Origin of the sequence: Bradyrhizobium sp. BRP19, assembly GCF_020194195.1 — a bacterium.
GTDB classification, from domain to species: domain Bacteria; phylum Pseudomonadota; class Alphaproteobacteria; order Rhizobiales; family Xanthobacteraceae; genus Bradyrhizobium; species Bradyrhizobium yuanmingense.
In genome coordinates, this window is sequence record NZ_JADYVZ010000013.1 from 57,672 (window position 1) to 113,065 (window position 55,394).

Annotated in this window: 57 protein-coding genes (2 of these 57 cut by a window edge); 25 read left to right on the top strand and 32 right to left on the bottom strand. The window is 64.4% G+C overall.

The window, feature by feature from the left end; genetic code table 11:
• The 4 genes in view from I6F36_RS29400 to I6F36_RS29415 are tightly spaced (at most 24 nt apart) and all read left to right on the top strand, a layout consistent with a single transcriptional unit that may run on beyond the window.
• Nucleotides 1-70 carry the 3' end of an SDR family oxidoreductase gene (locus I6F36_RS29400; RefSeq protein ID WP_225151588.1) on the top strand. The gene continues 701 nt to the left of window position 1, outside the view, so the window shows 70 of its 771 coding nt (coding positions 702-771); its start codon lies off the left edge, out of view; it ends in the stop codon at nucleotides 68-70.
• A 24-nt stretch (nucleotides 71-94) separates the two neighbouring features.
• Entirely contained in the window at nucleotides 95-835 is a 741-nt protein-coding gene (locus tag I6F36_RS29405) for an SDR family oxidoreductase (protein WP_225157899.1), read from the top strand.
• A 23-nt stretch (nucleotides 836-858) separates the two neighbouring features.
• Nucleotides 859-1,575, top strand: a complete 717-nt coding sequence (locus I6F36_RS29410; RefSeq protein WP_050991723.1) for a GntR family transcriptional regulator — start codon at nucleotides 859-861, stop codon at nucleotides 1,573-1,575.
• A 24-nt stretch (nucleotides 1,576-1,599) separates the two neighbouring features.
• The gene (locus I6F36_RS29415; protein WP_225172688.1) at nucleotides 1,600-2,574 is read left to right on the top strand and encodes a tripartite tricarboxylate transporter substrate-binding protein; all 975 of its coding nucleotides are present in this window, start codon (nucleotides 1,600-1,602) and stop codon (nucleotides 2,572-2,574) included.
• 27 nt (nucleotides 2,575-2,601) lie between these two features.
• Here the strand turns inward: I6F36_RS29415 and I6F36_RS29420 are convergent, their stop codons facing one another.
• From I6F36_RS29420 to I6F36_RS29455, 8 genes are all read right to left on the bottom strand, one after another.
• On the bottom strand, nucleotides 2,602-3,348 hold the full coding sequence (locus I6F36_RS29420; RefSeq protein ID WP_057026125.1) for an SDR family NAD(P)-dependent oxidoreductase: 747 nt from the start codon (nucleotides 3,346-3,348) through the stop codon (nucleotides 2,602-2,604).
• A gap of 58 nt (nucleotides 3,349-3,406) precedes the next feature.
• Complete coding sequence (locus tag I6F36_RS29425) at nucleotides 3,407-4,369, bottom strand: carbohydrate kinase family protein (RefSeq protein WP_225147735.1); 963 nt, start codon at nucleotides 4,367-4,369, stop codon at nucleotides 3,407-3,409.
• A 32-nt stretch (nucleotides 4,370-4,401) separates the two neighbouring features.
• Entirely contained in the window at nucleotides 4,402-5,094 is a 693-nt protein-coding gene (locus I6F36_RS29430; RefSeq protein WP_225157897.1) for an L-fuculose-phosphate aldolase, read from the bottom strand.
• A 19-nt stretch (nucleotides 5,095-5,113) separates the two neighbouring features.
• A complete protein-coding gene (locus tag I6F36_RS29435; protein ID WP_345944190.1) occupies nucleotides 5,114-5,773 on the bottom strand; it encodes a hypothetical protein in 660 nt (219 codons plus the stop codon).
• Nucleotides 5,774-5,899: 126 nt separating this feature from the next.
• Nucleotides 5,900-6,469 (bottom strand): peroxidase-related enzyme, encoded by a 570-nt coding sequence (locus tag I6F36_RS29440; protein WP_225157895.1) that lies wholly within the window; start codon nucleotides 6,467-6,469, stop codon nucleotides 5,900-5,902.
• Nucleotides 6,470-6,483: 14 nt separating this feature from the next.
• On the bottom strand, nucleotides 6,484-8,793 hold the full coding sequence (locus tag I6F36_RS29445) for a molybdopterin-dependent oxidoreductase (RefSeq protein WP_225172689.1): 2,310 nt from the start codon (nucleotides 8,791-8,793) through the stop codon (nucleotides 6,484-6,486).
• Nucleotides 8,790-9,548: a CoA transferase gene (locus I6F36_RS29450; RefSeq protein WP_225172690.1), complete on the bottom strand. Its 759-nt coding sequence runs from the start codon at nucleotides 9,546-9,548 to the stop codon at nucleotides 8,790-8,792. The genes I6F36_RS29445 and I6F36_RS29450 overlap by 4 nt, the downstream gene beginning before the upstream one ends.
• Nucleotides 9,548-10,357: a CoA transferase subunit A gene (locus I6F36_RS29455; RefSeq protein WP_225172727.1), complete on the bottom strand. Its 810-nt coding sequence runs from the start codon at nucleotides 10,355-10,357 to the stop codon at nucleotides 9,548-9,550. Before I6F36_RS29455 ends, I6F36_RS29450 begins: the two co-directional genes overlap by 1 nt.
• Nucleotides 10,358-10,597: 240 nt before the next feature.
• On the opposite strand from I6F36_RS29455, the gene I6F36_RS29460 reads away from it, so the two are divergent.
• The 4 genes from I6F36_RS29460 (at nucleotide 10,598) to I6F36_RS29475 (ending at nucleotide 15,595) form a co-directional block, all read left to right on the top strand.
• Complete coding sequence (locus I6F36_RS29460; RefSeq protein WP_036026694.1) at nucleotides 10,598-11,752, top strand: ABC transporter ATP-binding protein; 1,155 nt, start codon at nucleotides 10,598-10,600, stop codon at nucleotides 11,750-11,752.
• On the top strand, nucleotides 11,749-13,539 hold the full coding sequence (locus tag I6F36_RS29465) for an ABC transporter permease subunit (protein WP_225172691.1): 1,791 nt from the start codon (nucleotides 11,749-11,751) through the stop codon (nucleotides 13,537-13,539). Before I6F36_RS29460 ends, I6F36_RS29465 begins: the two co-directional genes overlap by 4 nt.
• A gap of 32 nt (nucleotides 13,540-13,571) precedes the next feature.
• Complete coding sequence (locus I6F36_RS29470; RefSeq protein WP_057026117.1) at nucleotides 13,572-14,666, top strand: extracellular solute-binding protein; 1,095 nt, start codon at nucleotides 13,572-13,574, stop codon at nucleotides 14,664-14,666.
• 113 nt (nucleotides 14,667-14,779) lie between these two features.
• Nucleotides 14,780-15,595, top strand: coding sequence for an IclR family transcriptional regulator (locus tag I6F36_RS29475; protein ID WP_036026695.1), 816 nt, complete (start codon nucleotides 14,780-14,782; stop codon nucleotides 15,593-15,595).
• 114 nt (nucleotides 15,596-15,709) lie between these two features.
• Here the strand turns inward: I6F36_RS29475 and I6F36_RS29480 are convergent, their stop codons facing one another.
• Entirely contained in the window at nucleotides 15,710-16,090 is a 381-nt protein-coding gene (locus tag I6F36_RS29480) for a hypothetical protein (RefSeq protein WP_225172692.1), read from the bottom strand.
• 365 nt (nucleotides 16,091-16,455) lie between these two features.
• Between I6F36_RS29480 and I6F36_RS29485 the strand changes: the two genes are divergently transcribed.
• Nucleotides 16,456-16,767, top strand: a complete 312-nt coding sequence (locus I6F36_RS29485) for a hypothetical protein (RefSeq protein WP_225114043.1) — start codon at nucleotides 16,456-16,458, stop codon at nucleotides 16,765-16,767.
• A gap of 66 nt (nucleotides 16,768-16,833) precedes the next feature.
• Here the strand turns inward: I6F36_RS29485 and I6F36_RS29490 are convergent, their stop codons facing one another.
• From I6F36_RS29490 to I6F36_RS29510, 5 genes are all read right to left on the bottom strand, one after another.
• Complete coding sequence (locus tag I6F36_RS29490) at nucleotides 16,834-18,105, bottom strand: efflux RND transporter periplasmic adaptor subunit (RefSeq protein ID WP_036026697.1); 1,272 nt, start codon at nucleotides 18,103-18,105, stop codon at nucleotides 16,834-16,836.
• Nucleotides 18,102-21,284: an efflux RND transporter permease subunit gene (locus I6F36_RS29495; protein WP_225172693.1), complete on the bottom strand. Its 3,183-nt coding sequence runs from the start codon at nucleotides 21,282-21,284 to the stop codon at nucleotides 18,102-18,104. The genes I6F36_RS29490 and I6F36_RS29495 overlap by 4 nt, the downstream gene beginning before the upstream one ends.
• An 81-nt stretch (nucleotides 21,285-21,365) precedes the next feature.
• On the bottom strand, nucleotides 21,366-22,289 hold the full coding sequence (rpoH, locus tag I6F36_RS29500) for an RNA polymerase sigma factor RpoH (protein ID WP_036011601.1): 924 nt from the start codon (nucleotides 22,287-22,289) through the stop codon (nucleotides 21,366-21,368).
• Nucleotides 22,290-22,349: 60 nt separating this feature from the next.
• Nucleotides 22,350-23,774 (bottom strand): ATP-binding protein, encoded by a 1,425-nt coding sequence (locus I6F36_RS29505; RefSeq protein ID WP_225172694.1) that lies wholly within the window; start codon nucleotides 23,772-23,774, stop codon nucleotides 22,350-22,352.
• A gap of 12 nt (nucleotides 23,775-23,786) precedes the next feature.
• Nucleotides 23,787-24,461: a response regulator transcription factor gene (locus I6F36_RS29510; protein ID WP_225172695.1), complete on the bottom strand. Its 675-nt coding sequence runs from the start codon at nucleotides 24,459-24,461 to the stop codon at nucleotides 23,787-23,789.
• Between the two features lie 489 nt (nucleotides 24,462-24,950).
• On the opposite strand from I6F36_RS29510, the gene I6F36_RS29515 reads away from it, so the two are divergent.
• Nucleotides 24,951-25,196 carry a hypothetical protein gene (locus I6F36_RS29515; RefSeq protein WP_109145157.1) on the top strand — a complete coding sequence of 82 codons (246 nt, stop codon included), beginning with the start codon at nucleotides 24,951-24,953 and terminating at the stop codon, nucleotides 25,194-25,196.
• 259 nt (nucleotides 25,197-25,455) lie between these two features.
• Nucleotides 25,456-25,848, top strand: a complete 393-nt coding sequence (locus I6F36_RS29520; RefSeq protein ID WP_036026706.1) for a hypothetical protein — start codon at nucleotides 25,456-25,458, stop codon at nucleotides 25,846-25,848.
• A 1,734-nt stretch (nucleotides 25,849-27,582) separates the two neighbouring features.
• On the opposite strand, the gene I6F36_RS29525 is transcribed toward I6F36_RS29520, so the two are convergent.
• Nucleotides 27,583-28,005, bottom strand: coding sequence for a hypothetical protein (locus I6F36_RS29525; protein WP_225140424.1), 423 nt, complete (start codon nucleotides 28,003-28,005; stop codon nucleotides 27,583-27,585).
• Between the two features lie 155 nt (nucleotides 28,006-28,160).
• Nucleotides 28,161-28,637, bottom strand: a complete 477-nt coding sequence (locus tag I6F36_RS29530) for a DUF3833 family protein (protein ID WP_225140425.1) — start codon at nucleotides 28,635-28,637, stop codon at nucleotides 28,161-28,163.
• Nucleotides 28,638-28,881: 244 nt separating this feature from the next.
• Here I6F36_RS29530 and I6F36_RS29535 point away from each other — a divergent pair, with 244 nt between their 5' ends.
• On the top strand, nucleotides 28,882-29,151 hold the full coding sequence (locus tag I6F36_RS29535; protein ID WP_109145159.1) for a hypothetical protein: 270 nt from the start codon (nucleotides 28,882-28,884) through the stop codon (nucleotides 29,149-29,151).
• Between the two features lie 76 nt (nucleotides 29,152-29,227).
• Here I6F36_RS29535 and I6F36_RS29540 read toward each other — a convergent pair whose 3' ends face one another.
• On the bottom strand, nucleotides 29,228-30,169 hold the full coding sequence (locus I6F36_RS29540; protein WP_109145160.1) for a Ku protein: 942 nt from the start codon (nucleotides 30,167-30,169) through the stop codon (nucleotides 29,228-29,230).
• Nucleotides 30,170-30,289: 120 nt separating this feature from the next.
• A complete protein-coding gene (locus I6F36_RS29545; protein ID WP_225134968.1) occupies nucleotides 30,290-31,213 on the bottom strand; it encodes a LysR family transcriptional regulator in 924 nt (307 codons plus the stop codon).
• 150 nt (nucleotides 31,214-31,363) lie between these two features.
• Here I6F36_RS29545 and I6F36_RS29550 point away from each other — a divergent pair, with 150 nt between their 5' ends.
• Nucleotides 31,364-32,290 (top strand): MBL fold metallo-hydrolase, encoded by a 927-nt coding sequence (locus I6F36_RS29550; protein WP_225144786.1) that lies wholly within the window; start codon nucleotides 31,364-31,366, stop codon nucleotides 32,288-32,290.
• A 46-nt stretch (nucleotides 32,291-32,336) separates the two neighbouring features.
• On the opposite strand, the gene I6F36_RS29555 is transcribed toward I6F36_RS29550, so the two are convergent.
• The 4 genes from I6F36_RS29555 to I6F36_RS29570 all read right to left on the bottom strand — a co-directional run bounded on the left by I6F36_RS29555 (nucleotide 32,337) and on the right by I6F36_RS29570 (nucleotide 35,823).
• A complete protein-coding gene (locus I6F36_RS29555; RefSeq protein ID WP_225144700.1) occupies nucleotides 32,337-33,134 on the bottom strand; it encodes a carboxylesterase in 798 nt (265 codons plus the stop codon).
• 385 nt (nucleotides 33,135-33,519) lie between these two features.
• Entirely contained in the window at nucleotides 33,520-33,969 is a 450-nt protein-coding gene (locus tag I6F36_RS29560) for a lipocalin-like domain-containing protein (RefSeq protein ID WP_225114035.1), read from the bottom strand.
• Between the two features lie 116 nt (nucleotides 33,970-34,085).
• On the bottom strand, nucleotides 34,086-35,042 hold the full coding sequence (locus tag I6F36_RS29565; protein WP_225144699.1) for an oxidoreductase: 957 nt from the start codon (nucleotides 35,040-35,042) through the stop codon (nucleotides 34,086-34,088).
• Between the two features lie 61 nt (nucleotides 35,043-35,103).
• Entirely contained in the window at nucleotides 35,104-35,823 is a 720-nt protein-coding gene (locus I6F36_RS29570; protein ID WP_225140428.1) for a hypothetical protein, read from the bottom strand.
• Between the two features lie 283 nt (nucleotides 35,824-36,106).
• Between I6F36_RS29570 and I6F36_RS29575 the strand changes: the two genes are divergently transcribed.
• The gene (locus tag I6F36_RS29575) at nucleotides 36,107-36,655 is read left to right on the top strand and encodes a TetR/AcrR family transcriptional regulator (RefSeq protein ID WP_225114033.1); all 549 of its coding nucleotides are present in this window, start codon (nucleotides 36,107-36,109) and stop codon (nucleotides 36,653-36,655) included.
• A gap of 55 nt (nucleotides 36,656-36,710) precedes the next feature.
• Here I6F36_RS29575 and I6F36_RS29580 read toward each other — a convergent pair whose 3' ends face one another.
• Nucleotides 36,711-37,508: an adenylate/guanylate cyclase domain-containing protein gene (locus tag I6F36_RS29580; RefSeq protein ID WP_057026102.1), complete on the bottom strand. Its 798-nt coding sequence runs from the start codon at nucleotides 37,506-37,508 to the stop codon at nucleotides 36,711-36,713.
• Between the two features lie 176 nt (nucleotides 37,509-37,684).
• Between I6F36_RS29580 and I6F36_RS29585 the strand changes: the two genes are divergently transcribed.
• The 3 genes from I6F36_RS29585 (at nucleotide 37,685) to I6F36_RS29595 (ending at nucleotide 38,620) form a co-directional block, all read left to right on the top strand.
• A complete protein-coding gene (locus I6F36_RS29585; protein ID WP_109145166.1) occupies nucleotides 37,685-38,053 on the top strand; it encodes a rhodanese-like domain-containing protein in 369 nt (122 codons plus the stop codon).
• 94 nt (nucleotides 38,054-38,147) lie between these two features.
• Nucleotides 38,148-38,354, top strand: a complete 207-nt coding sequence (locus I6F36_RS29590; protein ID WP_050995990.1) for a hypothetical protein — start codon at nucleotides 38,148-38,150, stop codon at nucleotides 38,352-38,354.
• An 86-nt stretch (nucleotides 38,355-38,440) separates the two neighbouring features.
• Nucleotides 38,441-38,620, top strand: coding sequence for a hypothetical protein (locus I6F36_RS29595; RefSeq protein WP_036011671.1), 180 nt, complete (start codon nucleotides 38,441-38,443; stop codon nucleotides 38,618-38,620).
• Between the two features lie 181 nt (nucleotides 38,621-38,801).
• Here the strand turns inward: I6F36_RS29595 and I6F36_RS29600 are convergent, their stop codons facing one another.
• From I6F36_RS29600 to I6F36_RS29615, 4 genes are all read right to left on the bottom strand, one after another.
• Nucleotides 38,802-39,125 carry a hypothetical protein gene (locus I6F36_RS29600; protein WP_158284442.1) on the bottom strand — a complete coding sequence of 108 codons (324 nt, stop codon included), beginning with the start codon at nucleotides 39,123-39,125 and terminating at the stop codon, nucleotides 38,802-38,804.
• Between the two features lie 56 nt (nucleotides 39,126-39,181).
• Nucleotides 39,182-40,387: an adenylate/guanylate cyclase domain-containing protein gene (locus I6F36_RS29605; protein WP_225172696.1), complete on the bottom strand. Its 1,206-nt coding sequence runs from the start codon at nucleotides 40,385-40,387 to the stop codon at nucleotides 39,182-39,184.
• Nucleotides 40,388-40,488: 101 nt separating this feature from the next.
• Nucleotides 40,489-41,073 carry a HutD family protein gene (locus I6F36_RS29610; protein WP_225128740.1) on the bottom strand — a complete coding sequence of 195 codons (585 nt, stop codon included), beginning with the start codon at nucleotides 41,071-41,073 and terminating at the stop codon, nucleotides 40,489-40,491.
• Nucleotides 41,074-41,221: 148 nt separating this feature from the next.
• Nucleotides 41,222-43,312: an adenylate/guanylate cyclase domain-containing protein gene (locus I6F36_RS29615; RefSeq protein ID WP_225172697.1), complete on the bottom strand. Its 2,091-nt coding sequence runs from the start codon at nucleotides 43,310-43,312 to the stop codon at nucleotides 41,222-41,224.
• A gap of 308 nt (nucleotides 43,313-43,620) precedes the next feature.
• On the opposite strand from I6F36_RS29615, the gene I6F36_RS29620 reads away from it, so the two are divergent.
• From I6F36_RS29620 to I6F36_RS29635, 4 genes are read left to right on the top strand one after another with little or no spacing between them, the layout of a single operon-like run.
• The gene (locus I6F36_RS29620) at nucleotides 43,621-43,926 is read left to right on the top strand and encodes a DUF2282 domain-containing protein (RefSeq protein WP_036035872.1); all 306 of its coding nucleotides are present in this window, start codon (nucleotides 43,621-43,623) and stop codon (nucleotides 43,924-43,926) included.
• Between the two features lie 37 nt (nucleotides 43,927-43,963).
• A complete protein-coding gene (locus I6F36_RS29625) occupies nucleotides 43,964-44,878 on the top strand; it encodes a DUF692 domain-containing protein (RefSeq protein WP_225172698.1) in 915 nt (304 codons plus the stop codon).
• Nucleotides 44,868-45,650, top strand: a complete 783-nt coding sequence (locus tag I6F36_RS29630) for a DNA-binding domain-containing protein (RefSeq protein WP_225172699.1) — start codon at nucleotides 44,868-44,870, stop codon at nucleotides 45,648-45,650. Before I6F36_RS29625 ends, I6F36_RS29630 begins: the two co-directional genes overlap by 11 nt.
• The gene (locus I6F36_RS29635; RefSeq protein ID WP_225172700.1) at nucleotides 45,647-46,186 is read left to right on the top strand and encodes a DoxX family protein; all 540 of its coding nucleotides are present in this window, start codon (nucleotides 45,647-45,649) and stop codon (nucleotides 46,184-46,186) included. The genes I6F36_RS29630 and I6F36_RS29635 overlap by 4 nt, the downstream gene beginning before the upstream one ends.
• 51 nt (nucleotides 46,187-46,237) lie before the next feature.
• On the opposite strand, the gene I6F36_RS29640 is transcribed toward I6F36_RS29635, so the two are convergent.
• The 3 genes from I6F36_RS29640 to I6F36_RS29650 are packed head-to-tail and all read right to left on the bottom strand — an operon-like array spanning nucleotide 46,238 to nucleotide 48,321.
• Nucleotides 46,238-47,083 (bottom strand): SDR family NAD(P)-dependent oxidoreductase, encoded by an 846-nt coding sequence (locus I6F36_RS29640; protein WP_225172728.1) that lies wholly within the window; start codon nucleotides 47,081-47,083, stop codon nucleotides 46,238-46,240.
• 1 nt (nucleotide 47,084) lies between these two features.
• Nucleotides 47,085-47,645, bottom strand: coding sequence for a carboxymuconolactone decarboxylase family protein (locus tag I6F36_RS29645; protein WP_225172701.1), 561 nt, complete (start codon nucleotides 47,643-47,645; stop codon nucleotides 47,085-47,087).
• A complete protein-coding gene (locus tag I6F36_RS29650) occupies nucleotides 47,623-48,321 on the bottom strand; it encodes a TetR/AcrR family transcriptional regulator (protein ID WP_225172702.1) in 699 nt (232 codons plus the stop codon). Before I6F36_RS29650 ends, I6F36_RS29645 begins: the two co-directional genes overlap by 23 nt.
• A 100-nt stretch (nucleotides 48,322-48,421) precedes the next feature.
• On the opposite strand from I6F36_RS29650, the gene I6F36_RS29655 reads away from it, so the two are divergent.
• The 3 genes from I6F36_RS29655 (at nucleotide 48,422) to I6F36_RS29665 (ending at nucleotide 50,893) form a co-directional block, all read left to right on the top strand.
• Nucleotides 48,422-49,426 (top strand): tripartite tricarboxylate transporter substrate binding protein, encoded by a 1,005-nt coding sequence (locus I6F36_RS29655; RefSeq protein ID WP_225172703.1) that lies wholly within the window; start codon nucleotides 48,422-48,424, stop codon nucleotides 49,424-49,426.
• Nucleotides 49,427-49,451: 25 nt separating this feature from the next.
• Nucleotides 49,452-49,991 carry a VOC family protein gene (locus tag I6F36_RS29660; RefSeq protein WP_225172704.1) on the top strand — a complete coding sequence of 180 codons (540 nt, stop codon included), beginning with the start codon at nucleotides 49,452-49,454 and terminating at the stop codon, nucleotides 49,989-49,991.
• An 89-nt stretch (nucleotides 49,992-50,080) separates the two neighbouring features.
• Nucleotides 50,081-50,893: a class I SAM-dependent methyltransferase gene (locus tag I6F36_RS29665; protein WP_036011720.1), complete on the top strand. Its 813-nt coding sequence runs from the start codon at nucleotides 50,081-50,083 to the stop codon at nucleotides 50,891-50,893.
• Between the two features lie 29 nt (nucleotides 50,894-50,922).
• Here the strand turns inward: I6F36_RS29665 and I6F36_RS29670 are convergent, their stop codons facing one another.
• On the bottom strand, nucleotides 50,923-52,464 hold the full coding sequence (locus tag I6F36_RS29670) for a L,D-transpeptidase (RefSeq protein WP_036026748.1): 1,542 nt from the start codon (nucleotides 52,462-52,464) through the stop codon (nucleotides 50,923-50,925).
• Between the two features lie 262 nt (nucleotides 52,465-52,726).
• A complete protein-coding gene (locus I6F36_RS29675; RefSeq protein WP_109145177.1) occupies nucleotides 52,727-54,163 on the bottom strand; it encodes a lipopolysaccharide biosynthesis protein in 1,437 nt (478 codons plus the stop codon).
• 279 nt (nucleotides 54,164-54,442) lie between these two features.
• On the opposite strand from I6F36_RS29675, the gene I6F36_RS29680 reads away from it, so the two are divergent.
• A protein-coding gene (locus tag I6F36_RS29680) for a glycosyltransferase (RefSeq protein WP_036011738.1) crosses the window boundary here: on the top strand, nucleotides 54,443-55,394 show its 5' portion. The gene runs 137 nt beyond the window's last position; 952 of the gene's 1,089 nt are visible here — the first part of the coding sequence; the start codon lies at nucleotides 54,443-54,445; its stop codon lies off the right edge, out of view.

Consider the following 55,394-nt stretch of genomic DNA (forward strand, 5'->3'; position numbering starts at 1 on the left):
CTGCGGCACCGCGGCAAATGACATCACCGGCGCCAGCCTGCCCATCGACGGCGGCTGGTCAATCGCATGAGAGCATTGGAATGGGAGTGCTGAGATGACCGAACAACCAGGCCAGACCGTCGTCCTGACCGGCGCTGCCGGCGGCATGGGACGTGCCATCACCAAGGCGCTGCTGGACAGCGGCCGCCGCGTCGTGCTGGTCGATCGTGACGCCGAGGCGCTTCAGCAGCTGGCGGCCACCGTCGGCGACAGGGTGTTTCCGATTCAGCTCGACGTCAGCGATTTCCGGAACGTGGATAGTCTGCCGGAGGCCATCCCTGCTCATTTCAAGCCGGTCGAAATCCTCATCAACAATGCCGGGCATGACATCGGCGGCCGGACACGCTTCGACGCCGGCTCCGCCGACGACTGGTCCAACATCATCCAGACCAACCTGATTGGCCTGATGCGCGTCACCCGCGCGATCCTCCCCGACATGGTCAAGCGCAACGCCGGCCATATCGTCAACATCAGCTCCATCAACGCCGTCCGTATAGTCCCGGATATGGCGGCCTACAGCACCAGCAAGGCGGGCGTGCACATGTTCACCGAGACCCTCCGGGGCGAGCTGGCGGACACCGCGATCCGGGTCACCGAGCTCCAGCCCGGCCTGACCAGGACCAACATCATCCTGACCCGCTACCGCGGCGACAAGCAGAAGGAAAAGGACTATTTCGACCAGTTCAGGATGGCGCTTGAGCCGGCCGACATCGCCCGCTCGATCGTGTTCGCCCTGGATCAGCCCGCCCACGTTCAAATTGCCGAAATGATGATTCTGCCTGTAAACCGGTATTGAATCATTCCAACCAAGGCCCGGACATGGAAAGACGCCGCGAATTGCAGTCGACACTCCGCATCGATGACGTACCGACCGTCCGAGCGATGGTGGCGCAAAAGCTGCGCGAGGCGATCATGTCCGGCACGCTGAAACCGGGCCAGCGCCTGGTCGAGCGCGAGCTCTGCGAGATGATGGGCGTCAGCCGCCCCTCGATCCGCGAAGCACTACGCGCCCTCGAGGCCGACGGGCTGGTCAATACGGTCCCTCACCGCGGCCCTGTGGTCTCCACGATCAGCCTGGAGGAGGCCCGGCAGCTCTACGCCGCCCGCGCGGTGCTCGAAGGCTTCGCCGGCCGTGAATGCGCCAGGCTTCACGACCCGGAAGTGGCTCGCCGGATCGGGGAAGCCCTGACCCGGCTGAAGGCAGCCGCAGCCAAGCAGGACCTCGTCGGATGCCTGGAAGCCAAGACCGACTTTTACGCCGCTCTGATCGGTGGCTGCCGCAACGCGTTCATCGAGCGCATGCTCAAGCCGCTGCATGACCGAATCCAGCTGTTGCGGATCACCTCGATGTCGCAGCCGAAGCGGATCAACAAGAGCTTGCGCGAGGTTACCGCGATCTGGCGCGCGATCCAGAACGGCGATGCGGACCTCGCCGAGCGCTGCTGCGTCGACCACATCAATGCGGCTGCGGTGGCCGCGCTCGACATGATAGAAAAATCGTCGGCAGCCAAGGAGGCGGCGCCTTCCGACGACTAAAACATTGCCGCCAGGGAGTGTTCGATGACGTATCTCGTACGATCGCTGATCCTGCTTGTCCTGCTCTATCCCTGCCGCGCAGCCATTGCGGAAGACTACCCCACCCGCCCGGTCACGATGATCGTGCCGTTCTCAGCTGGCGGTCCCGGCGACGTGATCGCACGCATCCTCGGCGGCGCGATGAGTGCGACGCTGAAACAGTCGATCGTGATCGAAAACGTCGTCGGCGCCGGCGGCACGCTCGGCACCAACCGTGTCGCCAAGGCGGCCGCCGACGGCTACACGCTGCTGCTGATGCATGTCGGCCAGGCCACCGCGCCGGCCCTCTACGCCAAGCTGCCGTTCGATCCGGTCGGCGATTTCGCCCCGATCGGGCTCGTCACCGACGTCCCGATGATCCTCGTGGCGCGGCCGAACTTTCCTGCCAAGGATCTCAACGAGCTCATTGCGCGGATCCGCAATGCCGGCGACAAGATCACCTTCGGCAATGTCGGTCTCGGCTCGGCCTCACAGCTCTGCGGCTTGATGTTCATGAGCACCACCGATACCAAGCTCACCCCGATCTACTACAAGGGCGGCGGCCCAGCGCTGAACGACGTCATCGCCGGCCACATCGACGTTTATTGCGACCCTGCAACCGGGCCGACGCCTTATATTCAGTCGAACACGATCAAGGGCTACGCGATCACGAGCAAGAAGCGGGTTGCAACGCTGCCGAACGTGCCGACCTCGGCCGAGGCCGGCCTTCCCGCGTTCGACGTGACGACCTGGTATGGCATCTACGCCCCGCGCGGCACGCCGAAGCCCGTAGTCGACCAACTCGTCGGCGCGCTGCAGACCGCGCTGAAGGATCCCGCCCTGATCGATCGGTTTGGTGAGCTCAGCATGTCCCCGGTTGAACCCGAACGCGCGACGCCGGAAGCCCTTGAAGCCTTTCTCAAGGCTGAGATCGGCAAATGGGGAAGGATTATCAAGGCAGCCGGGATCGAGCCGCAATAGGTTAGTTAGAGCGGATCGACCCCGTTACTAACTGTAAAAGATGCCTCCGTCCACGTTGAGGGCTTGGCCGGTCACAAACGCAGAATCGTCAGACGCAAAGAACGCAACGGGCCCGACGACGTCCTCCGGCTGCCCGAGCCGGTGCAGGTCCGTGACCTTCTCGAAATAGGCGACACGCTCGGGATCGCGGAGATTGTTCATCCCCATCTCCGTCACGATGATGCCCGGGCATACGGCATTGACCGTGATGCCGTAGCCGCCGAACTCCATGGACGACACCCGGGTGAAGCCGACCACCGCCGACTTCGATGCAGCATAGTGGGACTGTCCCGGACCGCCCGTTCGAGCGGCGAGCGAGGCGATGTTGACGATCCGCCCGTATTTGCGCTCCTTCATATGTGGCACCACGGCCTGGGTCATCTGGAAGACGCCGCGCGTGTTGACGGCAAAGGTCTGATCCCATGTCTCGGTCGTCAGCTCGTCGATCGTCGCCAGCCTGAGGATGCCCGCATTGTTGACGAGGACATCGACGTGCCCGAGACCCTGGACGGCTTCAGCCACCGCACGCCTGCAATCGCCGATATCGCTGACGTCGCCCAGCACCGGGATGCAGCGGCCGCCAAGCTTGCCGACCTCGGCGACGGTCTCGAGCAGAACCTTCTCCTGGGCCGCGATGTCGGTCAGCGCGAGATCGTAGCCTCGCCTTGCAAGCCCAATGGCTATTGCACGGCCAATGCCGCGGCTTGCTCCCGTCACGATCGCATGTCGGGCCATGTTGCGTTCTCCCCTGTTATTTCCAATGAATGTTGGTTCTTTACCGGCGTTGAAAAGATCAGGCGCGAGCCGGCTTGCGGACTGGCAAGGTGTTCATGGCCTTCACGGTTTCCTCGAAGGATACGAGATTGGCGCCCGAACCCAGCCCCGTCGCGACGATCGCGGCCGTCGCGGTCGCGAGCTTGGCGCAGTCGAGCAGGTCCCAGTCGCGAGCCAGCCCCGCGATGAAGCCGCCCGTATAGGAATCGCCGCATCCCGACGTATCGCGAACGGCAACGTCGAACGCCGGCACCGTGAACTGGCGCCCGTCGCGGGTCATCACGAAGGAACCATCGGCGCCGAGAGAGATGGCGCAGGCCCCTGCTCCCTTGTCGATGAAGAACCGGGCGCATGCGGCGGGATCGTCGGTTCCCACCATGGCGTTGGTCTCGTCGATGCTCGGCATGAAGAAGTCAACGTAAGGCAGCAGAGGCTCGACCAGCGCCAGCGTCTCACGCCGCGCCTGGATGAGATCGAGCGTCGTCGTGCAACCAGCGGCTTTCGCGTCCTGAAGCAATGCGACGGAAGGCGCTCCATCCATCGCAAGCAGAGAGCCGACCCCGCCGAGATGGAGAATTTTGCTCCGGCATGCGGCTACTTGCGTTTCGGGCGCGATCCGCCATCGGGCTGAGGCGCCCCTCGCATGCATGACCGGACGCGAGCCGTCGGGCCGGATCGGCAAAATCGTTGCAGAGGTTGGAGCGCCGGTCATTCGCTCCATCAGAGCGATATCGATGCCTTCGCGCTCCAGCGCGTTCAGCATCCAATCAGCCTTCTCGTCGGAGCCGACGGCACCAACCGCGAGCGCCTTCAAGCCGAGCCGCGCGCAAGGAACGACCGTTCCGCCGGCCGTGCCGGCGACTGCGAGCCGGATTTCCTCGATCAACAACCGGCCACCTCCGGGTGGGATCTCGGTAACGGGGACCCCGAGAATATCCAGGATGTAAGTGCCGCAGACGCTGACGTCGTGAGTGTAGGCCATGAGTTCTCGCAAGGCAGGGGATTATTCGTGATCTAGCTCGACAGCTGGGTAATCTTGGCCGCGCCTTCGTTATCGCGCAGGCCGTAATGCCCCCATCGCTTCAGGATGCTGTCGATCTCCTCGTCCGGTAGCAGCGGAGGAGAGCCGAGTTGAAGACAGCCGTGATACTGCTTGGCGAGCACCTCGACCTCCACCGCGAGCCACAAGGCTTTGCGCAGGTTGGGACCGATGGCGATCAGCCCGTGATGTGCGAGGAGGCAGGCGCGGCGATAGCGAAGCGCGTTCAGGGCCGCCTGCGACAGTTCGGCCGTGCCATATTGCGCATAGGGCGCGCAGGGGATGTCGTTGCCGCCGGCCGCGGCAATCATGTAGTGAATCGCAGGGATCGAGCGATTCATGATCGCGACGATGGTGCAAAAGACCGGATGGGCGTGAACGACGGCGCCAACCTCCGGCTTCGACTTGAGGATGTCGAGGTGAAAACGCCATTCGGTCGACGGAACATTGCCGGCCGATGCAGTCCATGAGCCGTCCCACTTCATGGCCACGATGTCTTCGGGCTTCATGCGGTCGTAGGGAAGACCGGACGGCGTCAGCAGGATGCCGTCGTCGGCTCGAACGCTGATGTTTCCGGACGTTCCCTGGTTGATGCCTTGCGCCGCCATCTCGCGGCACGCGTCGATGATGGATTGACGAAGTTCGAGCTCTGCTTCGCGGCCGGTCATACCTTGCTTCCACCCTGGTTCATGCACTTGCTCCGAGCTGGACCTGACGGTCGACCAACAGCCAGGTGGCTCGCGCGGTCGCCAGCACCTCCTGCTCGGCATCGAGCAAAGCACTCTCGGCAAACAACTTGCGGCCTTCCCGCCCGGTCGGCCACGCCACCACCGCACATCGATCTCCGGGACGCGGCCGGCGTTCGATCCGAGCGGCCATGCGTCCGAGCAGCGCCGTTTCGTCGCCCTTCAATCCCAGGTGACGGGCGCCAACGGTGCAATAGCCGGTCGGGCAATCGAGAGCGGCCCAGACGAATTCGGGCGCGACATGGCCGTCCGCACCGGACAGGCTCCCATGAGGTACCCAGGAGGCCGCGAACACGACGGGCTTGCCCGGGACAGCGCCCGCCTGCAGCGGGCCTGCGAAGATGCGAAGACCATCGCCGTGACCACGCGCGGGGCCACAGACAAAACAAGTCGGAAGGTTATGAGTCTGCTCTTCGTAGGGTGTTCGGCCGGCCGCCTCTTCGGCCGCCTCGTAGCTTACCCTGGGAACGTCCAGCACATCGATGTCTGTTGCACGCGCCGTCGCGAGCAGCTTGCCGTTCTCGCGCAACTCGATCCCGCCGTCGGCCCCCGTCAACACGTCGAGCGACCGCTCCAGCGGCGGCGGGGCGCGCAACGTCACTTCGGCGTCTCCACTGACGTGCCTTGCGAGACATCCGCATACATAACCGCCGTTGCCGGAGTTGGGTGGGCCCCGGAAGCGCCTGTCGATGACCAGCGATACCATTGCAGCTCTCGTTCGCGGCGTTTAGCGTCCCATCGCGAAGAACTCGTCGTTCGGACGCATGCTGGTGACGTTGGCGAGGCGGTTCGACATGCCGAAGAATGCAGCGATGGCTGCGATGTCCCAGACGTCCTCCTCGGTGAATCCATGTCCCTTCAGATCCACGAGGTCGGAATCGTCCACCTCATAGGCGCGCGCCGAGACCTTCATCGCGAAATCGAGCATCGCCCTTTGCCGCGCGGTGATATCGGCCTTGCGGTAGTTGACGGCGACCTGGTCCGCAATCAGCGGATTCTTCGCCCGCACGCGCAGGATGGCGCCGTGCGCCACGACGCAATACTGGCATTGATTGGCGCTGCTGGTCGCGACGACGATCATCTCGCGCTCGGCCTTGGTGATCGGCCCCGGCTTGTCCATGAGAGCGTCGTGATAGGCGAAGAATGCCCGGAACTCGTCCGGACGATGCGCAAGTGTCAGGAAGACGTTCGGGACGAATCCAGACTTCTCCTGAACGGCCTCGATCCGTGCGCGGATATCCTCCGGCAGCGTCGCGATATCGGGAACGGGAAAGCGGCTGATCGCGGTTGCAGACATGTTCCAAGCTCCTGTTAGACTGCCGCAAGCGCGACGAGCGTTTCCTGATAGGCCTCGAACGCATCGCGCCGATCGGCGGCGTAGGCCTCGACCCGCACCAGGCAGGTATGGGCCGAGCAGCCCTGGCCGAATTGAGACGTGCCGATGTCGAGCGTGAGCACGTTCGGATTGCCGGCGACCTCGAGGCCGCTATTGCCGGTCGGTGTGAACCAGGCGCCGGTCGGGAGCACAAGCACGCACCGGCGGACCTCGTCGCTGACCTCAGCAGTCGCAAGGCATTCCCCGCGGTCGTTCCAGATGCGGATCGTCTGGCCGTCGACGATGCCGAGAGCAGCCGCGTCGTCAGGATGAAGACGGGCCTGTTCACGGCCATTGCGTTTCATGACGCGGCTCGATGGGCCGGTTTCAAGCTGGCTGTGAAGACGGCCGGCCGGCTGATGCGAGATGAGGTGCATTTGGCCAGCTTCTGCAGTGCCGAGCCATTCGGCGGGCTCGATCCAGGCAGGATGCGAGCGGCAGTCGGGATAGTCGAGCCTGGCAAGCGTCTCGCTGCCGAGTACGATCTTCCCGCTTTCGGTGTTGAGCGGGTATTCCTCGGGCTCGTTGCGGAAGTCGGCCAGGAACGTGTGGTCTGCCTTGACCGGGCAGTGGGCATAGCCGGATTCCCAGAACGCATCGAACTCCGGCATGGCGAAACCAAATCGCTTCGAGGCGTCGTCGCGGCAGGCTTCGTAGAGATGCCGGACCCAACCCATTTCGTCGCGGCCTTCGTTGAAGCGCTCGGCCACACCGAGCTTGCCTGCAATCGCGTTGAAGATATCGAAGTCGGAGCGGGCTTCGCCCAGCGGCTCGATGGCCTTCTTCATGGCCAGGATGAAGTCGGAGCGCCTGTTGCCGGCAAGATCGTTACGCTCGATCGACGTGGTTGCCGGCAGCACGATGTCGGCCCGTTGGGCTGTCGCGGTGAACATCGGGTCCTGCACGATGATCGTTTCGGGCCTCGTCCAGGCTTCCGACAGGCGGTTGAGATCCTGATGATGGTGGTAAGGATTGCCGCCCGCCCAATAGACCAGCCTCGTATCCGGATAGGAGCGGATCTCGCCTTCATAGCTGAATGGCCGACCGGGATTGAGCAGCATGTCGCTGATGCGCGCCACCGGGATGAAGCTGTCGATCGGCCTCTTCAGCTGTGAAATGGCTGGAGACTTGCCGAGATTGAGCGGGGCCCCGACACCTCCCAGCGAAGCATAGCCGTAACCGACACCGCCGCCCGGCAGCCCGATCTGGCCGATTATCGAGGCCAGTCCGAGCGCCGCCCAGAACGGCTGTTCGCCGTGATGGGCACGCTGCAGACTCCAGCTCACCGTCAACATGCTCCGCGTGTCGACCAGGCGCCTTGCGAGCTCGGCAATCTGGCCTGCACCGAGCCCGCAGATGCCGGCGGCCCACAAGGCGTCCTTTCGTCCGCCATCCGCCTTGCCTTCGAGATAGCGAAGAAGACGATCCGCGCCGCTGGTGCAGCGCGCAAGGAAATCCGTGTCGTGCCGGCCGGCCTTCACGATCTCGCCGGCGAGGCCGAGCATCAGCGCAGTGTCGGCGTTCGGCCGGATCGGCCACCATTCGGCATCGACCCAGTCCGGCAGATCGTCCTTCAGCGGCGAGACGTGGATGACCTTGACGCCACGCTCGACGATTTTCCTGAGATAAGTCTCGAGGCGGTGGCTGCCAATTCCTCCGGCCTCGTTTTGCGCGGTTCGTGGCGACAGAGCGCCGAACACCACCAGCGTCTCGGTGTGCTGCGCGATCGTGTCGAGCGTATTGGCGCGGCCGCCACACGCGTCGTCGTTGCCCAGCGTGTGGCGCAGGATCACCGGACCCGCCGCGATGGAATAGGTATCGACGTGCCGGGTGAAGCCGCCAACCAGATTGAGCATGCGCTTCAGAAGCGAAGAGGCATGATGCAGGCGCCCCGAATTCGTCCAACCATAGGAGCCCGCAAAGATTGATGCGTTCCCGAACGCGTCGGCGACGCGGCGCACTTCGTCGGCAACCAGCGTCGTCGCCTCGTCCCAGCTGACCGGAACGAACTTCTCTCGGCCACGCCGGCGGCGATCGCTCTTTTCGCGCTTGTCCAGCCAGCCGGAACGGACCATCGGCCGCAGCACGCGCCGCTCGGGATTTGCCCATTCGGCAATAGAATGGATGATCGGGGACGGCGCCGGATCGTGCTGGAACGGCTCGATGCCCACGATGCGATTATCCTCGACGAGGATCGTGTACGCACCCCAATGGCTGCAATGCGGGATCCGTTTGATCCTGCTCATGCGTCCACCGCTCCAAGTTCGCGCCGCATCTGCGCGGCGAATTCGGGATAGGTCTCGGCGAGTTCGTCGAACACGCGGCCGCGGAGCAGATCGAGTGTCGATCGATCGGGCAGCGCGGTCTGCCGCGGCTCGGCTTCATGCTCGAATCGAAAGCCGGTCGCTTGCTTGATCTCCGCAAGATCGTGCCCGGGGTGAACACTCTCCAGCTCGAACCCCGGCCGCGTCTTGTCGAATCGAAAGAGTCCCTTGCCGGTCAAGAGAGCCACGGGGCCGCCGCTCCGGAACACTCCCTCGGGACTGACGCCGGGGGCACTGATGAAGTCGACCTTCTCGACGAAGACGCGCGGCGTATGCTCCTCGCGGAACAGGATGACCCGCGGCACGACGAAATAGAGATAGGCCGACCCGAACGAGCCGGGCCAGCGCACGCTGGAGCGCGGATAGTGACCGGTGCCGACGAGGTTCACGTTGCCAAGGCCGTCGATCTGGCCGCCGCCGAGGAAGAACGCGTCGATCCGGCCCTGACCTGCACAATCGAACAGCTCCGCCGAACCGTTGGTGAAGAAATTATGCTCGACAGAACCGAGGATGGAGAGGCGTGGACCAACGGCGCCACGCGCCTCCTTCATTGCACGCAGCAGCATCGCGCCGGCGGCAGGAATCGGAGAGGAGGCGCCTACGGCAACATGCCTGACGCCATCGAGCAGCCGCGCGATGGTGCAAATCAGCACTTCGCGAGGGAGAACGTCCGACATCACGCGGGCTCCATCTGCGCCTGCGCCATATAGGCCGAGAAGCCATCGGCCGTTCGCGCGGCCTTCGCATAACGCGCGATCTCCGCGCTATCGGCGGCATACTCGCCCCATAAACCGTATGGCCATGCGCCCTTCGGTGCGCGCGCGACTGCCGTGACGTAGAGTGCCGGCAGCACGCCGGCCGCGCTCATCTCGTCGGCGAGCAGATTTTCCTCGACGATGCGCTCCACCGTGACGAGAACTGTCTGCGAAGCGTAGGCCATTGCGGCAAGCTCGCGGCGTCGCCCGATCCAGACATTGCCGAAGCGATCAGCCATCGGCACATGGAAGATCGTGACGTCGGGCTTGATGGCGGGAATCAGCACGATCGGATCGCCTCCATCCGCCAGCGGATTGTCGACGACACGCCAATCGTTGCGGTGGCGCAGCAGATCCGTTCCGATCAGCCCGCGAAGGGGCATGAAGGGGCTGCCCTTCTGCGCCGCCATCAGGCCCGCATGGATGGCAGGACAGGTCGCGTCCTTCAGTCGAACCGCGCCTTCCTTGACCGCCGCGTTGAACCGGGGCGCTCCACCTGCTTCGCCCAGCGAGGCCGCACTGGTCTCCACCGTCCGGACCAGACCTGCGCCGACAAGCTGGTCGAGCTGCAATCCGCCGGTTGGCACGCAGACCAGATCGAGATCGCCCGCGCCATGCTCGATCATTGGACGCGTCATGGCCATGGAGACGCCGGCGTAATCGACGGGCAGCGCGACGCGCATGCCCGGCTCGATGTGCTTCGCCATGACGCGAGGCTCGCTCAACACCATCATCCTCCCCAACCTTGTTCTATATCGTAGAACGCAATTCCAAAATATGTTAGGCGGGTTTGGACGATGCTGTCAATCTGGCTTCGCCGGCGGAGCCTTGATTTCCAGGACTTTCGCGCGCAGCCGGCCAGCAGCGCACCTTCGCGCCGCGACCAGGCGGCGCGACTTGACAAGACGACGCGCTGCTCCAACAATAATTGGAATAACGTTCTACACTATAGAACACACTGGGAGGATAGAATGGGCGAGCCTTCGGCTCAGCGTGTGATGCGCTCTGGCAATGCGAACGTTCGGACATTGCCAACCGGCCGCCTCCGGGACCGCGACGCGATCGGATCGAGCATTGCCGTCCGCGAAGCGGTGAAAGCTTACGGCAACTTTCATGCGGTCGACCGGATCAGCATCGACATCGAGCCCGGCGAGTTCATCACGCTTCTTGGCCCATCCGGCAGCGGAAAAACGACGCTGCTCAACCTTGTCGCCGGATTCCAGAGCCTCGACAGCGGCGAGATCCTCGTCGACGGCAAGCCGGTCCACAACGTACCCACGCACAAGCGCGGCTTCGGCATGGTGTTCCAGAGCTACGCGCTGTTTCCGAACATGACGGTCAGCCAGAACGTCGCGTTTCCGCTTCGGATGGCGGGGGTCGACCGGGCGACCGCGGAGCGACGCGTCGCCGAAACGCTGGAGATCATGCGGCTGACGGAGCATGCGACGAAGTCTCCCTCGCAAATGTCGGGTGGACAGCAGCAGCGCGTCGCGATTGCCCGCGCCATCGTCAGGAAGCCCAAGGTCGTGCTGATGGACGAGCCCCTCAGCGCCCTCGACCGGCGGTTGCGCGAGCAGATCCAGATCGAGATCCGCGACCTTCACCAGACCATCGGCAGCACGATCCTGTTCGTCACCCATGACCAGGGCGAAGCCCTGACGATGAGCGACCGCATCGCGGTACTCAACGCCGGCAAGATCGTTCAGATCGGCCGCCCCCTGGACATCTACCGGCATCCGACAGATCGCTTCGTCGCCTCGTTCGTCGGCGAGAGCAATCTGATCGAGGCCGAGATCCTGCAGAAGCGCGGATCGACACTGACGATGAAGAACCGTGCAGGATACGTGTTCAGCGCCGAAAGCCGGGACACGATCGACGTCGGACGCGCAACTGTGCTCGTGCGTCCGGAACGCATCGCCGTGTCGAACGAGCCGGCTGCGAATTCCACGCCCGTCAGCGTCACGTCTGCGATCTTCCTCGGCGAGATCCTGCGGATCGAGGCGCAAATGGAGGGCGGAGATCCGCTCCTGATCCGCTGCACCGACATGGCCGACCGGCCGCTGCCGGCCGTCGGCGATCGTCTGCACGTGAGCTGGGGCGCCGCGGACTGCTGGGTGCTTGCATGACCGCGGCATCGATCGGCGCCCAGGCAGGCCGTCCTGCGGATCTCGATCTCGTCAGGAGGTTGAAGGATCCGGCGCTGCTGCTCCTGCCCGCGCTCGCGTTTCTGGCCTTCATCTATCTGCTCCCGCTGATCGATCTCATCCGCATCAGCGTGAGCGGGCCGTCGTGGTCGACCTATTTCGAGCGGGTATTCGCCATACCGCTCTATTGGGATTCGCTCGTCCGCACGATGCAGATCTCGGTCACCGTCGCCGGACTGTGCCTGCTGTTCGGATATCCGACGGCGCTGCTCATTCACCGCAGCCGCGGCATGACCCAGGCCCTGATCGCGACCGCGATCGTGCTGCCCTATTTCATCGCCATCCTGATCCGAACCTACGCCTGGATGGTCCTGCTCGGCCGCAACGGGCCGGTCAACAAGCTGCTGGTTTCGGTCGGAATATTGAGCGAGCCGGTGCAGCTCCTCTTCAATCGCGGCACGGTGCTTCTCGGCATGACCGCGGTGCTTCTGCCGCTGATGGTGCTGACGATCTATTCCAGCGTGGCGCGCCTCGATCAAAGCCTGACCCGCGCGGCGCTGGCCAGCGGCGCCGGGCCCATTGCGGCGTTCTGGCGCGTGTTGCTGCCGCTGACCCTACCCGGGATGGGCGCCGGCTTCCTGCTGGTCTTCGTCGCAGCGATCGGGTTCTTCATTACGCCCACGCTGCTCGGGGGACCCGGCGACCAGATGTTTGCCATGCATATCACCCAGCAGGCGGACTCGGTCACATCGGAGGGATTCCTGCAGGCCTTGGGCGTGGTGCTGCTGACGATCACGCTGGCGGTGGTCGCGGTGGCCGGACGCTTCCTCGGCTTCGAGTTCATTTGGGGCGGCCGCAAGCTGACCGAGGCCGCACCGACGACGACTGACCGCAACGCTGCCGATGTCGGCCGCCGTAGTTTCGGCGCCTCAGCTGCCGACTTGATAGGCTGGCCGCTTCTGAGACTTTTCGGGCGACTGCCGGCGAGCTTCGGGACCTGGACAGTTCGCCTTCTGGGCGGACTGGTCATTACCGTTCTCATCCTGCCGATCATCGTGGTGATGATCATTTCCTTCAGCAGCGCAAGCTATCTGACCTTCCCGCCGCCGGGCTTCTCATTTCGCTGGTATGAGCAGTTCTTCTCCGATTCGAACTGGATGCGGGCGTTCTGGACATCCTTGGTCGTCGCGGCGATGTCGGCCGGAATCGCGATCGTGCTGGGCGCGTCGGCCGCCCTCGGCATCGTCAGGAGCAGCATTCGCGGCAAGTCCACCATCATGCTGCTGCTCGTAAGTCCGATCATCGTGCCTCCGGTCGTGCTCGGCCTGTCGCTCTACAGCCTGTTCCTGCGTTTCGACCTGGTCGGCTCCGTCTTCGGCCTTGCCGCGGCGCATGCGATCGGCGGCCTTCCGCTCGTCGTGGTGATCCTGTCCGCATCGCTTCAAGGCGTCGATACCAGGCTCGAACAGGCAGCTTCCGTCCATGGCGCATCGTCCCTGACGGTGTTCCGCCTGGTGACGCTGCCGGCCATCGTGCCGGGCCTCGCTGCAGCGACATTCTTCGCCTTCCTGCACTCGTTCGACGAGTTGGTGCTGACGCTGTTCCTGTCGAGCGCGGAGCTGAAGACGCTCCCGCTCATGCTGTGGGGCGACATCAATTACCGGCTCAATCCGGTGCTGGCCGTGGTCTCGACGCTGGAGGTGCTGCTGGTGGTCGCAGGGCTCGTCCTTGCACGGCCCGTTCTCGCCACGTCGCGGAAGGCAACGTGACACAGATCAATTTCAACTGGAGGAAAGAGAAAATGCTGGGAATGAAACGCTGGCGACTGTCGGTTTCCGTATTGGCCTCGGCCCTGTGCATCGCGATGGGGACGGGCCTGGCTCAGGCTCAGAGCAACGTCGTGATCATGCAGGACCCGGGCGGCGGATATGGCGATGCATTGCGCAAGGTCATGTACGATCCGTTCGAGAAGGCGACCGGCATCAAGGTGGTCACCGTCCAGGAGGCGCGTAGCGGCCCACGCATCAAGGCTCAGGCCGAGGCCGGCAAAGCTCAATGGGACCTGACGTTCATCTTCGACCAGGAGACCAAGCTGCTCGGCGACTGTTGTCTCGCCGACATCGACTATTCCAAGCTGTCCGACGCGGCCAAGCAGACGCTGGCGGCCATGCCGGACAATCTTAAGCGCAAGAAGGGCGTGGCGCTGCAGGTGATCGGCGTCGGCCTCGTCTACAACAAGGACAAGTACAAGGGCGAGAACGTGCCGACCAGCTGGGCCGACTTCTGGGACGTGAAGAAATTCCCTGGCCGGCGCTGCATGCCCGCCTGGCCGCGTTTCGTCTTCGAGGCGGCGCTGATGGCCGACGGCGTAGAGAAGAGCAAGCTCTACCCGATCGACATGGAGCGGGCGCTGAAGAAGGTCAAGGAGATCAAGCCACACATTGCCAAATGGTGGACGACATCCGCACAGCCGCCGCAGCTCCTGCTCGACGGCGAGGCCGACATGTGCATGGCCTACACCGGTTCGATGAGCAAGCTCGCGCTGGAGGGCGCCCCGATCGAGCTGACTTTCAATCAGGGCTTCATCTACTACGACTTCTTCTCGATTCCCAAGGGAGCGCCGAACTACGACAACGCGCTGAAACTGCTGTCCTGGCGGCTCGAGCCCAAGCGCGCGGCGCAGCTCACCTCGACCTTCCCGGTCGCCCTTCCCTCCCAGGTCGTGTTCGAGGCCGCAACCGACAAGAAGCTCGCGCGCTACTGGGCCAACAACCCGGACAACGTCTCGAAAGCGATCGAATGGAGCCCGGATTATTGGGGCGCGACTTCGCCGGCTGGAAATTCCACCAATGAAGAGTACGGGCAGGAGAAGCTCAACGCCTTGCTGGCCCAGTAAGCAGGCTGATCAGCCCCGATCCGAAAGGATCGGGGTTAATTCCACACCCGGGCTATTGCCGTTCGCGCGGCCATGCTAGATCGAGTGAAATATCATTCTATTTTGGCCGGTGGATGGATAAGGCTTTTACCAAGGGACTGCGTCTCCTGGAAGCACTTGCTCTGAGCGAGCAGCCCCGCGGCGTCACTGACCTCGCGAGCGAGCTGAAGCTCACCAAGAGCAACGTGCATCGGCTGCTGATGACTTTGCAGTCTCAAGGCTATGTGCGCCAGATCCCCCCGCACAGCACCTACGAGCTCACGACCAAGATCTGGGCGCTCGGCAGCCATGTCATCCACCGGATGGATCTCATCAACGTCGCGCGACCGGCAATGACGAAGCTTGCCGAGATCACCGGCGAAACCATTCACCTGTCGGTGCTCGAGGACACCGACGTGGTCTATGTCGACAAGATCGAAAGCGCTCACCATATCCGCGCCCATACAAGCGTGGGCATGCGCGCACCCGCTTTCACCATGGCGACAGGCAAAGCGATGCTCGCACATATGCCTGATGACTACCTGGAACGGTTCCGGCCGCATCTGAGGCGCTACACGGAAGCGACGCGAACGACGATCGAGGAGCTGCGGGAGGACATCGAGCTGGCACGCGCGCAGGGCTACTCCTCCGTCCTGCACGGCGAGTGGCGCGAGGGCATCGCCGCCTGCGCTTGTGCCATCCTCGGTCGTTCCGGCGAACTCGTGGGAGCGATTGGCATGTCCGGGCCCGACAGCCGCATCAAGCGCAAGCAGATAAAAGAATATTCGGTTCACGTGATGGAGGCAGCCCGAACCATCGGCGCTGCCCTCGGTTATTCCAGTAGGCCGGCGGCATATCCAGCAATGCGAGGCGGTCCTAGACAGTCACATCAATCACGACGAGCCACCTGATCTTTCCAGGACGGCGTTGGTGCCGGGCAACGGAAGCAGCCGCTGCTCGTCCATCGCGGACTTCAGATCGAGGTCCGCACCCGTATACCCGGCCAGGAAGTGGGCATCCCCCGCTCACTCGCAAAAGCCGAGGGCGACAACGGCATCGGCTTCACGGACGCGCTTGATTCGCTCGACTGCGCCCGCGCCGCCGATCGCAGCGGCGACATCGACGCGTGCAGCCGGGAGATCGCACGCGCGCGGGCCGTCCTGAGATAGCAAATGCCGCTCAAGGGTCGAAGGCAAGGCGATGCGCGCAACGCGGTCGTGCAGCCGTGGGAGCAGGACGTGCGTTCTGGAAATGCTCGCCCGAGCGCAGGTTTCTAATGTCAATGCAATCAGGTGGAGCCTTCTCGATGCATAAACAGCACTCATCGAACAATAGGCCACACACGGGCCGGGATCGCGCCGAGCCTTCTTGATGAATTTCAGTGCGATGCTTGCTGCGTCTTGCACCTGCCACTAGGGGTTCGATCTGCGTCCGACTTCAGCATCCGGGCGGCAGCACCGGCGACACGCCGGGCGTTGGTGCTGCGCCTGAAGCGTTCGCCGGCAGCACAGTCGCAGGCGAGGCGAGATTCATCGAGACGCCTTCCATGCAAGCCGAGCTGTTCGGGCTGGGCACAACCGCAGCGTTCGGGTCTATGCCCGTCCCACCGGCACCACTGGCTTCCGCCTGAATCGTACCAGGTGCGGGGCTTGTAGCCACTTGCGGGATCGACAATGGCAGGGACGCAGCGCTCGTCACCTCTCCCCCCGGCGTCGAGCTGCATCCGACCGTCGTACCTGTTCCTGAGGGCGCAGCTGAGGAGATCGTACCGGTGGCGCTGCTGTTCTGCCTTATCACCGGCAGCAACGGCGCCGCGATGCCCGGTGGTGCAAGGCCTGTCGGCGATACGGTCGGCGTCGCCGGCACCGGCGTCGGCGATGACGACGGCGGAGCGCAGACGACCACCGTCCCCGGCGTCGTCGGATCCGACGCGAGCGGAACCGGCGCCAGCGTCGTGTCCGGAGCACCTGACACGGTCGTTGCGGAAAACGGCCCGGGACTGTTGAGCGGTGAGACCACGATCGCGCCCGGCACCGTCGGCAGATCCATTGCAGTAGTGCCGGTCGTTGCGACCTGTGCCTGACCAGCAGAGCTTCCGAGCAGCAACGCCGTCGCCGCTGCGAGTACAATTCGCATCATCTTTCGCGTCCTAGCTCGCCTCGCTCTTGCGAACGGTGACCTTGCTTCCCTCCGCCAGATTGACCGCGGGATTGAGCACGACCTGGTCGCCGGGCTGCACGCCGTCGCGCACTTCCACCGTGGTGCCGAAATCCCGGGTGATCGAGACCTGCTGAAAATGGACCGTGTTGTTGCGCACAACCACGACATGGAGGCCGTTCTGGTCGAAGACGAGCGCATCGGATGGGATCGTCGTCGATGCTGTCCTGCGCGGGATCGATAGTTCGACCGTGCAATATATGCCCGGACTGAGCAGGCCATCCGGATTGGGCACGTCGATCTCGGTTAGCAGCGTCCGGCTTCCCGGCTGCAGCGCGGTTGCGATCCGCGTGACCTTGCCCGCAAACGTCCGCCCCGGAATCTCGGGGACGCGGATATCCGCATCGACGCCCGGACCAACGCCGAACGCTTCGTCCTGTGGCACGAACACCTGGGTTCGGATCACGTCGGAATGCATCAGCGTGAACATGAAGGTGGACCCGGCTGATACCAGGCTGCCGTTGTCCACGTTACGCTGCGTGACCACGCCGTCGAATGGCGCCACCACACGCTGATAGGACTTCTCCTGCTGGAGAACTCGGATCTGCGCTTCCTGCGCCGTGATGTTCGACTGGGCGACACCCACCGCGCCTTGCTGCGCGCGCAGGGTGAGACGATCGTTGTCGCCCTGTTGTGCCGTCAACCAGCCCTGCTTGACGAGATTGCTATCGCGCGAGTTGGTTACGTCGGCCAGTTCCCGGCTTGCCTCCGCCTGCTGAAGCGCGGCCTGGTCCTGCGCGAGCGTCGCTTGCGCCTGCGCGATCTGCTGGTCGAGCTCGGGCGCAGTGATTTCCACGAGCAGCTCGCCCTTCTTGACCCGATCGCCGATATCGACGTAGCGCTTCTCGATGTAGCCGCTGGTCCGCGCGAAGATGTTGGCCGCCTCGAACGCGGTCGTCGTCGCCGGCAGGCTCACCTTCATGATGTCGCCTCCGGGCTTCACCGTCGCGACCCGAACCTCGGGAAGGTTGGTTCGAGCCTGCTCTGCCACAGCGGCAACGCCACGCATGGCCTCATAGTGCCGCCAGCCGCCGATGCCGAGACCGCACGCAAGCATGAGGAGCACGCCTCCGCCGAGCAGCGCGCCGCCGTAACGGCGTCCGGATCGAGGGCCCTTTCCCGGCAGTTCCACAATCCGGAGGCTCTCCGCCCCCGGGCGGTGTGTCGCCCCGTCGTCATCGGTCCTTGCGCGAACGTCACTCATTCCGGTTGCTCCTCGAATACCCCATGATGAGGCTTGCCGTCGTTGCCTTTGCGCAGCATGGCGAAGAGATAAGGCACGATCAGCAGGGTGGTCGGTGTTGCAAACAGCAGACCGCCGATGACCGCCCGCGCGAGCGCTGCATTCTGCTCCTCGCCGGGCCCGCCGATCGCCATCGGGATCATGCCGACGATCATCGCCGCCGCGGTCATCAGCACGGGCCGGATTCGCGTCCGGCCTGCGCTCAGCGCCGCCTGGAATGCCGAATGCCCCTTCAATTGCTCGTCGCGTGCGAATGTCACGAGCAGGATGGAGTTCGCGGAGGCTACGCCGATCGCCATGATGGCTCCCATCAGCGAAGGCACGTTCAGCGTCGTCCCGGTGATAAACAGCATCGTCACGATGCCGCAGAATGTCGCCGGCAGTGCCAGGATGACGACAAAGGGATCGCCAAAATTCTGGTAGTTCACGACCATCAGCAGGTAGACGAGGATGGCCGCGAACAGCAGTCCAAGGGAGAGATCGCGGAACGATTGGTGCATGCTCTGGATCTGGCCGAGAACCTGGATCGAGTTGCCCGGCTGGAGTTGCTTCTGCAGCGTGGACGTCACCTTCTCGATGTCAGCCGCGACGCTGCCGAGATCACGGCCCTGCACGCTCGCATAGACATCGTAAACCGGCTGCACATTGGCTTGGTTCGAGTTGGTCGGAACGGTGCCCCGCTTGAAGGTCGCAACATTGCTGAGCAGGCCCGGTACCGTCTGCCCGCTTGCGGCAAGCGAGGCCGAAACCGGCGTATTGCCCAGCGCGTTCAGCGAATTGGTCCTGTACTCTGGCGTCTGCACAGCCAGGTAATAGGGAATGCCGGAAGTCGGATCCGTCCAGAAGTTCGGCGAGACCTGCGCGGACGATGAGAGGCTGACATTGATGTTGGTTGCCACCGTGCTCGCATTGAGACCGAGTTGCGCGGCGCGGGTGCGGTCGATGTCGGCGTAGAATGCGGGAGCATCGACCTCCTGCTGCAGATGTGCATCGACCACGCCGGGGATCGCGGCGAGACTCTTTTGCAGTTCCTTGGCGACGGCGAGATTGTTGTTGCCGTAACCGACCGTGCGGACATCGATCTGCGCCGGGAGACCGAAGTTCAGGATCTGCGTGACGATATCGGCCGCCTGGAAATAGAACGTGTCCTCCGGGAATGCCGTCGGCAGCACCTGCCGCAGCCTCCTGATGTAATCCGCCGTCGGCTGGTGCCCTTCCTTCAACGACACGAGAATGGTGCCGTCGTTCACCCCGATGGTGGAACCGTCCGTGAAAGCAAGGTTATAGGGCCGCGCCGGCAGGCCGATATTATCGACGATCAGCGCCCGGTCGTGCTCGGGAATGACCTCGCGGATCTTGTCCTCAACTGCCTGGAAGATCGCTTCCGTCCGCTCGATCCGCGTGCCCGCGGGGGCGCGAACATGGAGCTGGATCTGGCCGCCGTCGATCAGGGGATAGAAGTCCTGGCCGACATAGGCGAACATCGTGGCACCGAGCGCCAGCACCAGCACGGCGACGACGGGTATCACTGCGCGGTGCCGCAGCAGTTTCAGCAGCAGATCGGAATAGCCGTCGCGCAGGCGTTCGAAACCGCGCTCGAATGCCGCGGAGGCGCGTGCGAGGATGTTTGACGGCCGATTGCCCTCGCCATGACGTTGCTCGCCCTTCAGGAGCAGGCCAATGGTGATCGGCGTCAGCGTCCGCGACAGGCCATAAGACGCCAGCATCGCGAACACCACGGCAAGGCCAAGTGGCGTGAACAGATATTTGGCCGGGCCCTCGAGGAATACGACCGAGATGAACACGCAACTGATCGCGAGCGTCGAGACCAGCGTCGGAATGGCGATTTCGGCGGCTCCGTGCAGAGTCGCGTCCGGCAGCGGCATGCCTTCCTCGGTCCAGAGCCGGTGCGTGTTCTCGATCGTCACCGTCGAATCGTCGACGAGAATACCGACGGCAAGAGCAAGGCCGCCGAGCGTCATGGTGTTGAGGGTCTCGCCGAGGAAATAGAGGACGATCAGCGAGGACAGCATCGCCAGCGGGATCGAGATCAGGACGACGAGCGTCGATCGCCACGATCCCAGGAACACCAGAATCATCAATGCCGTCAGGCCCGCCGCGATCGCGCCTTCGCGCAGCACACCATCGACCGAGTGTGTGACGAAGATTGACTGGTCGAACAGCTCGTTCACCTTCAGCCCCGCGGGCGCCGACGCGCGGATCGACGTCAGGGCCGCTTTCACCCCGTTGACGACGGCCAGCGTGGAGGCATTGCCGTTCTTGATGACGCTGAGCAGGACGGCGCGGTGGCCATCCTCGCGCACAATGTTCTGCTGAACCTGGGCGCCGTCGCGGACCTGGGCGACGTCCTTCAGGAAGATCGTCGCCCCGTTCGCGAACTTCACCGGGATCATGTTGAGATCCTGGATCGTCGCCGGCGTCGCGTTGGTACGAACGGTGTACTGGGTGTCGCCGATCTTGGTCGTGCCGGTCGGCAGCGTCAGGTTCTGCGTGTTCACTGCGTTGACGATGTCGAGCGGTGTCAATCCGCGCGCCAGCAGCTTGTTCGGATCGAGGTCAACCATGATCTGGCGGTATTTGCCGCCGGTAGGCGTGGGCAGGGTCACGCCTGAAACGGGAGCCAGTTGCTGGCGGACCCGGTAGATGCCGAAATCGTAGAGCTGCTGCTCATTCAGGTTGTTCGATTCGAGGCTGAGCTGGAGCACCGGCACGCTTGAGGCATTGAACTGCACGATGATCGGCGGCTGGATGCCGGGAGGCATCAGAGCGCGGATGGCGTTGGTCGCCGAGACGATCTGCGAGATCGCGAGATCGAGATTGACGTCCGGCTGAAAGTAGATCTTCTGAACCGACAAGCCGTTGAGGGTCTGCGCCTCGATATTCTTGATACCGCTGACATTGGCGCTGATCGAATACTGGCTGTAGGTGCTGACGCGCTGTTCCATCTCCGGCGTGGAAAGGCCGGTGTAGCTCCAGATGACAGTGACGACGGGAATCCGGATCTCCGGAAAGATGTCTGTCGGCATCGAGCGAATTGCGATGCCGCCGAGGAACAGGATCAACGCCGCAAGCACGTAGAAAGTATGCGGAAGCCGCAGCGCGAAGCGAACAATTCCCATGATTGGTCTGCCTGAAACAGGGTTACGCAGGATCGTCGGACAAGTGAGGGCGGCCGCGCCTCCGTTCAAATGAAAACGAATTCAGTCGCTGCACGCGGCGGCGTGTGACACATCATGCGCAGCGTTCACGACGGCCCGTTTGACTTTGGCGAAGGTACGGATCTCGATCTGCCGAACCCGCTCGCTGGATATGGACAGCTCTCGGGCGAGCTGATCGCGCGTAACAGGACATTCCTTCAGGCGCCGCGCCTCGAAGATATGACGCTCCCGCGGCGCGAGCCCGTCCAGTGCAGCGCGCAAAGCCCTGCTGCGCTGCTCCGTCTGGTCGTGATCGGCAAGCATCGTCTCGGCGTCGACCGCACCATCGACCAGCAGGGCCTCCAGCTCGGTTCCACCGTCCTCGTCACCGACGCGCGCGTTCAGCGACATGTCGCGGTGGAGTCGCGCGTCCATCTCGATCACCTCGCGCGCCGTCACCTCGAGCTTCCCGGCGATCAATTCGGCGACGTCGGGTGTGAGCCCGGCCATCGCACTGCTGGTGGCTTTCCTGATCTCGCCGCGGAGTTTGAAAAACAGCTTCTTCTGCGCAGCCGTCGTCCCGATCTTGACCAGGGACCACGATCGCAGGATGTAGTCGTGAATGGTGGCCTTGATCCACCAGATCGCATAGCTGGAGAATCGGGCGCCGTGCCCGGGCTCGAAGCGCGACGCCGCGATCACGAGGCCGAGGTTCGCTTCCGCGATCAGATCGACCAGCGGCAGACCGTATCCCTTGTAACCCCTCGCCAACTTGGCGGCGAGCCGAAGATGGCTGGTGACGAGCGCATCCGCGGCGCGCCGGTCCCGCGTTTCCTGCCAGCGACGCGCCAGCTGCTGCTCCTGACCTGATTCAAGTAGCTCGTAGCGCCGGATTGCGGCGGAATAGGCGGTGAGGAACGGCGTCGACACCGCTGCGATCGGCACGGCAACAGGATCGCGGCACACCACCTCATGGCTCGTCTGCATTTGTCACTCCTATAGTCCGGGCCGGCTGATTGATCTCGGAGGCACCGCACGTCATTTGGCTCATCCCATCTGGCCGGCCTCTGCGTGCAGCAATGCGCGTGACCGGCGCGCGATGGGCCTGCCCGCACTCCCGGTCCAGGCGAGGATCTCGATCCGCCCACCGGGAGCCGGGCCAATGATCAGCCGGAAGCCGTGCAGCTTGACGATCGCCGCCACCAGGCTCAGTCCAAGCCCGACGCCCGGCGTATTGCGCATCTTGTCGGAGCGGTAAAACCGCCGCAGCACTGCTTCGCGCTCCTGCTCGCTGATGCCGGGCCCGGTATCGCTAACGCGCACCAGCGCGGTCTCGTCCTCCGCCTGCAGGGCGAGGTCCACCCGCCCGCCGGACGGCGTGAATTTGATGGCGTTGTCGACGAGGTTGGCGACTGCCTCGAACAGCAGGTCGCGGTCACCCCACACCTGCACATTGCACTCGGTGACGACGCCGAGCCCGACATGCTTGTCCTCGGCGATCGGCTCGTAGACGTCGCACACCTCCCGCAGAATCTCGTCGAGCGCGACGTCGCCAAACCCGGCCATACGGCGGTTGTTCTCGATCTCTGTCAGGCGCAGCAAGGCCGTGACGATCGCGAGCGACTGGTCGATGCCGGCGATGGCCTTGTCCGCAACGTCCTGCAGCTGTTCCAGCGTCGCCGCATGGGTCCGGCCGCGCTCCAGCGCCAGACGGACGCGGGTCAGCGGCGTCCTGAGATCATGAGCGATGTCGTTGCCGACGCCGGCGAGCGCATTGATCATCGTCTCCATCTCGTCGAGCATGCCGTTGACGATCCTGGCCAGCCGCGCAAACGGGTCGTCCGTCCCGCCCTCCGGAAGCCGCTCGCGCAGCTCGCCGGCCACGATGCGCTGGACCCGCTGGTTGACCTCCTCTACGCGTCGCTGGGCGCGCAAGCTCAGCCAGGCACCCGCAAGCAGGCAGAGGCTGAAGGCCGGCAGCAGACCCAGGGCCAGGGCCTGGCCCACCACGCTCGATATCTCGCGCGTCTCGTCGACGTTCCGTCCCATCACCAGGACATCGCCGCCCTCGAGACGGCTACCGACCGCCCTGACGACGGGACCATGCGCCGTCGGCTTCTCCAGCAGATCGAGTCGCACGCCCTGCGCCGCCCCATCGAGCCCGAGTTCGCGCGGCACGCGGTCGATATTCCCGGCCAGCCTTTTGCCAGCAGGATCGAACAGTCCCGCGTACTGCACGCCCCTGGAATCCTGCGCGAGGTGATCCGCGATAGCGCTGACGCGGCGGGCCGGGGACAATTCCGCGACGAAGTGGATCTGCGTGGTGATCATGCGATCGGACCGCGCGACCAGATAGGCATCGAGCTTCCAGTAGATGAAGGCGAACAAGGCGACCACGAACAGCGCAAAGGACGCCGCCACGGCCAGAGCCCAGAGAAATGTGCTGGAGCGGATCAACTGTGTCTGCTGCATCGCCCGTCCCTCCTACCGCGAGCGAAGGACGAAGCCGGAGCCTCGGACATTGTGGATGAGCTGTGTCTCCCCGGAACCGTCCACCTTGTGACGAAGCCGGCCCATATGCACGTCGATCAAGTTGGTCGCCGGAACGAACTTGTAGTTCCAGACCTCCTCGAGCAGCATCGCGCGCGTCAAGAGCTGATCGCTCCGGCGCATCATGTACTCGAGCAAGCGGAATTCGCGCGGCAACAGGTCGAGCCTGCGCTCGCCGCGCCGCGCGGTGCGCTCGATCAGATCGAGCTCGAGGGGCCCGACATGCAGGATGGTTTCGCGGCTGTCGCTCGGCCGGCGCAGCAGCGCCTCGATTCGCGCAACCAGTTCGATGAGCGCGAACGGCTTTGTGAGATAGTCGTCCCCGCCCATTCGCAATCCGCGCACCCGGTCATTCACGGCGCCAAGCGCACTCAACACCAGCACAGGCGTCCTCACCTGCTCCTTGCGCAGCACCTCGATGACGGTCAGCCCGTCAACTCCCGGGAGCATGCGATCGACGATCATGGCATCGGGGCTCGACGCACGCGCGCGCTCGAGACCGTCGACGCCGTTGCCGGCCCACTGCACCTCGAAGCCGCGATCGCCGAGTTCGGCGAGGATCGCCTCGGCGGTTTCAGTGTCGTCCTCAATCAGGAGAATCCGGGTCATGAGCCTCGTACCATAATTCCCACGGCGTCTCGACGCGCGGTTGGGCAGCACGGGTACGGCGTCGGGCCGTGTCATGCTCAGTGCCCGCGTACGTCGGACGCGCGTCGCTGATGCCGCCTGTTGCCGGTCGCCCGCTGCGCTATGAGGTAGCTCTGCCGCGCGCACCGCGCCACTAAATTGCGGTTCATGTTGTCGGCTGTGCGTGCCGCCAACGGCACGAGGACCCGCACCACGCGTGTTACAAATGCAATGATCATCTTCCGCGCTCCGCTGCCAACCGACTGGATCGAACATATGCCGTCAACGCACGTGCCGTCGTCTCAGGGACCACGGATGTTATGCATTCGCACGATCGTGGTTGCGACACCGCAGCGGCTCTCGGGCGGTTGAAATGCAGTGAGCAAAACGTGCGTTGGAAACGTGGCCGATCGTTCACACATCGTCGCTGAGCCGGCTTGATCGGCCTGATGTCGTCAGAGGAGAGAGCGAATGACCACGTCCAAACTATTGTCGATAGGATTGATCGCGGCCGCAATGCTGGGTGGCCCAGTCATGGCGCGCGAGCACCAGCGCGCCGCGCAGCAGCCCGACGTGGCCGCCGATACAGTCGCGGCGACCACGCCGTTCCATTATCCGGGCGAGCGCGCCTGCGTTCCGGCGCCGCGCGTCGGCGCCTTTGCAACCGCGCCGTGGACCGGCAACAACGTACCGTGCGAGCCGGGCACAGGCAGCTAGTACTGATTGGGTGACGCGGCCTGCCCTATAGCTTCGCCGCGTTTTGCAATAACGAGGAGCGGACTGCGCTGGTCGGCCCGCTCCTACGCGTGCGTCGCGCCGATCCGCGAGACGCTCTTCGCGAGCGGCTTGCCTGATATTCTGACATCGAATTCAGTTGGATCGCCTCGTACCGGACCTACCTCTCCCTCATCACTGACCCGGCCATCGGCAACCTCGCGCGGAACATGGCCGGACAGCGCAACAAGAGGAGTCATCCATGAAACGTGCAATCATGATTCTGGCGACAGCAGCACTCGCCTCGACGCTCGCCGTTGGCGCGGCCAATGCCCATGGCGGCGGTGGTGGCGGTGGCCACGGCGGTGGTTTTGGCGGTGGCGGCTTTGGCGGCGGACATGCAGGCTTCGGCGGTGGACATGCGGCCTTCGGCGGCGGCGCGCATTTCGGCGGCATGGGCCATGAGGGAGATTTTGCCGGCGGCGCCCGGTTCGGCGGCGAGCACCTTGGCTTCGGTGGTCATGACGTAGGCCTGCGCCAGCACGCGTTTCACCACTTCCGCCGAGGCGGCTATGGATTCTACGGCGCCTATCCAGATTGCTACGACTGGTACGAGTTGCATCCCGACCTGCCGTTACCGCTGAGCTGCAGCTAACCGCCGCACTCTGCAACCATTGGTCTGGAGCAGCGGGGGCGCATTGCCGTTCGCGTCGAGGATAGAGTCGATGAAGTGCGTCGTTCTATGCGCGTGGCCACGTCAGGCACGCCCTGCGGTAAGCTCGTGAGCATCGCCTCCTTCTTCCGAGGTGCGCTGCCCGCGCTGTGCTTCCGTGCACTTCTGCAAGGCGGCCTAATCGCTGCGATGCGGTCTGCGCGACCGCAGAATAGCTAAGGCGGAGCCCCGCTCATCTCTCGCGATCGAGGAGGCTGTTGCGCTCCCCTGGGCCCGTCCCGACTATAAAGCCTCGACCGGCGCGGCGCTCGACGATCGCACATCGGTCTCTCGATAGCGTTCCACCGCTTCAGACGACTTGTACTAAATTGGCCCCGACGGTTTTCCTCGAGCAGGTTGTTCATTGCGGGCCGCGCTCGCAGCACCCAGCTCCACAAGACCACGACATCTGGACAACAAATCGCGGCATCCAACCCAAGATCTAGCGTCATCACCCATTCGACTAGCAGATCTTTGGAATTGACCTAAAACGACTCGCGAATTTTTGGCGACGGACGCGAAACCAATGACTTAATCGACTCGCATTTGATTGGTCCCGACAGCACTCAGGAATCGCTGAAAACGGTCGCGTACCGAAGGTGCGCGGATTGATTTCTGATCATTAGACTTGGCGCGCTACGGTTTCTCCGCCGGAATCCGACCATCCGGATCCATTTTCAGATACTCACCGCGATCGGTGGTGAAAGCCGCGGTGCTGGGCAACGCCAGGCGTTGTCTGGTAGGCCCTGTTGGGCCCAAACAAGGGAGCCGCGCCGCCAGGGCGTTCCAGGCCCATTCTGCCTGCTGGCGTCAATTCGCAGTCGTTCAACACATCCCGATCGGGATATTGCGCCTGAAACAAATCTGGATGTTGAGTCGCCCACAATGGGCACTGGGCGCTTGCAGAGCTTATCGCGCCAATCGACATCATCGCTGCAATAACAAAGGTCCTGAATCCAGTCATGGTCGTGCTCCGAACGGCTGTTGTTTTCGTGCGGAGCATTCGCGCTGACTCGAACCGGCTGCTCTGTTGAAATGCGCTTCCTTCGAATTTCTTGGTTGAGCATTAGGTGGGTATGCGCTCGGGAAAAACACGTGGGTGAACAATCACGCCTGCGCGAATGGCAAATCGGTGTGCTCATCATCGCGTGACGCACCCCGGCGACGAAAGACTCCAAACCGTGACGCAACTGCCAGCATGAAGCCGAGTGCGGGGTTTACAGATTCGCACGAATTCGACCGCCAACCCGCGCGTGATGCCGAGGACGTTACCAGTCTTGCAGGCGTCACCGATTGCGAGGGCGTGGACCGAGGCTCATCTAACTCATCATCGTAGGTCTATCGGAGAAACTCCCATGCGATCGGGTCTCGTTCTGAGCCTTTTGATTATCCTGTGGGCCCCCGTCAGCGCCGCGGTGGCAGGCCAGGTCCATCGGCATCATGCAAAAGCGCATCCTCGTGTTCTGACGACTGGGAGTACTGCGGCCTGGGCTTATTCACCGGCACGGCCGGACCGCCGTCAACCGGCCCCGCACTATGATGATCAACCAGAGCCAGGTCATAATCCTTACGAGAGATGGGGTGGTTAGCACCCCGTCGCCTCCGCGTCGCCGCCGGCTTGGCGCCCCTTCGAGCGCGGCGATGGACCGCTAGTTCGTTGCCGACCTCAATCCCGGTTCAGGAGGCGTTCGCCCGCGCCCGTTCGCGGGCTTCGCGGCGGCGCTCTCGGCGCTCGCGCCGACGCTTGGCCCGGTCGGCTGGCTGCGGCAGCGGGGAAAGCGGAGCAATCTCCAATACCGGCTGGGACGTCTCATCGACCGGGGCCGCCAGGCTGGGCTCGCTTGGTGCCGGTCGGGCTTCCATGAACGCCAAGATGTCTCGCCCCTTCGACGTCAGTCTCCAGCCACCGCTGATGCGCTCGACCAGCCCCTGTGAAAAGATGTCGAGGTCCGGCACGCGGCTGGCAAGACGCCTCGTCCGGTCGGCCCAATCGCGGCCGCTGGTCGCCAGGATCGCCATGTCGCGCTTGAGATCTTCCATGACGGCAAAGCCATCCGGATAGCTCACCAGGATCTTCAAAACCGTAACCTGGAAATTCACGCCCGGCCCCCGCTCTGGCTCAATCAGCGCCAGAAGATTCACTCCCGCGAAAACGCCCACCGTACTTTGCTTCGGTGCCTTCGCGATTCAAGAATGTTAAGTTCGAGAAAGAAGTGCGCACCGGAGAGCGGGGCTGCAGCCCCCGTCGGGCGAACCTAAAGCTTCCGATACGTCACATGCGCCGTCGCGAACGGAATGCCCGCGCGCCCGGCGGATCCGCGCACGATGCAGGCGCGGTCATCGATCGCATAGAACCAATCGTCGAAGTTCAGCTTGAACGACTTTCCATCGCCTTGGGGCGTGTCGCGCGTGTACTTCCAATGGAATGCACAACCGGCCTGCTCGCCCGTGGCTTCACCCTCCAGTCGATTTTCGTGGCCGATGTATTGACCTTCGCTCAGCTTGTGGATCGTCCAGCGCAACGTGTCGCTATGGCCGTCATCAAAGGTGTAGGTTTCAGTCAGAACGACAGTGTCGGTGTCCGCGTCCAATTCGCCATGCGCCGTGATCGTCGCCCGCTTCAACAGCCCGCCGACGAGACTCTCGACCACCGCCCATCCTTCCAAGCGACCAACGAAGAACTGCTCAGGGAGAAACACCGGCGTGGTGCCAGCGAACGCATCAATGACCATGGCTTTTCCTCCGAAACCGATGACGACATAAGCCGCCTCTCAGCACCAGGGTTCCTCAGGAGGAAACCTGCCTGGCTCTGCTGGGTGCTTGCAACGCATACAGACGCTGCGTCACAACGCGCGCTCCCCTTCATCCGGAACACGTGGACAAGCCCAGCCCTGCCGTTTGGGAATCTCTGACCCGTGTTAACAGCCCGGAACGATCTGGCGGCGGCACGGATTCGTCCCGCAGGAGCAATCTCGCATGCTGATGACCAGGGAAAGACGGCCGGCGATCCGGACCTTACGGGGATGGGCCACCCACGTGCTGCACGAGGCCGGCGCGATCTGCGAATGCGAGGAGCACGGCTGGGCCAGGGACCGCGCCGACCCGCACGCGCGCCATCGCGCGGTCGTGCTTGCGCGCCAGGATCCGCCGGACGGCGTCTCTGCCGATCAGGCGGTCGCGGAGATCAACGATGTCCTCGATTCGATCGGCGATACATGTCCGGAGTGCCCTGACGAGGGCCTTTGAGGCCTGCGACTAGGACCTTCGCGTACCAAGCGGCATAGGGCGTGTTTTCGATTTAAGTCCGGCGTCACGGGATGCTTCATGCCGATTTCCGCCGCGCCCCTGCGGCCGGCTTTTTCGCGGACGTCTCCCTGGCGGCCGCCTTCTTGCCGGCGATCGGCATCAGCATCTCCTTCTGGCCGGCCGCCGCCTTCCTCGGCTTCTTCGCCGGCTTGTCCGCCTTCGCGGGCGCGGCCTGCTTCCCGACTTCCTTGCCGACGCTCCGCCGCAGCGCCTCCATGAGGTCGACGACGTTCTCGCCCTTCGGCCGCTCCTTCGGCCGGATCACCTTGCCGGCGCGCTTTTCGTTGATGAGGTCGATCAGCGCGGTCTCGTAATGGTCCTCGAACTTTTCGGGCGCGAAGCGTCCGGCCTTCTGGTTGACGATGTGCCGGGCGAGATCGAGCATGTCCTTGGTGACCTTCACGTCCTGGATGTCGTCGAAATATTCGGCCTCGCTGCGCACCTCGTAGGGGTAGCGCAAGAGGGTGCCGACGAGGCCCTTGTCCATCGGCTCCAGCGCGATGATGTGCTCGCGGTTGGTCAGCACCACGCGCCCGATCGCGACCTTGTTCATCTCGCGAATGGTCTCGCGGATCACCGCGAAGGCGTCGTGGCCGACCTTGCCGTCGGGCCGGATGTAATAGGGGCGGATTAAATAGCGCGCGTCGATGTCCGATTTGTCGACGAACTCGTCGATCTCGATGGTGCGCGTGGACTCCAGCGCGATCTCCTCGAGCTCTTCCTTGGAGACCTCGATGTATTGGCCCTTCTCGAGCTCATAGCCCTTGACGATGTCCTCGTTCGTCACCTCGTCGCCGGTCTCCGCGTCCACCTTCACGTATTTGATGCGGTGGCCGGTCTGCCGGTTGAGCTGGTTGAACGAGATCTTCTCGCTCTCGGAGGTAGCGGGATAGAGCGCCACGGGACAGGTGACGAGGGACAGTCTCAGGAAGCCTTTCCAATTGGCGCGCGGGGCCATTTACGCAGAACTCCGGTTCGAGGCGGCTTGGATTCAAGACGAACGGCCGGCCCGGGTTCCGACATCGGGAGCAACATTCATGACGAGCACGCTTTGCGGCGTCTTGCTCCATGTTTTGGTTTAGGCGGCGCCCGACTTGACAGAATCGACCACCAGCCGGCGCAACCAGACCGCGCCGGGATCGTCGTGACTTCGTTCGTGCCAGAGCAGGCGATAGCCGTAGGGCGTCACCTGCGCCGGCGGTTTCAGCATCACGAGACCGAGCCGCGGCGCAAGCTGCCGGGCCGCCCGCGAGGGCATGGTCACCAGGTAATCCGACGCAGCCGTGATCACCGCGGCCGTTGCGAAATATGGAACACGCAGCGCGACGTGCCGCTTGTAGCCGCGCTCGGCCAATGCGGTATCGATCGGCCCGCCCTGCCCGCCAAAAATGCTGACCACGATGTGCGGCCAGGCCGTGAACAGCTTGATCGGCAGCACGTCCTTTGCCCCGCGCATCTGCTTGAGCAAAGGATGCCCTTGCCGGACCAGCGTCACGAAATTTTCGCGGAACAGCTCGCGCGCCCGAAACGAGCCGGATACCGGATTATCGGCATACAGCACGAAATCGACCTGACCGTCAGCGAGCATGCGGAACACATCACGCGAGAAGCTGACGACCTCGATCGCCGCCCCGGGTGCCTCGCGCGCAAAGTGGGCGGCGACATTGGGCAGGATGGCGAGCGCCCCATAATCGGTCGTCGCGATGCGAAAGACGCGGTCGGTGGCGGAAGGATCGAATTTCGGCTTGTGGAGAAATGTCTCGACGCCGCCGAGCAAGGTCGCCAGCGGCTCGCGCATCGCCTCGGCGCGCAGCGTCGGCGTCATGCCGCTTGCCGCCTTCACCATCAGCCGGTCACCGAACAGGCGCCGCAGCTTTGCCAGCGCACGGCTGATCGCGGGTTGGCTGCTGCCGAGACGCTCAGCGGCGCGCGTGACGCTGCCGGTCTCGAGCAGCGCATGCAACACCACCAGCAGGTTGAGGTCGACTTTCGCCAAATCCATCGAACGCATAATGTAAATTCTATCATGACATTTGTGGATGATGCCAGATCATCGTACACAGACCCCACCGCGATAGGCCGGAGAAGCCGTATGCCATCACATCTGAACATCAGCCGCCGCATAATGCTCGCAGGCGGCGCGGCCGGAGCGATGACGCCGCTGCTGGGCATGCCGGCCGCGATCGCGCAAACGCCTGCTGGCAGGGCCAATTCCGGCCACTACAGTTTTCGGATCGGCGATATCAAGACAACCGTCGTCAGCGACGGCACGCTGAGCGGCAATCCGCGCATCTATGCCCACACCGCCCAGGCGGAGGAACTCGGCAGGACGCTGAGCGATGCGTTCCTGCCGACCGACACCTTCAGGCTCAACCTGAACACGCTTCTGCTGGAAACCGGTGGCAGGAGAATCCTGATCGAGGCAGGTGCAGCGCAAACGCTCGGCCCCGATGGCGGACATCTATTCCGCAATCTTGCGGCGATCGGCGTGGAGCCCGAGCACATCGACGCCATCGTGATCACGCATACCCATCCCGATCACGTCGGCAATCTCAGCCGCGCCGACGGATCGAGCGCTTTTCCGAACGCGACGGTCCATCTTCCCGAGGACGATTTTGCGTTCTTCATCCGTAACGAGCCTGACCTGTCGCGGCTGCCCATGCCGGAAGATTTCCGGCGCGCCTTCATCGCCAATATCAAGCGAAGCGTGGCGCCCGTCGCCAAGTCTGCCGTGCTGTACCGGCCGGGCGGCGAGTTGTTGCCGGGCATAACGACGATCGCCGCCGGCGGCCACACGCCGGGCATGTCGGCGATCCTGGTGCATTCCGGCGCGCAAGCATTGCTGATCACGTCCGATGCCGCCTATAGCCCCCTACTCAACATCGACAATGCCTGGCGGCCCGGGCCGGATCTCGATCCCGATACCGCGTTGCAGTCGCGCAGGCGCTTGTTCGACCGCGCTGCGACGGACCGCATCCCGGTGCTTGGATTCCATTTCCCGTTTCCGGGCATCGGCAACATCAGGAAGACGGACGACGGCTATCGCTGGGTGCCGGCGAACTGGCGGTTCGAAGGCTGAGCCAGCCCGAAGATGCGAAAGCGGCTATCGTAGGATCTCAAGCCCATCATTCTACGACCGCCGTATGCAGAAGCGCTGTTCTATCCAGGCGCCCCCCGGCGATTTCCGAGATGAATCGTCCGCAGCGCTCTACGATCAGATCCTTGTCGTTATCGAGCGTGGCGACATGATAGGAATTGTCGAGCCAAAGCAGGCGCACGTCGTTGGAACTGACCTCCTGCGCGATTCGCTTGCCATTGGCCGCCGGCACGACGTGGTCCTCTCTGGAATGAATGGCGAGCGTGGGACAGCTGACCTTGCGCAGCAGGCTTTCGGTCGCAGCAATCAGGACGTGGACCTGCCGGAGGCAAGCGACTGGCACCTCCTGATAGGCCAGCTCCTTGACGCCGGCGGCCTTGATGTCCGATCCGATGCCGGGAACGCGCTTCGGCGCCGCGCCGTCCGATACGAGCTCGGCCATCGCGCCATCGAAGATTCCGGCGGCACCGTTGATCGGCACGGCGCCTGCGACGATGTTCGGAAAACGTGCGGCTAGGTTGAGCGTCAGCGTGCCTCCCATGGACAGGCCGGTGACGAAGACCTTGGTGCCCTGCCCAGCCAGCTCGTGAAGCGCCTGCTCCGCCGACGCGAGCCAATCGAGATAGCCGGTCGTTTCCATGTCGTCCGGTGAGGTGCCGTGGCCCCGCAGGCGAGGCCCGCTGACGGTGAAGCCGAAGCGCCGGTGAAGCTCTTCGCCGAGATACCGCATGCTTTGCGTCGTTCCCGTGAAGCCGTGGAGCACGAGGACCGCAGGCCCCTTGCCCTGCATGAAGAATGGTTCGGCTCCAGCCATCACATCGGTCATGTCATCTCTCCTGTTGTCATCGCGGCTGCGGCCGCATCCGTTCTCGTTCCGATATCGAGGCAATCATGACTGGCGCCTTGCCGAATATGCGGCCGCTGCAAGGCCGATGATCGCACCCTGCAGCATCAGCTTGGCGGATTCGCCAAGCCCCCGACTCGTCAGCAGGTTGAAGCTGAATGTCAACATCAAGGCGGCGACGGTCGGGCCGAGCCCCTCTCCCAGGACTATTGCATATGGTGCTTTGCGCGAGCTGAGCGCGCGCCTCGTCCTTCAACGCCCGCTAACGGCGGGCGTCTCGAAGAATGGCCACAGGCGAGATCGCTCCCATATGCGATCGCCCTGCCCCTTTCCGGAGCCGAAGGTAACGCCGTCGGCGTGAACGGCGCTAGCGGACCCGCTCGAACGTGATGCGGATCTTCGTGCCGTCAGGTCGTTCAAAATTCTCGGTCATGACGTCGCCGTCGACCACCAGACGCAATTCCTTCCGCGTCCGAACGCTGCCGATCCAGTTCGGAAAGGTGCAGCCCTCGACCTTGTTGCCGCTGAACTCGCCGTTCTCATCCACCGTGTAGGTGCCGAAAAAGCCGATGCTGCCGGCCATGGCCGCGCGGTTTTCCGCGTCCGTGCCCTCGCCCCGCACGCTGGAGGCAAAGCGCGGGACGTCCGAGTCGGTCAGCACCTCGATGAAGTGCATGTCCGGCGTGAAGGTCAGGAGCCCGTTCGGCCGCGCGCCATAGGCCGGCAGGTTCTTTCCTTCCGGATCGATCTGAGCGGAGACCATTCTCCAGGTGCCGAGCACCTTGTTCGGCGGCGTAGCGTGGACTGGAGCACTCATCAGGCAAACTCCCAAAGCGATCAGCACCAGATTTCGACGGGTCATGTTGGAGTCCTCTGCTTCGTCTTTCTACGCGGCCGCCGGGCCTCGGAATGGCGGACCTGCGCGAGGCCGCTTCAAGTGCACAGATCCGTCCTCGCCTGGGTGCGGGACGACTCCGTCGCTAAGCGAGCGCCGGTCAGTGTTGCCGAGACATCCCACAGATGAGACGCCACCGCATCGTCATCGGCCTGCGGCGGCACGCGGGCCACGGACGGCGAACCGCGGATTTCGCCGAACTTGTCCGGACCGTAATAGCCGCCGGGGACGATGTCCGGCGACGTCGCCGCGAACAGCGTCGGCAGCGCACCTTGCGCCGCCGGCTGAAACAGGAACCAGAGGGCGGTCCGCGCCAGGCCGGGAAGGCTCATCCGGCCGGCGCCATTCGGAATGAGGTCGGTCCGCGATACGCCGGGATGGGCCGCAACGCTGGTGATGCCCCAGCCGAACCTCCGGCTGCGTCGCTGCAGCTCGAACGCAAACATCAGGTTCGCAAGCTTGGACTGGCTGTAGATCGGCATCGGCTGGTAGCGACGCTCAGCCTGCAAATTGTCGAACTCGATCGCTCCGCTGCGCGCTGCCAGGCTGGACACGGTGACGACGCGCGGCTCGACGCCCTTGTGCAGCAGCGGCAGAAGCTCGGCCGTCAGCGCGAAATGGCCGAGGTGGTTCGTGCCGAACTGCATTTCGAACCCGTCGGCCGTTACTTGCCGGACAGGGGGCATCATGACCGCGGCATTGTTGACGAGCAGGTCGAGACTGTCCCGTTGGCCACGCAAACGGGAGCCGAAGGCCCGCACCGAATGAATATCCGCAAGGTCGAGCCGTTCGAACCGGACGTTCGCGTTGGGCTGACGGGATCGGATCCGCGCGACGGCGTCTGCTCCCTTCGAGGCATTGCGACCGGCAATGATCACTTCGCCGTCCGCACGCGCCAACGCCAGCGCATCTTGGTAACCCAGGCCACCCGTGCCCGTGACAACGGCGCAACGCCCCCGCTGGGACGGAATATCGCTCGCACTCCAACCAGGCATCGGGCCATCTCCCACGGCACAACATCACATCGGGCCAGTTAAATTACACCTAGTGTAATTTTCAAGCGTTGTGCCGCCCGAGCCTGTTGACCTTCTCGTGAACGACACCTGCGCCGCGGCCCTCCCGCGCTGCGCGATTCAGTGGCCGCAGCGAAGCTCTGAGGATCCCGCGCAGCCGGACAAGCAAGAGGGCGGCTAGCGCCCGCAGCTTGGCCAGCGTCCCGGCGCGGATGACGGTCAGCACGGGGAGCAGCGCGAGCAGAAGGCTGAGGCCAATCCAGCGCAGAAGGCGGCCGGCCAGAAAGGCCTGGATCGTCGGGGTCCAGTCGTCCACCACGAGATTGACGGTCGCGGCGAACGCCGCCTTCGCACCGAGACAGAGGAAGCTGTTCGAAACGACGTTCGCCAGATCGAAGCAGGGATGGAACGAGATGGCGCACAGCAGGATGAGAACGCCGAAATTGCCGAGATACGGCGAATGTATGGCCTTCACCGCGCGCGCGAGGGTCCGAGCGACAAATCGACGCTGGTCACGTTCCCTTGGCGAGCCTTGCACGGCGCCATCGAGGCGCTGCTCGCCGGCATGACGGGCTCGCGCGTCATGTATCGTCCGGGGGACGGATTGCAGGCTCCTGCGAGGTCTGCTGATTGCACGGCGAGGCCGGTGCGGCGCGCCCTGGCGATGGCTGGAGGCGACGTAACCGGCAGGATTGCGGCGTAGAAGCTCGATGTTGCCGGAGCTGCGCGTGCGCTGGTCCTTCCCGGCCGCCGCTTGCAGCAAGCCGGCCTCGGCATCGTGGAAATCGCAACGCGAAGCATCGGCATCCCGGTCGTTCGCCGGGCCGTCCCTGTCTGCAGTCATCTTGATCCAGTTCGCTGGTCTTGGACGCCTCGAATCGGCCCGAGCCTTGCTGGCCGGCCTCACATGCAGTAATTTCGCACTTGATGCGGAATTTTATCGCACTGAGTGTAATTTTGAATGAGGCCGTTGTGTGTCGAAACAGGACGGAGACGACCCATCACCGAAAAGCGAGGGACTGAGGGAGCAAAAGCGCCGCGAAACGTTGCGACGGATCACCGACACCGGTCTGAGGCTCTTCCTTCGGAACGGCTATGAGGCGACGACGCTCGACGCCATCGCGGAGGCAGCGGGAATTTCGCGTCGGACCTTCTTCTATTATTTCAAGTCGAAGGAAGACATCATCCTGGCCTGGCAGGGCGGTCTCGCCGAAGCCATAGGGCGCGCCGTTCTGGAGCAATCGACCAAGCAGCCGCCGCTCGAAGCGGTGAAGAATGCACTGGTCAGACTCACGGCGTCCTACGAGGACGTCCAGGCCCGGAAACAAATGATGGAGATCGACCGGTTCATCCGCACCAACGAGACGCTTCGCGCCCGCGAGGCCACCAAATACGCCCAACAGGAACAGGCGGTCTTCGACGCGCTCTGCACGATGTGGCCGCAGCCCAAGCGGCGAACGGCACTCCGCATAGTCGCGATGGTCTCAATCGGAGCTTTTCGCCTTGCGATCGACAGTTGGAGCCAGGATGAGGGAAGGCGTCCCTTCGCCGCCTATTTGCGGGACCGTTTCGCAAACATGAAGGCGGAAGCTTGATCCAGGGGCTGTGACTGAGGCGCAGCCTCGCAAGGCTTATTGCGCCGCGATGCCCTCAGCCCTCCACCCGGTACAGCCGCCACCTTTCGGGCACCCCCTTGAGCCGGTGCTGGCCATGATCCCTCAGGTTGATTGCGGACTGCGCCGCCATCAGTTCCTTTACCGCGCTCGAAACCAGCACCTCGCCCGCGCGTGCTTTCGCTGCAACCCGGGTGCAGATGTGGAACGCGAGGCCGACCATTTCGCCGCCGCTGATGGTGTATTCGCCCGCGTGGAGACCCACCCTGATCTCGAGGCCGAGCGTGCGCACGGCTTTCTGAATCGCGGCCGCGCAGGCGATGCCGGCAGCGGGTTTCCTGAAGGTCGCCAGCACGCCGTCGCCCGTGGTCACGACCTCCTTGCCGCGGCACGTCTTCAGCTCCTTGCGGACCGCCGCGTAATAATGGCCTATCACCTTGGTCCAGCGCGCATCGCCGAGCTTGGCTGCCTTCGCCGTGGAGCCGACGATGTCCACGATGAGGATGGTGGCGAGCGCCTGCTTGAGCTCGGCGGCGCGGGCAGCCGACCGGCGCCGGTTCGCGATGGGTCCGGTCAGCGGCTCATAGCGGTGATTGCGGCGCCGCGCGATCGCGGCTTTCGTGTACTCCTGCGCGCGCTGCGCGGTGCCGCAACGGATCGTCTTCTCCTGCGGCGACCGCGACCAGTAGACCTTGCGCCCGGCGCCGGCGCCCTGCACCTCCACCGCGCCCCATTTCAGGAAGACCGCCGCGCCGACGCGTCTGACGCACCACGCCTTCGAGGTGTATCCGGAGACGTTGGACTGATGGACACCGATGCGGAGAAATTTGGGCATGAAGGTGCGGCCAGAGACCGTTTGGGCGTAGCTTCGGCAAGGCTAGTCGGACAATCCGGCCTTGGCAACCGGACCTCCGGCCTCTGACTCCGGCGGGACAAGCTTATCCAGGAGCGATGTCCAGATCGATGTGCTATCCTCCTATGGGGCGGCAGAAGAAAATCCGGAGAGAATTTATGGCAACGAGTGTCAAGCAAATGCTGGAAGCTGCGAACGCGGCGGTCCCGAAGATCACCTCGGAGCAGGCGGCCGAGATGATCAACAAGGGCAACACGCTGGTCGTGGACGTTCGCGATGCGCCGGAAGTCGCCGCCAGCGGCAAGATCGCCGGCGCCGTGAACGTCTCGCGCGGGATGCTGGAGTTTCGCGCCGACCCGGAGTCGCCCTATCACGACAAGGCGTTCGACAAGGACAAGACCGTCATCCTCTATTGCGCATCCGGCGGCAGGTCGGCGCTGGCCGGCAAGCTCTTGAAGGATATGGGTTACGAGAACGTCTACAACGTCGGCGGCTTCAAGGACTGGACGGGCGCAGTCGAGAAGTAGCGAGAACAGCGGCGCGGTTCCGTTGACTGCGCTGCGAACTCCGATTGGCACTTTCTGCGGCAAGGCGCGTTGCGGTGTTGTCGAGGAGGCGCAGATGACCAAGACCAAGGCTGCCCACGCACAAGACGCCAAGATTCCCACGCAAGCAGCGCTCAATCCCGGTGACGAAGCTCCGCCCGGAACCAAGGGCACCGGCGACGACGTCTGTCCCGATTGTCACGGCAAGGGACGCATCGACGGCGCGCCTTGCGCCACCTGCGGCGGGAGCGGCACCGTCACGCGGGCGGTCGGCGGCGCCTGACGCCGCTTGGTCCAGCGGCTTCACCCTCAAAGCAACGATCGGCCCTTCACGTGTGTTTTCCCCAACTGGAGACAGTGAGGCGCACCATGAACAAGACGACCGGACTGACACCCGACGACTTTCCGATCGAAGCCGACAAGGACAAGCTGAAGACACACAAGGGCGAGCCGGTGGCCTCGGCCGAGACCGAGCAGATTGCGGACGAGATCGCCGACCGGCTGAACGAGCAAGCCCACCAGGAAGAGCAGGACCGCTGGTCAGCCTAGTTCAGCGGGTTTGCGGCGCCCCATCGAATTTGGAACGACCACGCGTTCCCGCGCATTGGCCCTTCGCCGGCGTCTCACCATTCCGGCAAATGGCGGCCCCGGCTCAAGCCCGCCCCCGGATGCCGGGCCGGGGCCGCCTAGAGCGCGATGCGATTAGGATGAACCGTCATCGCGCTCCAGGTTATTGTTTGAGCATGATCTTTTCGGAAAACCGCTGCGCACTTTGCGCTGCGCGGCCCTCCGGGTCCGGATCATGCACCAGGCCGAGCACAGGAGCGGACATGAAAGCACTCGTCATAGCAGGGCTCATCGCGGCGCTCGCCTCGTCCCCTTCCGCCTTCGCGCAAAGCGGCGCGGGGCCGTCGAGGACGGGCTCAGGCATCAATTCGACCGGCACCGGCGGCACGACCGGCGCGGGCGCCTCCAGCCTCAATACGTCGTCGGACGCCAACAACGGCGGCGCCAATGCACCGGCGAAGTCGTCAACGATGAGGCCGGGCGACAACGATCCGGCCAGGCAGACCCAGGGGGGCCAACAGGCCCTGCCGAACGCCCCCGGAACTAACCGGAAATAGCGCGAGCCGGATAGGCATAGAGCTCGATGGGGGCGTTGAAGCCGCGCACCTCGTGCCGGCCGACATGCTCCAATGCGAACTCCTTCTCGACCAGCTCGGCGAAATCGCGTGATAGCAGCACGTTCCTGCCGAGCGTCTTGGTCAGCGCCTCCAGGCGGGAGGCCATGTTGACGGCCGGGCCGATCACCGTGAAATCCAGCCGCTGGGCCGATCCGATATTGCCGTACATGACATCACCGACGTGGACGCCGATGCCGTAATTCAGCGGCGCGCGGCCGGTCGCGCTGTTCCGATCGTTGAGCGCGGCCATGGCTCCCCTCGCCTCGGCCACCGCATGCAGAAGATTGGCGCAGGCGTTCGGCTGATGCAGCGGGAAGATGGCGAGCAGCCCGTCGCCGATGAACTTCAGGATCTCGCCGCCGTGCCGCGCGATCGGCTCCGACATCGCGTCGAAATAGTCGTTGAGAAGGTCGATGACATCGTCGCGCGGCCAGTTGTCGGAGATCTTGGTGAAGTCCCTGAGGTCGCAGATCATGATCGCGGCGCGCACCGTCGTGCCGGTGCCGCGCCTGGTGGCGCCGGCCAGGATCAGCTCGCCGGCATGGGAGCCGACATAAGTTTCCAGCAGCGTGCGCGCCAGGCGATTCTTGATGCGGATCTCGCTGACCAGCGCCAACACCGGCAACAGCTTCTTCAGGCCGGCGATGTGGACATCGTCGAAACCGCCGGGACGATCAGTGGCGAAGGTCACGACGTGGCGCTTGCCGAGCGTGTGGAGCAGCGGCCAGGCCACATAATCGGTCATGCCCAGCGAGCGCATGTCGTCATAGAGAGCATGCTTGCGACCGAGCGAGGTATCCTGCTCGAGCTTTTCGCGGACCTCGTCGGCACCATCATGGATCTCGTTGGCGGAGCTGCCGATATATTCGGACCGCTCGCGAACGTCATAGTCGGCCAGCGTGATCTCCGCCTCGCGCTTGCCGTCGGACCACATCATGCGGGCGCCCAGCCATTGCGGATGATGGATCATCACGTGAAGCGTCGACCGCTTGAGCGGAATGCCCGCCTGCTGCAGGCGGATGCACATCTGCGCAAAGATATTATCGATGTAGCGCTCGTCGCGCGTGCCGTTGGTCAGCCAGTCGATGACGCCGTCGGCCTGCGTGGGGGCGTATGTGTGTGGCGCATTCATATCCTGCCCCTCGAGCTGCGGTTTAGCCAGCAGATATCGTGCGCCGGCCCGGCGGCGTCAACCTAGCGAGTTGCATGGATTGTGCGCATCGGTCTGAGGTTCTAGACCAGAAGCCGGATCGACCCCAGCACCGCCAGACCCGCGACGAGCGCAAGCTGCGACGGCCCGGCCAGCTCGACCTTCAACGTGCCGGTGCGGGGAATCGCAAATTCCTCGTTGTCGAGGCGGATGCGGCATTCGCCGCGCGGGGCGTAGACCAGATGCGTGCCGGCGGCGAGGTGCCGGTCGCCGGGCTGCTTCAACGCGAGGAGATCGATCTCGGCCGCGCCGCGCCGCGCCATGAGGTTCACGACCTCGACGGGACCGGCCTCGAGCTCGGTCACGATCTCGAGCTCGCCGGTGAACCGCACCGTCGTAAAAGGTTCACGTTCGTCGAATTCCTGCGTCGGCGACTTCAGCACCAGCCCGCGGCCCTCGACGACCATTTGCAAGCGGTCGATGCCGGGCATGTGGGAGAACGGACCGGACGCAAGAATCGGCGTCGACGCAAAGCGCCAGAGCAGGCTGTCCCAGTCCTTCCGCGGCGCATCGGCCCGATGCGCATCCGCGATGTCGGTGAAGACGCCGGCGCCGTTCTTCCACGGCGAGCGGGTGTAGTTTTCAGGATTGAGCAATGTGGTCTTCATGTCTCGAACTCATCCGGGAAAGTCAGGAATGTAACCGAGTTTGTAGCCTGGATGAAGCGCAGCGCAATCCGGGTTAGCTCGCGCCGTGAAGCACCGGCCCCGGATTACGCTCCGCTCCATCCGGGCTACAGGTCCCCGGATGATGTCGCTATTTCGACGCCAATGCCGCCACAGGCCGCCAGCTGACGTCGGGCGCAGCTGCAGCGAGCCGACGGCAGCGGTCACGCATCAGCTCGGCCGGGCGATCGTCGCCGCGCCGCTTCAGCACCGCCTCGAAATCGGCGAGCGCATCGGCAAAGCGGCGGGCGCGATAGGCGGCGAGGCCGCGCTCGTAATCCGCGATCCAGCCGATGCTGCCGACCGCCGTCTCGTTCACCATCCCGATCAGCTCGTGGACGGAGAGTCCCTCCTCGCGTCCGTAGACCGCGATGCTGTCGACCTCGCGCGTGACGACGGCGCCGCGCGCCAGACGTTCGGTCGCCGCGCCGACCAGGATCTGCGTGCCGTAAGATTTGTTGGCGCCTTCGAGCCGGCTCGCGACATTCACGGCATCGCCGATCACGGTGTAGTTCAGCCGCAGCTCCGAACCGATATTGCCGACCAGCATGCGGCCGGAATTGATGCCGATGCGGATCTGGAGCGGCTGACCGAGATCGTCGACGAGGCCCGACTCGTCGATCGCTTTGTGGCAGGCGAGCGCGGCACGGCAGCATCGCGCGGCGTGATCGCCTTGCGGCTGCGGCGCGCCCCAGAACGCCATCACGGCATCGCCGATGAACTTGTCAATGGTCCCGCCATTGGCGACGATGATCTCCGAGGTGAGGTCGAGATAGCGCGACAGCAGCGGCACGACGCGGTCGCCGAGCCGCTCCGACAGCCCGGTGAAGCCGGCGATGTCGATGAACATCACGCTGAGCTCCTGAACGCTGCCGCCGGGCTTCGCCTCGACGCCCTGGCGCAGCAGGCCGCGGACGAGATCCGCCGGGATGAACTTGCGGAATGCGGACAGGCCGGCCGCCATCTCCGCGATCGCACCCGATAGGCTTGCGATCTCCTTCAGCCGCGACGGATGGCGGCGGACCTGCTCCAGCGCGAAGGCTTCGACATGGCGCAGTTCGCCGACGACGCGCGACAGCGGCGCGGCAATGACGGACCGCGCCAGCATCGCCGAGGCCAGCGCCGCGAGCACGGCGCCGACGGCGAGGCCGAGGATAAGGCGATGCAATGTCGTCTCGACCGGCCCGAGAAATTCGGCCTCGGGGATCACGGTCGCGAGCGACCAGCCGGGAAACGGCAGCGGCGTCAGCGCGACCTCATAGGCCGCGCCGCCCGAGGTGAGCCGGCTTTGCCAGGCCTCCTTGCGGCCGGCCTCCCCGGCCTGGTCGAGCGCTGCGCGCGCCAGCGGCAGCAGCGCCGTGTCGCCGTGCGCCGGATGGAGCTCGTCGGCGTCCTTGTCCGGCGCTGCGACGAGCTCGCCGCTGCCGTCGACGATGAAGGCGGTGCCGGTGCGTCCGACCTCCAGCTGCGACAGGAAGCGCGCAAGCCTGGTATATTCGATGATGACGGCAAGCACGCCTTGGCGCTCCTGGTAGACGTCGATCGGGCCGGCGAAGGCGATCGACGGCCGCTCGCCGGTCGCGTGGTCCATCACCCTGAACCATTGCGGGTCTTCCGCGCCGAGGCCGGCCTTGAACCAGGCCTGATCGGCGACGCGGAAATCGGTCGGCTCGAAGCGGCGGTTGGCGAACTCGATGTCGCCGGGCACCACGTCGTATTCGTCGACGCGGCGCTCGCCCGGATGATCCGTCAGCGAGATCTCCATCATCTCCAGGCGCCGATCGCCGAGCTTGTGCGCGGCGAAGAAGGAGCCGTCAGGCCAGCCGAACGCGACCCAGGAAATCGTGGCCTGCGATTGCAATTGCGAGAGGAAGACGAATTCGCGCTTGTCGGCCTCGCGGGTGTCGAGCACGTTCTGGAGGAACAGGGTGCGGATCGCGGTATGCGCGGCGCGCGCCTCGTCGACGATGGCCGAGACCTCCTTGCGCACCGCCGCGACGATCTGCTCGTTGATGGTCGAGGCGAGCTGCCGGCTGGCCGCCTCCGCGGTGCGCCACCACAGCAGGCTGGAGAGCGCCGCGGTCAGCAGGATCGCGGCGAGGACCAGCGCGGAGACAGCAAGGCGGATACTGACCGTCATCCTTGCGATCGCGCGCAGCTGGCGTCCGGGATCGACGTTCATGGTTTTATCCGCCTTTGGGTGGGCGCGACTCCTGTCATCTTCCTACGCAGATTTCCTACCGTCCGTTACCTCTGCCAAGTTTGGTCGGACGCATCCAATGCTCTCGCTCTAACGTGTCGATAGCGCCAAGGCATTGGATTTGGGCACCCACTTGCCCGCTAATCCCGTCCAAGCGCACCGACCGTGCGCCCGATCCAATCGATCTCACGGTTTCGTGAGCAGCCCGCCGTAACACGGGCGGCGCGCGGAACGAAGGAGATCATGCGCGCTCGCCTGCCGGGCGGCACCATTCGAACAGGAGAACCTCGATGTCTGCCAAACATACCGTCACCTCCCTCGTCCTCGCCGGTGCGGTGTCGACCGCGCTCGCGACCCTTGCCTCCGCCGCCCCCCTGAGCAAGGCCGAAGCCGATGCCGCCGTCGCCGCCAAGAAAGAGAAGTGCTTCGGCGTCGCACTGAAAGGCCAGAACGATTGCGCGGCGGGACCGGGCACCACCTGCCAGGGCACCTCGACCGTGGACTACCAGGGCAATGCCTGGAAATTCGTCAAGGGCGGCACCTGCACCAGCATCGAGCTGCCGGGCGGCAAGAAGGGTTCGCTGAAGCCGGTGTAACGGCCGGCGCAACGGCAAGCGCGAACGGAGCAGCACAATGAGCACAATCAGGCCGGCCCCGCCAGCAGCGCTGCCGCTCCGCTTCGCAACGCCGATCGGCGGCGTTGCCGGGACGAGCTTCAAGCCCGAGCACCTCCCGGCAATCCTCGAGGCAAAGAATCGGCGCGGCTTCTTCGAGGTCCACGCCGAGAACTACATGGGCGCCGGAGGGCCGCCGCATCGCGCGCTGGAGGCGATCCGCCGCGATCATCCGCTCTCGCTGCACGGCGTCTGCATGTCGATCGGCGGGCCCCGGCCACTCGACAAGGCACATCTGGCACGCTTCCGCGGCCTGGTCGCGCGCTATCAGCCGGCGCTGGTCTCCGAGCATCTCGCCTGGTCGACGCACGAGACCAGCTTCTTCAACGATCTGTTGCCTCTGCCTTATACGGCGGCGACGCTGGCTTGCGTCTGCGATCACATCGACCAGGTGCAGGAGGCGATCCGGCGGCCGCTGCTCTTGGAGAACCCCTCGACCTATCTCGCCTTCCGCGAATCCACGATGCGCGAGACCGAGTTCATCCGCGCCGTTGCGGAGCGCACCGGCTGCGGCCTGCTGCTCGACGTCAACAACGTGTTCGTCTCCGCGGCCAACCATGGATTTTCGGCGCTCGATTACCTCGCCGATTTCCCGCTGTCGCGCGTTGCGGAAATTCATCTCGCGGGCCATGCCGAGCAGGCCGACGACGAAGGTGACCTGCTGTTGATCGACAGCCACGACGGCCCGGTCACTGACGCCGTCTGGAAGCTCTACGAGATCGTGATCCGGCGCCGCGGGCCGGTGCCGACGCTGATCGAATGGGACAGCAAGATTCCGGACTGGCCGGTCCTGCAAGCGGAAGCCGCGGCCGCCCAGGCGATCCTCGACCGCCATCAGTCCGTCATGCCGGCAGGAGAGCGTCATGCCGCCTGAACCAGGTTTGTGCTTTGCCGCATCGTTCGCGCCGGCGTTGCTGGATCCGGAGCGCAGCACGCCTGAATTCGTGACCGGCCCCAACGGCAAGGCCGCTGGCCGGCGCTATGACGTCTACCGCAACAACGTCACGGTCAGCCTGATCGACGCGCTCGCCGCGATCTATCCGGCGGTGCAGCGCATCACCGGCACCGACTTCTTCCGCGCCATGGCGCGCTTCCATGTGCGCAGCAATCCGTCGACATCGCCGCTGCTGTTCGAATACGGCCGCGATTTTCCGGATTTCATCGAAGCCTACGAGCATGCGCAAGGTATGCCCTGGCTCGCCGACGTCGCGCGTCTCGAGCGGGCCTGGCTCGATGCCTATCACGCCGCGAACGCCATCCCGCTGTCGCCGGCCCGGCTCTCGGCGGTGACGCCCGACCGCCTGGCTGATCTGGTTTTCATTCCGCACCCGGCCGCGCGGTGCCTGCGTTCGAATTACGCTGCCGTGACGATCTTTGCGGCCAACCGCGACGACGCACCGATTATGCGGATCGATGCCTCGACGCCGGAGGATGCCCTGATCACGCGCGGCGAATTCGACGTCGCCGTGCGCCGCCTTCCACCCGGCGGCGCGGTCTTCGCGCACCATCTCATGTTGGGCCGGCCGCTCGGCGAAGCCGCGGCGGCGGCGCTGGAGGCGGCAAGCGAATTCGACATCGCCGCGAACATTGCCGGGCTGATCGAAGCCGGCGCCTTCACCTCGCTCTGTTGCGGAGACCCATCATGATCACGGAGCAGCCCATGACGCCCGCCAGCGGCCTGGCGTCGCCCGGAGCACTCATCGACAGAGCCAATCATCTGATGCAGGCGCTCGCGATGCCATCGCTGGTCCAGCTGGTGCTGCGCCTCGCGCTGGCCGTGCCGTTCTGGCGCTCGGGCCTGCTCAAATGGAGCGGCTTCCTCGAGCTCAACGACACCGCGGTGACGCTGTTCAGCGACGAATTCATGCTGCATCTGCCCGGCGGGCCCTATCACTTTCCGGCCCCGACGGTGATGGCCTTTCTCTCGGGCTCCGGCGAGATCATGTTCCCGATCCTGCTGGTGCTGGGACTGGGCACGCGGTTCGCCGCGCTCGGGCTGCTGTTCATGACCGTGATCGTCGAGCTCACGGTGCCCGACGGCTGGCCGATTCACCTCACTTGGGCGGCGATGGCGCTTGCCCTCATGGCTTACGGGCCGGGGCACATCTCGCTCGATCATCTGATCTGTCGCATCCGTAGCCCGGATGGAGCGCAGCGCAATCCGGGGCAGGTTGCGCGGTGAGGCATCGGTCCCGGATTACGCTTGCGCTCCATCCGGGCTACAGAAGAGCACTTACATCCCGCTCAGGCCGCTATCGACTGCGAGGGTCTGTGCGGTGACGTAGACGCTTTCGTCGGAGAGGAAGAACAGCACGGCATAGGCAATCTCCCAGGCTGTCGCCTGGCGGCCGAACGGGATGTGGCTCTTGCCGCGGGAGGGACGGCCGGCGCCGGCTTCGCGGCCGTTGGGGGTGTCGACTAGGCCGGGATAGACGAGATTGGCGCGGATGCCGCGGCGGGCTCCGAGATGGACGATGTTGCGCATCAGACCGCCGAGCGCGGCTTTCGAGGAATCGTACACCGCCATCTGCGAGCCCGCCTTCAGCGCGGCGATGGAGGAGATGAAGACGATGGCGCCGCCATCGTCGAATTTCGGCAAGCCGGCGCGGCAGCACAGCATGGGGCCGCGGACATTGACGTCGTAGATCTTGTTCCACTCCTCGGGGCTGACGGCATCGAGCCCGACCTTGCCGAATGTGCCGACGTTCAGCACCATGCCGTCGAGCCCGCCCATGGCGCGGCGCGCCTCGTCGATCATGCGGACGACGTCGGCCTCCGAGGTGACGTCGGCCGCGATGGCAAAACCCTCGCCGCCTTCATCCGTGATGCGCTTCACCGTCTGTTCGGCGGAGCTGCGGTTGAGATCGGCGACCGCGACCTTGGCGCCCTCGCGGGCGCACAGGATGCTCATGGCACGGCCGTTGCCGATTGGATCGCTCGCTGCGTCGAACACGCGTTGGCCGCCGCCGACGATCAGGATGCGGCGCCCCTTCAGGCGCCCCCTGCCCGGCGCTTCTCCGGATGATTCCGCGCTCGGCGGACGAATGTAGCGCTCCGGCTTGCTCTCGGTGTCCGCCATCTCAGCCGGCTGGCTTCTTGCCGCCGTCATAGACCTTCATGCCAGCGGCGGGATCGAGATCGGTTTCCGTTGCTTCGGTCAGGCGCGCCATCATCATGTAAAAGCCGAGCGCGACGATGGCTTCGACGATTTCCTGGTCGCTGAAATGTTTTCGCACGGCCGCGAAGATGGTCTCGGGGACACGGACGTTCTCGACCACTTCGCGGCCGAACTTCAGCAGCGCGCGCTCGGCCTCGCTCAGGCCGGCGGCGTCGTAGTCACTACGCTCGACGGCGTCGATCTGGGCTTGCGTGCAGCCGACGCCGAGCGCGATCGGCACGTGCTGGCGCCATTCATAGGCGCCGCCTTCGAGCTGGGCGGACTGGAGGATCAGAAGCTCGCGGTTGACCGCGCTGAGCTTCTGCTTGTGCAGGATGGAATTGCCGAGCCGCATCGCCGGGATCATGTTGGCCTCGGCATGGGCCATCATGCGGAAGATGTTGAGCTTGACCGGCATGCGGTCGAACGAGGCGCGGATGTCGCCGCTCGTCGTCTCCGGATCAATCAGGGGCAGCCTTGCCACGCGTTTCTCCCTTGGTCTTTCGTTTCTTGTTGTCGGCGTCACGGCCTGCCGCGACCAGCGACAGGAAGAAGGTGAGGTAGCGGTCGATCGCCTCGATCACCTTCGGCCGCGGCGACGGCACCGCGCCCATCACGTAATGCTCGAGGCGGATATAGATCAGACCGGCGGCGAACAGCCGCGCGGTCTCGCGCGGATCAGTGGTCGAGATCAGGCCGGCGAGCGCGAAGCCGCGGAAATAATCCGTCATCAGGCTCTGCTCGCGCGCGTAGAAATGATCGGCGAATTTGGCGCGAATGCCTGGCACGCGGTTGCGCTCGGCGGTGATGACCTTCTGGAACTGGTGCTCGCGCGGATCGGACCATTGCTCGACGAGGTCGAGCGCGAACTGCCGGCAGAACTCCGCCGGCTGCCGCGCCAGCTGCTTGTAGCGCGGCTCCTCCAGCCGGCTCGCCGAGCTGGCCGGGCCATGCTCGCTGACGATCGCCTCGAGGATCGCCGCCTTGCCGGGGAAATGGTTGTAGAGGCTGCTCTCGCGGATGCCGACGCGGCGCGCGAGCTCGCGCATCGAGGCGCCGCCATAACCGCTCTGCGCGAACAGGTTGAGCGCTTCGGCGAGGATGCGCTCGCGCGTCGTGGGCGCAGCCGCTTCAGCCGCGCTAGAGGTGTCGACAGCCATGCTGCTTGACTAACGAACGCTCGTTCGCTAGTCAACCGTACGAACGATCGTTCGTTTCAACTCCGCTCGATAAGCGGAGAGCAATTGGGGGAAGAACGCCATGGCAAGCCACGCTCGCCTTTTGCCCGCGCAAACCATCGCAGCGCTTCGCATCGTCACATCATTGCTGCTGATCCTGTCTGCGGCGGCGTCGGCCCGTGCCGAGGATGCTGCCGCCTACCCCACCCGCAAGATCAGGATGCTGCTGCCTTACGCGGCCGGCGGCGGTGGCGACGTGGTCGGCCGGCTGCTTGCGGACAGGATGGGCAAGACGCTCGGGCAGAGCATCTATATCGAGAACCACACCGGCGCCGCCGGCACGATCGGCACGCAGATGGTCGCGACATCCGCCAATGACGGCTACACCATCACCGTCGGCGGCATGACCACGCATGTGCTGGCGCCCGCGATCTATCCAAAACTGCCCTACGATCCGATCAAGGACTTCACCACGATCGGGCGCGTCGGTGTCTCCTCCATCATGCTGGTGGCCACCAAGGACTTTGCCGCCAATGACATCAAGGGTCTGGTCGCGCTGGCCAAGAAGGGCGAGCCGATCCAGTACGGCAGCTGGGGCGTCGGCTCGACCGGGCAATTCTGCGCGGAAATCCTGATGCAGCAGACCGGCATCAAGATGGACCACGTGCCGTTCAACGGCATCGCAAAGCTGGCCGGCGATTTGCTCGGCCGCCACATTTCCCTGGCGACGCTCGACGTCGCCACCGCAACGCCGCTGGTGAAGGAGGGCTCGATCAAGGCGCTGGCGGCCTGCGGCGAGCGGTCGCCGAGCCTGCCCGAAATCGCCAGCTACAAGGAGCAGGGCGTCGCGTTCGACCGCAGCCTGTCATGGGCGATGTATGCGCCCGCCGGCGTGGCTCCGCCGATCGCCACGAGGCTGTCGGCGGCCCTGAAGGAGGCCCTTGGCGATGACGTCGTGAAGCAGAAGCTGCTGGCGCTCGGCATCACCCCGCAATTCGTGCCCGGCGGGGAGCAGCGCGACATCAACGCGCGCGACATTGCGGCCTGGAAGCAGGTTGCCAAGGACGCCGGCATCGAGGTCAAGTGAGCAACACGACAAGAGGAGCGCGGGCATGAGCCGCATCTTCGGCGCGGTGCGCCAGAACGGATATGTGGTGCGGGACATCCACGCCGCGATGAAGCATTGGATCGAGGTGATGGGCGTCGGCCCCTGGTACTACATGGACCGGATCAAGACCGACTGGTTCCGCCATCGTGGCCGGGATTCCGCCGTCGAGATGAGCATTGCACTGGCGAATTCCGGCGATCTCCAGATCGAGCTGATCCAGCAGCGCAACGACGCGCCCTCGCTCTACAGGGAATTCCTCGATGCTGGGCACGAAGGGCTCCAGCACATGTCGTACTGGAGCCACGACTATCAGGCGCTCTACGACAAGGCGCTCGGGCTCGGCTATCGGATCGGCCATGAGGGCCAGATCGGCGGCAACAAGGGACGCTTTGCCTATTTCGACACGCAGGCGCATCCGGGCACGGTGATCGAAATGTCCGACATCAGCGGCACCAAGGGCCCGTTCTTCGAGAAGGTGCGGCAGGCCGCGATGAGCTGGGACGGCACGCGGCCAATCCGCGAGATCGGCGGCGGGAGATCGTAGAACCGATTGCCCGCAATGTACGCCGTTGCTGGCTCTTGCGGGAAACCATGGTAACGTGGCCTCGTGTCCGAACCTTCAGCGAGGCTAGCATGCCCGACACTGACAAGGTTTTCGCCGGCTCGATTCCGAAAATCTACGACGAGTATCTGGTCCCGATGATCTTCGCCGTCTATGCGGAGGACATCGCAAGGCGCGTTGCCGCACGCTCTCCCGCTGTATTGCTCGAGATCGCAGCGGGCACCGGTGCGGTGACGCGTGCCGTGGCGGCGGCGCTGCCGCGCGGCGTTCGATACGTTGCAACGGACCTCAACGAACCGATGCTCGCGGTCGCAGCGCAGCGCCAGGCGAATGACGATCGCATCACCTGGCGCCAGGCGGACGCAATGGCCCTGCCCTTGGGCGACGCCGAGTTCGACGTGGTCTGCTGCCAGTTCGGCGCGATGTTCTTTCCGGACCGCATCAAGGCCTATGGCGAGGTCAGGCGCGTCCTGAAGCCGGACGGCACGTTCGTGTTCAACGTTTGGGATCGCATCGAGGAGAATGCGCTCACGCATGAAGCAACGGTCGCGCTCGAGAAGCTGTTTCCCAATGATCCGCCGCGTTTCATGGTCCGGACGCCGCACGGCTATCACGACAAGGCCGTCATCAGGAGCGATCTCGAACGAGCTGGCTTCCGCGACATCTCGATCGAAACCCGATCCGAAATCAGCCGCGCGCCTTTAGCCGAAGATGTCGCCATTGCGCTCTGCCAGGGCACGCCGCTGCGCAGCGAGATCGAGGCACGGGATGCCGGCAAGCTTCAGGCTGCGACCGATACGGTTGCGGAGGCAATCCGGGCCCGCCGTGGATCCGGTCCGGTGGAGGGCAAGATCCAGGCGATCGTGATCGAGGCCCGCCCGTAGCAGGGGCGTTGGCCGAGGCGGCGCGTCCTTTACCAGAAGCCGCGCTGGAACGGCTGCGCCGGCTGATAGTACTGGTACTGGCTGCGCCGGCGCGGGTTGGCCGGCTGGACGTAGGGATCGCGGTAGAAGAAGCCGAAGCCGTTGTCCCAGCCGTCATCGCTGGCGATCATGGCAGGCGCGGTCGGCTTGCGCGTGATGAAGCCGCCTTGCGGCTCGTTGCTCAGCACCGCGACGAACTCGGTGCGGTAATTGGTCTCGCTGCTCAGCGGCTCGTCCGAGACGACGATCGAGGAGCGCGGCAACGCGGTCGGCCCGATGCGGTCCCATACGTCCTGCGGGATGGTGATGCGGTCGAGTGCGTTGCGGGCCTCATCGCCGTTCTCGATCGTGACAACGCTCCAGCGCAGGCCCGTCCCGGTCTTCGCCATCGCCGTAAAGATATGCGTGCCGATCGGCTGCTCGGGATTGCGGATCGTGACGGGGACCTCGATGCTGGTGTCGAACACCTCGCCGCCGCCGTCGGGCGCCGGCTTGTGCGTGTTCCGACGCACATAGAGCTTCTGCGTCGCCCGGCTGATGTAGACCGAGACCGGCTCGCCCGCGAGCTTCGCGTCGGTCGCCGCCTTCACGGCCTCGGTCTTTCTGGCCGCAGCGGTCTTCGCGGCTTCCTTGGTCGCAGCCACCGCATCGCGCTTCGGCTGCGCGGCGGCCCTGGCGGCCTCGAGCTGCGTCGCCGCGTCGGCAGCCTTGGTTGCTGCCTTCTGCTTCAGCTCCTCGGCCTTGGCGCGGGCCTGATCCGTCTTGGCATTTGCGAGCATTTTGTCGGCGAAGGCGAGCTCGGCATCGGCGCGGGTCTTCTGCTGCTCCAGCTTGCGCAACGCGGCCGGGAGCGAGGCGGCTTCCTTCGCGGCGGCGGACGCAGCCTTCTTGGCCTCGTCGGCCGCCCTTGTGGCCTCCTCCGCCTCGGCGGAGAGCTTGTCGGCCCGGCCGGGCACGGCCGCGATGGCCTCCGGCTTTGGCACGAACAGCGAGGGATGAGAGAATTCCGTCGGGACCGTGTCATGCGGCGAGACGATCACGCGCATCCCGATATAGGTCTTGTCGAACACATTCTCGGCGAAGCCGAACGGCATTCGCACGCAGCCGTGCGAGGCGGCATAGCCGGGCAGCGGTCCGCCATGCAGGGCGATGCCGTTCCAGGTAATGCGCTGCATGTGCGGCATCCAGGCATCGTCATAAAGGCTCGAGCGATGCTCCCGGTTCTTCTCGAGAATGGCAAAGACGCCAGCCGGCGTCTCGCGTCCGGTGGTGCCGGTCGATACCGGCGCGCGCACGATCCAGCCGTCGGCATCGTAGAAAGTGACCTGCTGGCTCTTGATCGACACGATCGCCATGACCGGATCGCCGGCCACCCGCGGCGCGACTGCCTCGGCCACCTGGCGCTGCTGCTTGGCCGCAATCGCCGGGGTGGCCGCCGCAAGGGTCGCCGCCGCCACGAGCGCCATGATTCCGGCAGGCCCCCGGCGCCCCACCGCCCTGATGGATTGCGCCGTCGTCGATCGGTTTTTCATGCCATCCTCGGTCGAGCTGCCAGTCGGCTGGTATCGCTCACGTGTCAGATTGGAATCGTTGCATTAAGAAATTGCAGTCGCCTTACGTTCCGTCTGTGGCGGGATTCGGTACGTTCGGACGACAAATCTCTCATATACGACGCCTCGCGGAGGCGGAAGGCGGCCGTCAGCCGAGGGCAGCCGGAGCTGGCCTCAATCGCTGCGGCAGAATGTCCGGATCACCTTTTGGTGCGACCATACGGACGCGCGGATAGCCCTTCCGCTAGACGCCGAGAGCCTTGCGGTTCAACGTTCGCAGGAAACGCAGCGACAACGTTCGCACGTTCGCAACATTGAGCAGCCAGGCCGCGGCCGCATAGGCAAGGCCGCCGGCGAGGCTGACGATGACGAGCGAGGCGAGGCCGGTGCCGCCCACTTGCGCGCGCGCAACAAGGATCGCCGCCGCCATCAATGCCGCGGAGGCAGCGACGCCGGCGAGGCGATTGAGCTCGAACGGGACCGGATGGGCCCGATGCATCAGGACGAGTGCGACCAGGAAGCCGATCGCCTCGGTTGCCAGGGTCGCCAGCGCCGCGCCGTAAAGGCCGTAGCCGCCGATCAGCGCGAACATCAGGATCACGCTGATCACCAGCGTGAGGAAAGATTGCGCCGCCAGCATGAACGGCCGCTCGGCGAGCTGGAAGCTGATCTGCACGTAGAACTGATTGGCGATGCCGAAAAGCCGCGCAAGCACCAGTGTCGGCAACAGGGCCGAGACGCCGGCGCGGAAGTCGATCCCGACGAGCGTTCCGGCCACCTGGTCCGCCGCAAGCGCAAGCCAGACCGCAACGGGCGCCACCACGACGAGCAGCAGCTCGAGGCTTTCGGTCAGCCGCTCCCGCGTCGTCTCGCCGTTGTTCTCGGACAACGACCGGAACACCAGCGGCACGGTCGCCGCGGCGACGCTGGATGCGATCATGACCATGAACTGGCGCGGCAGATCGGCGGCAACGCCGAAGATGCCGGCAGCGTCCTTGCCGAGCAGATAAGCGACAATGAGGCGGTCGCAGGCCGAATAGACCGCCACGGACAATCCCGCCAGCGTCAGCGGCAGGCCGTAGCGCGCCAGCTGCATGAACTGGCTGCGCTGGAATCGCGCGATCCCGGTGCGGTCGCCGACGAGGTTCAGGATGATGCCGGCGAGCGACCCCAGGCCGAATGCGGCGAGCAGCCCCAATCCACCCCAGCCGAGCCAGATTCCGAGAAGACCGAAGCCGACGCTGGAGACGCTGCGCACGATCGAGATCGCCGCGAACCGGTAGGGGCGCAATTTAGCGCGCTCGAACTCCTGGCCGACATCGACCGCATTGGCCATGATCGCGACGAACATGCTGGCGAGCAGCAGCTCGACGCTGACATCGCTGCGGAACAGGACGACCAGCGGAGTGGTGGCGCAGAGCACCGCGGCCGTGAGCGCGAAGGCGACGATTGCCGTGCCACGAAAATCGACCTCCGCCGACATCGCCTGATAGCGCGACACCGACAGCTTGATCCAGGCGAAGAAGATCGCGCCCAGAATCCCGGCAAGGCTGATGCCGACGACATAGACGCCGTACTCCGCCGGGCTGAGGAGCCGCGTATAGGCCGTGACGGCGAAGAAGCCCACCGCCGCAGGCAGGATGTAGGCGACGAGATAGATCGAGAAATGGCGGTTCAGCATGCGAGCACGGGACCGTGGGCGGCCATCAGGATTAACGGATCGTTAAGACGATTGGGTGCGACAATCGGGGCTCGCCGCTGGCATTGCCAAGGATAGGTCAAGGACAAGTCAAGGATAGCCGGATAACCCTGCAAATCGGATCGCTAATGGAGCGAGCACGCGGTTATCGCGCGTTAGCGTTAAATTTGCCCTGTCCTTGAAGGAGCGGGCGCGATCACAGAAAAGAAGCAATGATAGCGAAACGTCGCCCGACTCCTCCGACGCACTGATGTAACTGATATGGACGTTGTCGAACGAACACGGGCGAGATCGACCTCCCTCCCGCGTCGAACCGCCACTGCTCCCGCGGCTCCGGCGTATCCCGGCGCGAAGGGCCGCGACAGGATGGTCCTCAACCTCTTCTTCGAGGAACGAGACGACCGCTGGTTTCCCGGCGACCGTCACCTTCGGCCGCTGCTGCGCCGGTTGCTGCTGGGCAAGTCCTTCATCAGCGGACAGCGGCGCGTTCTGCTCAATCTGTGCGCAGGTCTCGATCGGCTTGGCATTCGCTACCGCGTCAACGATTATCGCTACATTCGGAAGCATCCGGAGGAACTGGCCTGCATCATCGGCCGGCCGTTCGTGCTCGACTGGTTCAAGTGGAAGAATCCACTGCTGCTTGGCGTCGCCATGTATGACCATCCAATCGACGCACCAGAAACTCTAGAGGATCTCGACGTGAGGCAGGTGCTGTTACCGTGCGCCTGGTATGCCGACATGTTCCGTCCGCACTGGCCCCATGTCGGTGCCTGGCCCGTCGGCATCGAGACGGATCTGTGGGTCCCGGCGCCGGCCGCGCAGAAGAAGATCGACGTGCTGCTCTACGACAAGGTCCGCTGGGATTACGACCGGTATCAACCGGAGCTGATCGAGCCGATCCGAAAGTTTCTCGAAGCCAGCGGACGCACGGTCGAAACGATCCGCTACGGGCACTACAAGGAAGAGGATTACAAGACCGCGCTGGCGCGCTGCCGCAGCATGATCTTCCTCTGCGAGCACGAGAGCCAGGGCATCGCCTGCCAGCAAGCACTGTCGAGCGGCGTGCCCGTCTTCGCCTGGGATCGCGGCGGACCCTGGCAGGATCCGAAATATTTCCCGGACAAGGTGCGATACGAGGGCAACGTGTCCTCGGTGCCCTATTTCGACGCGCGCTGCGGCATGACCTTCACTGATGCGGGCAGCTTCGCGGCGG

Bases quoted from the DNA above. Each gene is read 5' to 3' on its own strand.
- I6F36_RS29405 (WP_225157899.1), top strand. From the start codon at position 95: ATGACCGAACAACCAGGCCAGACCGTCGTCCTGACCGGCGCTGCCGGC.
- I6F36_RS29410 (WP_050991723.1), top strand. From the start codon at position 859: ATGGAAAGACGCCGCGAATTGCAGTCGACACTCCGCATCGATGACGTA.
- I6F36_RS29415 (WP_225172688.1), top strand. From the start codon at position 1,600: ATGACGTATCTCGTACGATCGCTGATCCTGCTTGTCCTGCTCTATCCC.
- I6F36_RS29420 (WP_057026125.1), bottom strand. From the start codon at position 3,348: ATGGCCCGACATGCGATCGTGACGGGAGCAAGCCGCGGCATTGGCCGT.
- I6F36_RS29425 (WP_225147735.1), bottom strand. From the start codon at position 4,369: ATGGCCTACACTCACGACGTCAGCGTCTGCGGCACTTACATCCTGGAT.
- I6F36_RS29430 (WP_225157897.1), bottom strand. From the start codon at position 5,094: ATGACCGGCCGCGAAGCAGAGCTCGAACTTCGTCAATCCATCATCGAC.
- I6F36_RS29440 (WP_225157895.1), bottom strand. From the start codon at position 6,469: ATGTCTGCAACCGCGATCAGCCGCTTTCCCGTTCCCGATATCGCGACG.
- I6F36_RS29445 (WP_225172689.1), bottom strand. From the start codon at position 8,793: ATGAGCAGGATCAAACGGATCCCGCATTGCAGCCATTGGGGTGCGTAC.
- I6F36_RS29450 (WP_225172690.1), bottom strand. From the start codon at position 9,548: ATGTCGGACGTTCTCCCTCGCGAAGTGCTGATTTGCACCATCGCGCGG.
- I6F36_RS29455 (WP_225172727.1), bottom strand. From the start codon at position 10,357: ATGGTGTTGAGCGAGCCTCGCGTCATGGCGAAGCACATCGAGCCGGGC.
- I6F36_RS29460 (WP_036026694.1), top strand. From the start codon at position 10,598: ATGGGCGAGCCTTCGGCTCAGCGTGTGATGCGCTCTGGCAATGCGAAC.
- I6F36_RS29465 (WP_225172691.1), top strand. From the start codon at position 11,749: ATGACCGCGGCATCGATCGGCGCCCAGGCAGGCCGTCCTGCGGATCTC.
- I6F36_RS29470 (WP_057026117.1), top strand. From the start codon at position 13,572: ATGCTGGGAATGAAACGCTGGCGACTGTCGGTTTCCGTATTGGCCTCG.
- I6F36_RS29475 (WP_036026695.1), top strand. From the start codon at position 14,780: ATGGATAAGGCTTTTACCAAGGGACTGCGTCTCCTGGAAGCACTTGCT.
- I6F36_RS29490 (WP_036026697.1), bottom strand. From the start codon at position 18,105: ATGAGTGACGTTCGCGCAAGGACCGATGACGACGGGGCGACACACCGC.
- I6F36_RS29495 (WP_225172693.1), bottom strand. From the start codon at position 21,284: ATGGGAATTGTTCGCTTCGCGCTGCGGCTTCCGCATACTTTCTACGTG.
- rpoH (WP_036011601.1), bottom strand. From the start codon at position 22,289: ATGCAGACGAGCCATGAGGTGGTGTGCCGCGATCCTGTTGCCGTGCCG.
- I6F36_RS29505 (WP_225172694.1), bottom strand. From the start codon at position 23,774: ATGCAGCAGACACAGTTGATCCGCTCCAGCACATTTCTCTGGGCTCTG.
- I6F36_RS29510 (WP_225172695.1), bottom strand. From the start codon at position 24,461: ATGACCCGGATTCTCCTGATTGAGGACGACACTGAAACCGCCGAGGCG.
- I6F36_RS29515 (WP_109145157.1), top strand. From the start codon at position 24,951: ATGACCACGTCCAAACTATTGTCGATAGGATTGATCGCGGCCGCAATG.
- I6F36_RS29520 (WP_036026706.1), top strand. From the start codon at position 25,456: ATGAAACGTGCAATCATGATTCTGGCGACAGCAGCACTCGCCTCGACG.
- I6F36_RS29530 (WP_225140425.1), bottom strand. From the start codon at position 28,637: ATGGTCATTGATGCGTTCGCTGGCACCACGCCGGTGTTTCTCCCTGAG.
- I6F36_RS29535 (WP_109145159.1), top strand. From the start codon at position 28,882: ATGCTGATGACCAGGGAAAGACGGCCGGCGATCCGGACCTTACGGGGA.
- I6F36_RS29540 (WP_109145160.1), bottom strand. From the start codon at position 30,169: ATGGCCCCGCGCGCCAATTGGAAAGGCTTCCTGAGACTGTCCCTCGTC.
- I6F36_RS29545 (WP_225134968.1), bottom strand. From the start codon at position 31,213: ATGGATTTGGCGAAAGTCGACCTCAACCTGCTGGTGGTGTTGCATGCG.
- I6F36_RS29550 (WP_225144786.1), top strand. From the start codon at position 31,364: ATGACGCCGCTGCTGGGCATGCCGGCCGCGATCGCGCAAACGCCTGCT.
- I6F36_RS29555 (WP_225144700.1), bottom strand. From the start codon at position 33,134: ATGACCGATGTGATGGCTGGAGCCGAACCATTCTTCATGCAGGGCAAG.
- I6F36_RS29560 (WP_225114035.1), bottom strand. From the start codon at position 33,969: ATGAGTGCTCCAGTCCACGCTACGCCGCCGAACAAGGTGCTCGGCACC.
- I6F36_RS29565 (WP_225144699.1), bottom strand. From the start codon at position 35,042: ATGCCTGGTTGGAGTGCGAGCGATATTCCGTCCCAGCGGGGGCGTTGC.
- I6F36_RS29580 (WP_057026102.1), bottom strand. From the start codon at position 37,508: ATGCCCAAATTTCTCCGCATCGGTGTCCATCAGTCCAACGTCTCCGGA.
- I6F36_RS29585 (WP_109145166.1), top strand. From the start codon at position 37,685: ATGGCAACGAGTGTCAAGCAAATGCTGGAAGCTGCGAACGCGGCGGTC.
- I6F36_RS29590 (WP_050995990.1), top strand. From the start codon at position 38,148: ATGACCAAGACCAAGGCTGCCCACGCACAAGACGCCAAGATTCCCACG.
- I6F36_RS29595 (WP_036011671.1), top strand. From the start codon at position 38,441: ATGAACAAGACGACCGGACTGACACCCGACGACTTTCCGATCGAAGCC.
- I6F36_RS29605 (WP_225172696.1), bottom strand. From the start codon at position 40,387: ATGAATGCGCCACACACATACGCCCCCACGCAGGCCGACGGCGTCATC.
- I6F36_RS29610 (WP_225128740.1), bottom strand. From the start codon at position 41,073: ATGAAGACCACATTGCTCAATCCTGAAAACTACACCCGCTCGCCGTGG.
- I6F36_RS29615 (WP_225172697.1), bottom strand. From the start codon at position 43,312: ATGAACGTCGATCCCGGACGCCAGCTGCGCGCGATCGCAAGGATGACG.
- I6F36_RS29620 (WP_036035872.1), top strand. From the start codon at position 43,621: ATGTCTGCCAAACATACCGTCACCTCCCTCGTCCTCGCCGGTGCGGTG.
- I6F36_RS29625 (WP_225172698.1), top strand. From the start codon at position 43,964: ATGAGCACAATCAGGCCGGCCCCGCCAGCAGCGCTGCCGCTCCGCTTC.
- I6F36_RS29630 (WP_225172699.1), top strand. From the start codon at position 44,868: ATGCCGCCTGAACCAGGTTTGTGCTTTGCCGCATCGTTCGCGCCGGCG.
- I6F36_RS29635 (WP_225172700.1), top strand. From the start codon at position 45,647: ATGATCACGGAGCAGCCCATGACGCCCGCCAGCGGCCTGGCGTCGCCC.
- I6F36_RS29640 (WP_225172728.1), bottom strand. From the start codon at position 47,083: ATGGCGGACACCGAGAGCAAGCCGGAGCGCTACATTCGTCCGCCGAGC.
- I6F36_RS29650 (WP_225172702.1), bottom strand. From the start codon at position 48,321: ATGGCTGTCGACACCTCTAGCGCGGCTGAAGCGGCTGCGCCCACGACG.
- I6F36_RS29655 (WP_225172703.1), top strand. From the start codon at position 48,422: ATGGCAAGCCACGCTCGCCTTTTGCCCGCGCAAACCATCGCAGCGCTT.
- I6F36_RS29660 (WP_225172704.1), top strand. From the start codon at position 49,452: ATGAGCCGCATCTTCGGCGCGGTGCGCCAGAACGGATATGTGGTGCGG.
- I6F36_RS29665 (WP_036011720.1), top strand. From the start codon at position 50,081: ATGCCCGACACTGACAAGGTTTTCGCCGGCTCGATTCCGAAAATCTAC.
- I6F36_RS29670 (WP_036026748.1), bottom strand. From the start codon at position 52,464: ATGAAAAACCGATCGACGACGGCGCAATCCATCAGGGCGGTGGGGCGC.
- I6F36_RS29675 (WP_109145177.1), bottom strand. From the start codon at position 54,163: ATGCTGAACCGCCATTTCTCGATCTATCTCGTCGCCTACATCCTGCCT.